Annotated in this window: 51 protein-coding genes and 1 pseudogene (2 of these 52 running past the window's edge); 30 read left to right on the top strand and 22 right to left on the bottom strand. The window is 69.5% G+C overall.

What is annotated here, in order from left to right; all coding sequences use genetic code 11:
• The 11 genes and pseudogenes from rpoB to ACT3UN_RS06405 form a co-directional block, all read left to right on the top strand.
• Window positions 1-1,633 carry the 3' end of a DNA-directed RNA polymerase subunit beta gene (gene rpoB / locus ACT3UN_RS06455; protein ID WP_444626355.1) on the top strand. 1,886 nt of this gene lie to the left of the window's left edge, so 1,633 of the gene's 3,519 nt are visible here — the last part of the coding sequence; the start codon falls outside the window, past its left edge; it ends in the stop codon at window positions 1,631-1,633.
• A gap of 86 nt (window positions 1,634-1,719) precedes the next feature.
• On the top strand, window positions 1,720-5,691 hold the full coding sequence (locus ACT3UN_RS06450) for a DNA-directed RNA polymerase subunit beta' (RefSeq protein WP_444614790.1): 3,972 nt from the start codon (window positions 1,720-1,722) through the stop codon (window positions 5,689-5,691).
• A gap of 532 nt (window positions 5,692-6,223) precedes the next feature.
• Window positions 6,224-6,595, top strand: a complete 372-nt coding sequence (gene rpsL, locus ACT3UN_RS06445; RefSeq protein ID WP_444614789.1) for a 30S ribosomal protein S12 — start codon at window positions 6,224-6,226, stop codon at window positions 6,593-6,595.
• Between the two features lies 1 nt (window position 6,596).
• Complete coding sequence (gene rpsG, locus ACT3UN_RS06440; RefSeq protein ID WP_339996943.1) at window positions 6,597-7,067, top strand: 30S ribosomal protein S7; 471 nt, start codon at window positions 6,597-6,599, stop codon at window positions 7,065-7,067.
• A gap of 113 nt (window positions 7,068-7,180) precedes the next feature.
• Entirely contained in the window at window positions 7,181-9,307 is a 2,127-nt protein-coding gene (fusA, locus tag ACT3UN_RS06435; RefSeq protein WP_444656782.1) for an elongation factor G, read from the top strand.
• Between the two features lie 411 nt (window positions 9,308-9,718).
• On the top strand, window positions 9,719-10,909 hold the full coding sequence (gene tuf, locus ACT3UN_RS06430; protein WP_444614786.1) for an elongation factor Tu: 1,191 nt from the start codon (window positions 9,719-9,721) through the stop codon (window positions 10,907-10,909).
• 496 nt (window positions 10,910-11,405) lie between these two features.
• Window positions 11,406-12,074: an isochorismatase family protein gene (locus tag ACT3UN_RS06425; protein WP_301444270.1), complete on the top strand. Its 669-nt coding sequence runs from the start codon at window positions 11,406-11,408 to the stop codon at window positions 12,072-12,074.
• Window positions 12,067-12,782: pseudogene (locus ACT3UN_RS06420) on the top strand (SDR family oxidoreductase). Before ACT3UN_RS06425 ends, ACT3UN_RS06420 begins: the two are co-directional and overlap by 8 nt.
• Window positions 12,760-13,962, top strand: a complete 1,203-nt coding sequence (locus ACT3UN_RS06415; RefSeq protein WP_441583034.1) for an isochorismate synthase — start codon at window positions 12,760-12,762, stop codon at window positions 13,960-13,962. The pseudogene ACT3UN_RS06420 and the gene ACT3UN_RS06415 overlap by 23 nt, the downstream one beginning before the upstream one ends.
• 49 nt (window positions 13,963-14,011) lie before the next feature.
• Entirely contained in the window at window positions 14,012-15,052 is a 1,041-nt protein-coding gene (locus ACT3UN_RS06410) for an ABC transporter substrate-binding protein (RefSeq protein WP_444656781.1), read from the top strand.
• 25 nt (window positions 15,053-15,077) lie between these two features.
• Window positions 15,078-15,542, top strand: coding sequence for a pyrimidine dimer DNA glycosylase/endonuclease V (locus ACT3UN_RS06405; protein ID WP_301443995.1), 465 nt, complete (start codon window positions 15,078-15,080; stop codon window positions 15,540-15,542).
• Here the strand turns inward: ACT3UN_RS06405 and ACT3UN_RS06400 are convergent.
• The 9 genes from ACT3UN_RS06400 to ACT3UN_RS06360 all read right to left on the bottom strand — a co-directional run bounded on the left by ACT3UN_RS06400 (window position 15,523) and on the right by ACT3UN_RS06360 (window position 22,345).
• Window positions 15,523-16,389 carry an ABC transporter ATP-binding protein gene (locus ACT3UN_RS06400; protein WP_441579568.1) on the bottom strand — a complete coding sequence of 289 codons (867 nt, stop codon included), beginning with the start codon at window positions 16,387-16,389 and terminating at the stop codon, window positions 15,523-15,525. The genes ACT3UN_RS06405 and ACT3UN_RS06400 overlap by 20 nt on opposite strands.
• Before the next feature lie 12 nt (window positions 16,390-16,401).
• Entirely contained in the window at window positions 16,402-17,493 is a 1,092-nt protein-coding gene (locus tag ACT3UN_RS06395; RefSeq protein ID WP_441583035.1) for a FecCD family ABC transporter permease, read from the bottom strand.
• A complete protein-coding gene (locus tag ACT3UN_RS06390; RefSeq protein ID WP_441583036.1) occupies window positions 17,490-18,581 on the bottom strand; it encodes a FecCD family ABC transporter permease in 1,092 nt (363 codons plus the stop codon). The genes ACT3UN_RS06395 and ACT3UN_RS06390 overlap by 4 nt, the downstream gene beginning before the upstream one ends.
• Window positions 18,582-18,776: 195 nt before the next feature.
• Window positions 18,777-19,340, bottom strand: a complete 564-nt coding sequence (locus ACT3UN_RS06385) for a hypothetical protein (protein ID WP_301444073.1) — start codon at window positions 19,338-19,340, stop codon at window positions 18,777-18,779.
• Complete coding sequence (locus ACT3UN_RS06380) at window positions 19,337-20,014, bottom strand: hypothetical protein (RefSeq protein WP_444656780.1); 678 nt, start codon at window positions 20,012-20,014, stop codon at window positions 19,337-19,339. The genes ACT3UN_RS06385 and ACT3UN_RS06380 overlap by 4 nt, the downstream gene beginning before the upstream one ends.
• Complete coding sequence (locus ACT3UN_RS06375; protein WP_441583038.1) at window positions 20,011-21,153, bottom strand: Asp23/Gls24 family envelope stress response protein; 1,143 nt, start codon at window positions 21,151-21,153, stop codon at window positions 20,011-20,013. Before ACT3UN_RS06375 ends, ACT3UN_RS06380 begins: the two co-directional genes overlap by 4 nt.
• A gap of 6 nt (window positions 21,154-21,159) precedes the next feature.
• The gene (locus ACT3UN_RS06370; RefSeq protein ID WP_301444146.1) at window positions 21,160-21,348 is read right to left on the bottom strand and encodes a hypothetical protein; all 189 of its coding nucleotides are present in this window, start codon (window positions 21,346-21,348) and stop codon (window positions 21,160-21,162) included.
• A 7-nt stretch (window positions 21,349-21,355) separates the two neighbouring features.
• Window positions 21,356-21,820 (bottom strand): hypothetical protein, encoded by a 465-nt coding sequence (locus ACT3UN_RS06365; protein ID WP_301444147.1) that lies wholly within the window; start codon window positions 21,818-21,820, stop codon window positions 21,356-21,358.
• A gap of 39 nt (window positions 21,821-21,859) precedes the next feature.
• On the bottom strand, window positions 21,860-22,345 hold the full coding sequence (locus ACT3UN_RS06360) for an Asp23/Gls24 family envelope stress response protein (protein ID WP_301444148.1): 486 nt from the start codon (window positions 22,343-22,345) through the stop codon (window positions 21,860-21,862).
• Between the two features lie 737 nt (window positions 22,346-23,082).
• On the opposite strand from ACT3UN_RS06360, the gene rpsJ reads away from it, so the two are divergent.
• The 11 genes from rpsJ to rpsQ are packed head-to-tail and all read left to right on the top strand — an operon-like array spanning window position 23,083 to window position 28,282.
• Complete coding sequence (gene rpsJ / locus ACT3UN_RS06355; RefSeq protein WP_010120790.1) at window positions 23,083-23,388, top strand: 30S ribosomal protein S10; 306 nt, start codon at window positions 23,083-23,085, stop codon at window positions 23,386-23,388.
• Window positions 23,389-23,441: 53 nt separating this feature from the next.
• Window positions 23,442-24,098, top strand: a complete 657-nt coding sequence (gene rplC / locus ACT3UN_RS06350) for a 50S ribosomal protein L3 (RefSeq protein ID WP_441583039.1) — start codon at window positions 23,442-23,444, stop codon at window positions 24,096-24,098.
• The gene (gene rplD, locus ACT3UN_RS06345) at window positions 24,095-24,760 is read left to right on the top strand and encodes a 50S ribosomal protein L4 (RefSeq protein ID WP_441583040.1); all 666 of its coding nucleotides are present in this window, start codon (window positions 24,095-24,097) and stop codon (window positions 24,758-24,760) included. The genes rplC and rplD overlap by 4 nt, the downstream gene beginning before the upstream one ends.
• Window positions 24,757-25,062, top strand: a complete 306-nt coding sequence (gene rplW, locus ACT3UN_RS06340) for a 50S ribosomal protein L23 (protein ID WP_444614782.1) — start codon at window positions 24,757-24,759, stop codon at window positions 25,060-25,062. Before rplD ends, rplW begins: the two co-directional genes overlap by 4 nt.
• A gap of 38 nt (window positions 25,063-25,100) precedes the next feature.
• Window positions 25,101-25,943, top strand: coding sequence for a 50S ribosomal protein L2 (gene rplB / locus ACT3UN_RS06335; protein ID WP_444656779.1), 843 nt, complete (start codon window positions 25,101-25,103; stop codon window positions 25,941-25,943).
• Window positions 25,944-25,958: 15 nt separating this feature from the next.
• Complete coding sequence (gene rpsS / locus ACT3UN_RS06330; RefSeq protein WP_014010890.1) at window positions 25,959-26,237, top strand: 30S ribosomal protein S19; 279 nt, start codon at window positions 25,959-25,961, stop codon at window positions 26,235-26,237.
• A 2-nt stretch (window positions 26,238-26,239) separates the two neighbouring features.
• Window positions 26,240-26,605 carry a 50S ribosomal protein L22 gene (rplV, locus tag ACT3UN_RS06325; protein WP_038546287.1) on the top strand — a complete coding sequence of 122 codons (366 nt, stop codon included), beginning with the start codon at window positions 26,240-26,242 and terminating at the stop codon, window positions 26,603-26,605.
• The gene (gene rpsC, locus ACT3UN_RS06320; RefSeq protein ID WP_038546290.1) at window positions 26,605-27,348 is read left to right on the top strand and encodes a 30S ribosomal protein S3; all 744 of its coding nucleotides are present in this window, start codon (window positions 26,605-26,607) and stop codon (window positions 27,346-27,348) included. Before rplV ends, rpsC begins: the two co-directional genes overlap by 1 nt.
• 3 nt (window positions 27,349-27,351) lie before the next feature.
• Window positions 27,352-27,768, top strand: a complete 417-nt coding sequence (gene rplP / locus ACT3UN_RS06315; RefSeq protein WP_444656778.1) for a 50S ribosomal protein L16 — start codon at window positions 27,352-27,354, stop codon at window positions 27,766-27,768.
• Complete coding sequence (gene rpmC / locus ACT3UN_RS06310) at window positions 27,768-28,001, top strand: 50S ribosomal protein L29 (protein WP_441582747.1); 234 nt, start codon at window positions 27,768-27,770, stop codon at window positions 27,999-28,001. The genes rplP and rpmC overlap by 1 nt, the downstream gene beginning before the upstream one ends.
• Window positions 28,001-28,282 carry a 30S ribosomal protein S17 gene (rpsQ, locus tag ACT3UN_RS06305; protein ID WP_441582746.1) on the top strand — a complete coding sequence of 94 codons (282 nt, stop codon included), beginning with the start codon at window positions 28,001-28,003 and terminating at the stop codon, window positions 28,280-28,282. The genes rpmC and rpsQ overlap by 1 nt, the downstream gene beginning before the upstream one ends.
• 191 nt (window positions 28,283-28,473) lie before the next feature.
• Here the strand turns inward: rpsQ and ACT3UN_RS06300 are convergent, their stop codons facing one another.
• Together ACT3UN_RS06300 and ACT3UN_RS06295 are read right to left on the bottom strand one after the other, a co-directional pair.
• The gene (locus ACT3UN_RS06300; RefSeq protein ID WP_441582745.1) at window positions 28,474-30,087 is read right to left on the bottom strand and encodes a (2,3-dihydroxybenzoyl)adenylate synthase; all 1,614 of its coding nucleotides are present in this window, start codon (window positions 30,085-30,087) and stop codon (window positions 28,474-28,476) included.
• On the bottom strand, window positions 30,084-36,896 hold the full coding sequence (locus ACT3UN_RS06295; RefSeq protein WP_444656777.1) for a condensation domain-containing protein: 6,813 nt from the start codon (window positions 36,894-36,896) through the stop codon (window positions 30,084-30,086). Before ACT3UN_RS06295 ends, ACT3UN_RS06300 begins: the two co-directional genes overlap by 4 nt.
• A 117-nt stretch (window positions 36,897-37,013) precedes the next feature.
• On the opposite strand from ACT3UN_RS06295, the gene ACT3UN_RS06290 reads away from it, so the two are divergent.
• Complete coding sequence (locus ACT3UN_RS06290; RefSeq protein WP_441582743.1) at window positions 37,014-37,265, top strand: phosphopantetheine-binding protein; 252 nt, start codon at window positions 37,014-37,016, stop codon at window positions 37,263-37,265.
• 9 nt (window positions 37,266-37,274) lie between these two features.
• On the opposite strand, the gene ACT3UN_RS06285 is transcribed toward ACT3UN_RS06290, so the two are convergent.
• Window positions 37,275-39,041, bottom strand: coding sequence for an amino acid adenylation domain-containing protein (locus ACT3UN_RS06285; RefSeq protein ID WP_441582742.1), 1,767 nt, complete (start codon window positions 39,039-39,041; stop codon window positions 37,275-37,277).
• Entirely contained in the window at window positions 39,038-40,378 is a 1,341-nt protein-coding gene (locus ACT3UN_RS06280; RefSeq protein ID WP_441582741.1) for a SidA/IucD/PvdA family monooxygenase, read from the bottom strand. Before ACT3UN_RS06280 ends, ACT3UN_RS06285 begins: the two co-directional genes overlap by 4 nt.
• Before the next feature lie 144 nt (window positions 40,379-40,522).
• Here ACT3UN_RS06280 and ACT3UN_RS06275 point away from each other — a divergent pair, with 144 nt between their 5' ends.
• Window positions 40,523-41,248, top strand: a complete 726-nt coding sequence (locus ACT3UN_RS06275) for a GNAT family N-acetyltransferase (RefSeq protein ID WP_441579838.1) — start codon at window positions 40,523-40,525, stop codon at window positions 41,246-41,248.
• 20 nt (window positions 41,249-41,268) lie between these two features.
• On the opposite strand, the gene ACT3UN_RS06270 is transcribed toward ACT3UN_RS06275, so the two are convergent.
• From ACT3UN_RS06270 to ACT3UN_RS06240, 7 genes are all read right to left on the bottom strand, one after another.
• Entirely contained in the window at window positions 41,269-42,588 is a 1,320-nt protein-coding gene (locus tag ACT3UN_RS06270) for a hypothetical protein (protein ID WP_441582740.1), read from the bottom strand.
• A 27-nt stretch (window positions 42,589-42,615) separates the two neighbouring features.
• Entirely contained in the window at window positions 42,616-43,740 is a 1,125-nt protein-coding gene (locus ACT3UN_RS06265) for an acyl-CoA dehydrogenase family protein (protein ID WP_444656776.1), read from the bottom strand.
• On the bottom strand, window positions 43,727-44,821 hold the full coding sequence (gene sfnG / locus ACT3UN_RS06260) for a dimethylsulfone monooxygenase SfnG (protein WP_444656775.1): 1,095 nt from the start codon (window positions 44,819-44,821) through the stop codon (window positions 43,727-43,729). Before sfnG ends, ACT3UN_RS06265 begins: the two co-directional genes overlap by 14 nt.
• 38 nt (window positions 44,822-44,859) lie before the next feature.
• Window positions 44,860-45,408, bottom strand: coding sequence for a flavin reductase family protein (locus ACT3UN_RS06255; protein WP_441582737.1), 549 nt, complete (start codon window positions 45,406-45,408; stop codon window positions 44,860-44,862).
• 117 nt (window positions 45,409-45,525) lie between these two features.
• Window positions 45,526-46,803: an acyl-CoA dehydrogenase gene (locus ACT3UN_RS06250; protein WP_441582736.1), complete on the bottom strand. Its 1,278-nt coding sequence runs from the start codon at window positions 46,801-46,803 to the stop codon at window positions 45,526-45,528.
• A complete protein-coding gene (locus ACT3UN_RS06245) occupies window positions 46,800-48,242 on the bottom strand; it encodes an LLM class flavin-dependent oxidoreductase (protein WP_441582735.1) in 1,443 nt (480 codons plus the stop codon). Before ACT3UN_RS06245 ends, ACT3UN_RS06250 begins: the two co-directional genes overlap by 4 nt.
• Entirely contained in the window at window positions 48,239-49,591 is a 1,353-nt protein-coding gene (locus tag ACT3UN_RS06240) for a styrene monooxygenase/indole monooxygenase family protein (RefSeq protein WP_441582734.1), read from the bottom strand. Before ACT3UN_RS06240 ends, ACT3UN_RS06245 begins: the two co-directional genes overlap by 4 nt.
• Before the next feature lie 295 nt (window positions 49,592-49,886).
• On the opposite strand from ACT3UN_RS06240, the gene ACT3UN_RS06235 reads away from it, so the two are divergent.
• From ACT3UN_RS06235 to ACT3UN_RS06210, 6 genes are all read left to right on the top strand, one after another.
• The gene (locus tag ACT3UN_RS06235) at window positions 49,887-51,188 is read left to right on the top strand and encodes an MFS transporter (RefSeq protein WP_444656791.1); all 1,302 of its coding nucleotides are present in this window, start codon (window positions 49,887-49,889) and stop codon (window positions 51,186-51,188) included.
• Window positions 51,189-51,275: 87 nt separating this feature from the next.
• Window positions 51,276-52,478, top strand: a complete 1,203-nt coding sequence (locus tag ACT3UN_RS06230; RefSeq protein WP_441582733.1) for an LLM class flavin-dependent oxidoreductase — start codon at window positions 51,276-51,278, stop codon at window positions 52,476-52,478.
• Complete coding sequence (locus tag ACT3UN_RS06225) at window positions 52,475-53,524, top strand: ABC transporter substrate-binding protein (protein ID WP_444656774.1); 1,050 nt, start codon at window positions 52,475-52,477, stop codon at window positions 53,522-53,524. The genes ACT3UN_RS06230 and ACT3UN_RS06225 overlap by 4 nt, the downstream gene beginning before the upstream one ends.
• A complete protein-coding gene (locus ACT3UN_RS06220) occupies window positions 53,521-54,405 on the top strand; it encodes an ABC transporter permease (protein ID WP_444656773.1) in 885 nt (294 codons plus the stop codon). The genes ACT3UN_RS06225 and ACT3UN_RS06220 overlap by 4 nt, the downstream gene beginning before the upstream one ends.
• Complete coding sequence (locus tag ACT3UN_RS06215) at window positions 54,384-55,103, top strand: ABC transporter ATP-binding protein (protein ID WP_444656772.1); 720 nt, start codon at window positions 54,384-54,386, stop codon at window positions 55,101-55,103. The genes ACT3UN_RS06220 and ACT3UN_RS06215 overlap by 22 nt, the downstream gene beginning before the upstream one ends.
• 1 nt (window position 55,104) lies before the next feature.
• Window positions 55,105-56,244, top strand: coding sequence for a serine hydrolase domain-containing protein (locus ACT3UN_RS06210; protein WP_444656771.1), 1,140 nt, complete (start codon window positions 55,105-55,107; stop codon window positions 56,242-56,244).
• A gap of 10 nt (window positions 56,245-56,254) precedes the next feature.
• On the opposite strand, the gene ACT3UN_RS06205 is transcribed toward ACT3UN_RS06210, so the two are convergent.
• Together ACT3UN_RS06205 and ACT3UN_RS06200 are read right to left on the bottom strand one after the other, a co-directional pair.
• On the bottom strand, window positions 56,255-57,151 hold the full coding sequence (locus ACT3UN_RS06205; RefSeq protein WP_444656770.1) for a siderophore-interacting protein: 897 nt from the start codon (window positions 57,149-57,151) through the stop codon (window positions 56,255-56,257).
• Between the two features lie 33 nt (window positions 57,152-57,184).
• A protein-coding gene (locus tag ACT3UN_RS06200) for an ABC transporter ATP-binding protein (RefSeq protein WP_444656769.1) crosses the window boundary here: on the bottom strand, window positions 57,185-57,449 show its 3' portion. It continues 572 nt past the right edge of the window; only the last 265 of its 837 coding nucleotides appear in the window; the start codon falls outside the window, past its right edge — the gene reads right to left on this strand; its stop codon occupies window positions 57,185-57,187.

Here is a 57,449-nt window from a genome sequence, read left to right as displayed (position 1 = left end):
CGACGTCATCGTCTCCCCGAAGGCCGGCGCCGTGGAGTTCGTCTCCGCCGACTACGTCACCATCATGGACGACGACGGCGTGCGCGACACCTACATGCTGCGCAAGTTCGAGCGCACCAACCAGGGCACCTGCTACAACCAGAAGCCGCTGGTCAGCCAGGGCGACCGCGTCGAGGCCGGCCAGGCCATCGCCGACGGCCCCGGCACCGACAACGGTGAGATGGCGCTGGGCCGCAACCTGCTGGTCGCCATCATGCCGTGGGAGGGTCACAACTACGAGGACGCCATCATCCTCAACCAGCGCATGGTTGAGCAGGACATCCTCACCTCGATCCACATCGAGGAGCACGAGATCGACGCCCGCGACACCAAGCTCGGGCCGGAGGAGATCACCCGCGACATCCCCAACGTGGGTGAGGACGTGCTCGCCGACCTGGACGAGCGCGGCATCGTGCGCATCGGTGCGGACGTCCGCGACGGCGACATCCTCGTCGGTAAGGTCACGCCCAAGGGCGAGACCGAGCTGACCCCGGAGGAGCGCCTGCTGCGCGCCATCTTCGGTGAGAAGGCCCGCGAGGTCCGCGACACCTCCATGAAGGTGCCCCACGGCGAGACCGGCAAGGTCATCGGCGTGCGCGTCTTCTCCCGCGAGGACGACGACGACCTGTCGCCCGGTGTCAACGAGATGGTCCGCGTGTACGTGGCGCAGAAGCGCAAGATCCAGGACGGCGACAAGCTCGCCGGCCGCCACGGCAACAAGGGTGTCGTCGGCAAGATCCTGCCCGCCGAGGACATGCCGTTCCTGCCGGACGGCACCCCGGTCGACATCATGCTGAACACCCACGGTGTCCCCCGTCGTATGAACATCGGTCAGGTCCTGGAGACCCACCTCGGCTGGCTGGCCAAGAACGGCTGGGCGGTCGACATCGACTCCGAGGACGAGACCGTCAAGGCCATGCTGGAGACCCTCCCGGAGGATCTCTACGACGTGCCGGCCGACTCGCTGACCGCCACCCCGGTGTTCGACGGAGCCTCCAACGAGGAGCTCTCCGGCCTGATGAAGTCGGTGCGTCCGAACCGTGACGGCATCCGCCTCACGGACGGCGACGGCAAGGCCGAGCTCATCGACGGTCGCTCCGGCGAGCCGTTCCCGTACCCGGTCTCCGTGGGCTACATGTACATGCTCAAGCTGCACCACCTCGTGGACGAGAAGATCCACGCGCGTTCCACCGGTCCGTACTCCATGATCACCCAGCAGCCGCTCGGTGGTAAGGCGCAGTTCGGTGGCCAGCGCTTCGGTGAGATGGAGGTGTGGGCCATGCAGGCGTACGGCGCGGCCTACACCCTGCAGGAGCTGCTCACCATCAAGTCGGACGACGTCGTGGGCCGTGTGAAGGTGTACGAGGCCATCGTCAAGGGCGAGAACATCCCGGACCCGGGTATCCCGGAGTCCTTCAAGGTTCTGCTCAAGGAGCTGCAGTCGCTGTGCCTCAACGTCGAGGTGCTCGCGGCCGACGGTTCCCCGATGGAGCTCAGCTCCACGGACGACGACGAGCTCGACCACGCCAACGCCGCCCTGGGCATCAACCTGTCCCGCGACGAGCGTCCGGACGCCGACAGCGACGTGGGCTAGCCCCCACCACCAGACAACGACCTTTTTTCACTGCACCACCCGTACTACCGCCCTCCGTATGAAGACGGAGGGGAAAGGGAGTCCACGTGCTGGACGTCAACTTCTTTGACGAACTGCGTATCGGTCTCGCGACCGCCGACGACATTCGTCGTTGGTCCCACGGCGAGGTCAAGAAGCCGGAGACCATCAACTACCGCACCCTGAAGCCCGAGAAGGACGGTCTGTTCTGCGAGCGGATCTTCGGGCCCACCCGTGACTGGGAGTGTGCCTGCGGCAAGTACAAGCGAGTCCGTTACAAGGGCATCATCTGTGAGCGCTGTGGTGTCGAGGTGACGAAGTCCAAGGTGCGCCGTGAGCGCATGGGCCACGTCGAGCTCGCCGCCCCGGTCACGCACATCTGGTACTTCAAGGGTGTGCCCTCCCGTCTGGGCTACCTGCTGGACCTGGCTCCGAAGGATCTCGAGAAGATCATCTACTTCGCGGCCAACATCATCACCTCCGTGGATGAGGAAGGTCGCCACAACGACCAGACCACCCTCGAGGCCGAGATGCTGGTGGAGAAGAAGGAGGTCGAGAACGAGCGCGACGCCGATCTGGCCGAGCGTTCCGAGAAGCTCGAGGCCGACCTGGCCGAGCTCGAGGCCGCCGGTGCCAAGGCCGACGCCAAGCGCAAGGTCCAGACCTCCGCCGAGCGCGAGATGCGCCACATCCGTGAGCGTGCCGAGCGCGAGGTCGAGCGTCTCGACGAGATCTGGAACACCTTCGTCAAGCTCGCCCCGAAGCAGATGATCGTGGACGAGGGCATCTACACCGAGCTCGTCGACCGCTACGAGGACTACTTCACCGGCGGCATGGGCGCGGAGTCCATCCAGACCCTCATCCGCTCCTTCGACCTCGAGGCCGAGGCCGAGAAGCTGCGCGAGATCATCCGCGACGGCAAGGGCCAGAAGAAGCTGCGCGCCCTCAAGCGCCTGAAGGTCGTCGCCGCGTTCCTGCGTTCCGGCAACGACCCGGCCGGCATGGTCCTGGACGCTGTCCCGGTGATCCCGCCGGAGCTGCGCCCGATGGTGCAGCTCGACGGTGGCCGCTTCGCGACCTCCGACCTCAACGACCTCTACCGTCGTGTGATCAACCGCAACAACCGCCTCAAGCGCATGCTGGACCTCGGTGCACCCGAGATCATCGTGAACAACGAGAAGCGCATGCTGCAGGAGTCCGTCGACGCGCTCTTCGACAACGGCCGCCGCGGCCGCCCGGTCACGGGCCCCGGCAACCGTCCGCTGAAGTCGCTGTCCGACCTGCTCAAGGGCAAGCAGGGCCGCTTCCGTCAGAACCTGCTCGGTAAGCGTGTCGACTACTCCGGTCGTTCGGTGATCATCGTCGGTCCGCAGCTGAAGCTGCACCAGTGTGGTCTGCCCAAGCAGATGGCCCTGGAGCTCTTCAAGCCGTTCGTGATGAAGCGCCTGGTCGAGAAGTCCTACGCGCAGAACATCAAGTCCGCCAAGCGGATGGTCGAGCGTCAGCGTCCCGAGGTGTGGGACGTGCTCGAGGACGCCATCGCCGAGCACCCGGTGATGCTGAACCGTGCGCCCACCCTGCACCGCCTGGGTATCCAGGCCTTCGAGCCGGTGCTCGTCGAGGGTAAGGCCATCCAGCTGCACCCGCTGGCCTGTGAGGCCTTCAACGCCGACTTCGACGGCGACCAGATGGCTGTGCACCTGCCGCTGTCCGACGAGGCCCAGGCCGAGGCCCGCATCCTGATGCTCGCCTCGAACAACATCCTGTCCCCGGCGTCCGGTAAGCCTCTGGCCATGCCGCGTCTGGACATGGTCACCGGCCTGTACTTCCTGACGCTGCAGAAGTCCGTGGACGAGATCGGTGGCCAGGGTGCCTACACCCCGGCCGACGAGAACGGTCCCGAGCGGGGCGTGTACTCCACCCTCGCCGAGGCCATCATGGCCCGCGACCGTGGCGTCCTGGGTCTGCAGGCCCCGATCAAGGTCCGCATCGACCACCTGCGTCCGCCGGCGGACGTCGAGGCCGAGCGTTTCCCCGACGGTTGGCAGAAGGGGGAGGTGTGGCTCGCCCACACCACCCTCGGCCGCGTGCTCTTCAACGACCTGCTGCCGTGGAACTACCCCTTCGTCGACGACGTCATGGCCAAGAAGCCGCAGGCCGCGGTCATCAACGACCTCGCCGCGAAGTACCCGATGATCACGGTCGCCCAGACCGTGGACAAGCTCAAGGACGCCGGTTTCTACTGGGCGACCCGTTCCGGCGTGACCATCACCATGCACGACGTGCTGGTCCTGCCGAACAAGAAGGAGATCCTCGACCGTTACGAGGAGCGTGCCCGCGTCATCGAGAAGAAGATGGCTCGCGGCAAGATCAACGCGACGGAGCGGTACAACTCCCTGGTCGACCTGTGGAAGGAAGCCACCGACTTCGTCGGTGAGTCCGTCGAGCAGCTCTACCCGGACGACAACCCGATCCCGATGATCGTGAAGTCCGGCGCGGCCGGCAACATGCGTCAGATCTGGACGCTGGCCGGTATGAAGGGCATGGTCACGAACTCGCGTGGTGACTACATCACGCGTCCGATCAAGACCTCCTTCCGTGAGGGACTGTCGGTGCTGGAGTACTTCAACAACTCCCACGGTTCGCGTAAGGGCCTGGCCGATACCGCGCTGCGTACCGCCGACTCGGGTTACCTGACCCGTCGTCTGGTGGATGTCGCGCAGGACGTCATCGTCCGCGAGGACGACTGCACCACGTCCAAGGGCGTCACCATCCCGCTGGCGGAGGCTGTGCCGGACGCCGAGGGCAACCCGACCGGGAAGTTCCGTCGTGCGGAGTTCGTCGAGACCGCGGCCACCGGCCGTTTCCTCGCCGCCGACGCCGTGGACCCCGAGGGCAACGTCGTCATCCCGGCCGGCCAGGACCTGGGCGACCCGGAGATCCAGCAGCTCGTCGACGCCGGTGTCGCTACCCTGAAGGTCCGCTCCGTGATGACCTGTGACACCGCCACCGGTGTCTGCGCGACCTGCTACGGACGTTCCATGGCAACCGGTAAGAAGGTTGACATCGGTGAGGCCGTGGGTATCGTCGCCGCGCAGTCCATCGGTGAGCCGGGTACCCAGCTGACCATGCGTACGTTCCACCAGGGTGGTGTCGGTGGAGACATCACCGGCGGTCTGCCCCGTGTCCAGGAGCTGTTCGAGGCCCGCGTCCCGAAGGCCAAGGCGCCCATCGCCTCGGTCGACGGCAAGGTGCGGATCGAGGACGACGACAACTTCTACACCCTGACCATCATCCCGGCCGACGGCTCGGACGAGGTCGTGTACGAGAAGCTGTCCAAGCGTCAGGGTCTGGCCGTCATCAAGGTCGGCGACTTCGAGCGTCAGATCAAGCAGGGCGACTCGGTCTCCCGCGGTCAGCAGTTGCTCAAGGGTTCCGCTGACCCGCACGAGGTGCTCCGCGTGATGGGTCGCCGTGGCGTCCAGCAGCACCTGATCAACGAGGTCCAGAAGGTCTACCGTGACCAGGGTGTGGCCATCCACGACAAGCACATCGAGATCATCGTGCGCCAGATGCTGCGTCGCGTGACGGTCATCGACTCCGGCTCGACCGAGTACCTGCCCGGTTCTCTCGTCGACCACGCCGACGCCGTGTCTGCCTCCAAGGCTGCGGTGCAGACCGGTGGACGTCCGGTGGAGGTGCGTGCCGAGATCATGGGTATCACCAAGGCCTCGCTGGCCACCGACTCCTGGCTGTCGGCCGCCTCCTTCCAGGAGACGACCCGTGTGCTGACGGACGCTGCGATCAACAAGCGTTCCGACAAGCTCATCGGCCTCAAGGAGAACGTGATCATCGGTAAGCTGATCCCCGCCGGTACCGGTATCTCCAAGTACCGCAACATCGCGGTGGAGCCGACCGAGGAGGCCCGCGCGGCCGCCTACCAGCTGCCGTCCACCTTCGGTGACGGTTTCTACGGTGACGACTCCTACGGTGAGTTCACCGGCGCTGCCGTCCCGCTGGACGACATCGACCTGAACTAGCAGGTGCCCGGTGGCCTAGCGCCGCCGGCCCACCCGCGAAGCAGAGCAAAGCCCGGTCCCCTTTCAAAGGGGGCCGGGTCTTCGTCGTTCGTGGGGGAGGGGCGGTCGCGGGGTCCATACCTGATACGTACGTACCAGTGCGCGTCCAGGGGCGATGAATTGAAACGGCGGGGAGGCGTTCGCGGGCCTGTGGCCGGGAACGATGTCTGGTACGGCTGTATAGTACGGATCTCGGCGGTGGCCCGGGTGCGGCGGGGGCGGGGATTTGGTGGTATGCGGCGTGTCGGGTAGTGTCAGGCCACAGTCCCAGTTATCAGGACGCGTCTGCCGGTTCTTCCGGTCGGATATGAACTTCTACCCCGTAGGCCAGCGAGAGCGGCTGAGGGGTTTCGGCACGTTCAAAACAAAGACGCGACTGACACAGCAGGGAAATGATCTCGAAGAAGGTCTCGTCCGACCACGAGCGTCCACCGGCATCAGCACCGGGAGAGCCCGGGGCACGGCAGGACACGAACAAGCAGAAAGTCGGTTTATGCCTACTATCCAGCAGCTGGTCCGAAAGGGCCGCCACGACAAGTCTGTCAAGACTGCCACGGCTGCGCTGAAGGGCTCGCCCCAGCGTCGTGGCGTGTGCACCCGCGTGTACACCACCACCCCGAAGAAGCCGAACTCGGCTCTTCGTAAGGTCGCCCGTGTGCGACTGACCTCCGGCATCGAGGTCTCCGCCTACATTCCCGGTGAGGGCCACAACCTCCAGGAGCACTCCATGGTGCTCGTCCGTGGTGGTCGTGTGAAGGACCTCCCGGGTGTCCGCTACAAGATCGTCCGCGGCTCCCTCGATACCCAGGGTGTCAAGGACCGCAAGCAGGCCCGTTCCCGCTACGGCGCCAAGAAGGAGAAGTAGAATGCCGCGTAAAGGTCCCGCACCCGCACGTCCCGTCGTCAAGGATCCGGTCTACGACGACGTCATCGTCTCCCAGCTCGTGAACAAGGTTCTGCTGGACGGCAAGAAGTCCACCGCCGAGCGCATCGTCTACGGTGCCCTCGAGGCCTGCCGCGACAAGACCGGTACCGACCCGGTCCTCACGCTGAAGAAGGCCCTCGACAACGTGAAGCCGGCCCTCGAGGTCCGCTCCCGTCGCGTCGGTGGCGCCACCTACCAGGTCCCGGTCGAGGTCCGTCCCGGTCGCTCCACCACCCTGGCCCTGCGCTGGCTCGTCACCTTCACCCGTCAGCGCCGCGAGAACACGATGACCGAGCGTCTCGCCAACGAGATCCTGGATGCGTCCAACGGTCTCGGCGCCTCGGTCAAGCGTCGCGAGGACACCCACAAGATGGCCGAGGCCAACCGCGCCTTCGCCCACTACCGCTGGTGATCTGAGAGGAGTCACCCCCGGGTGACTCCTCCCGGCCGGCGTGGAACCTGCGTGGTCGCCCGGTCGATGGCACAATCATCTACGACATTCCAACAACACCGAGGGAATAGACTGTGGCACAAGAAGTGCAGAAGGACCTGAAAAAGGTCCGCAACATCGGCATCATGGCGCACATCGATGCTGGTAAGACCACGACGACCGAGCGCATCCTCTACTACACCGGCATCAACCGCAAGGTTGGCGAGACGCACGACGGTGCCTCCACCACTGACTGGATGGAGCAGGAGAAGGAGCGTGGCATCACGATCACCTCCGCCGCCGTCACCTGTTTCTGGGATGAGAACCAGGTCAACATCATCGACACGCCCGGCCACGTCGACTTCACCGTCGAGGTCGAGCGCTCCCTGCGCGTCCTCGACGGCGCCGTCGCCGTCTTCGACGGCAAGGAGGGCGTCGAGCCCCAGTCGGAGCAGGTCTGGCGTCAGGCCGACAAGTACGACGTCCCCCGCATCTGCTTCGTCAACAAGATGGACAAGCTGGGCGCGGACTTCTACTTCACCGTTCAGACCATCATCGACCGCCTCGGTGCGAAGCCGTTGGTCATGCAGCTCCCGATCGGCGCCGAGGACGACTTCGACGGCGTCGTCGACCTGCTGACCATGAAGGCCATCACCTGGCGCGGCCGCGTCGAGGTCGGCGCTGAGTCGACCTACGAGGAGATCCCCGCCGATCTCGCCGACAAGGCCGCCGAGTACCGCGAGAAGCTCCTCGAGTCCGTCGCCGAGTCCGACGAGGCACTCATGGAGAAGTACTTCGCGGGCGAGGAGCTCTCCCTCGAGGAGATCAAGGCTGCCATCCGCAAGCTGACGATCAACTCCGAGATCTACCCCGTGCTCTGTGGTACCGCGTACCACAACAAGGGCATCCAGCCGGTGCTGGACGCGGTCATCGACTACCTCCCGTCCCCGCTGGACGTCGAGAACATCCAGGGCCACAAGCCGGGCCACGACGACGTCGAGATGTCCCGCAAGCCCAACGACGACGAGCCCTTCTCCGCTCTCGCCTTCAAGATCGCCGCTCACCCGTTCTTCGGCAAGCTCACCTTCGTGCGCGTCTACTCGGGCAACGTCGAGCCGGGCCAGCAGGTCCTCAACGCCGTCACCGGTAAGAAGGAGCGCGTTGGCAAGCTCTTCCAGATGCACGCCAACAAGGAGAACCCGGTCGACAAGGCCCACGCCGGTAACATCTACGCGATGATCGGTCTCAAGGAGACCACCACCGGTGACACGCTCTGCGACATCAACGACCCGATCCTCCTGGAGTCCATGGACTTCCCGGACCCGGTCATCAAGGTCTCCATCGAGCCGAAGACCAAGTCGGACCAGGAGAAGCTGGGTGTCGCCATCCAGCGCCTGACCGAAGAGGACCCGACCTTCACCGTCAACCTCGACGACGAGACCGGCCAGACCATCATCGGTGGTATGGGCGAGCTGCACCTCGACGTCTTCGTCGACCGCATGAAGCGCGAGTTCAAGGTCGAGGCCAACGTGGGTGCCCCGCAGGTCGCGTACCGCGAGACCATCCGCAAGCCCGTCGAGAAGATCGAGTTCACCCACAAGAAGCAGACCGGTGGTTCCGGTCAGTTCGCTAAGGTGATCATCGCCCTCGAGCCGTACAACCCGGATCCCGAGGAGCTGGAGGAGGGCGAGGACGCGAACTACAAGTTCGTCAACGCCGTCACCGGTGGCCGCATCCCCCGTGAGTACATCCCCTCGGTGGACGCCGGCATCCAGGACGCCATGCAGTACGGCTACCTGGCGGGCTTCCCGCTGGTCGACATCAAGGCCACCCTGATCGACGGTCAGTACCACGACGTCGACTCCTCGGAGATGGCGTTCAAGATCGCCGGTTCCCAGGCCCTGAAGGAAGGCGTCGCCAAGGCGAAGCCGGTCTTGCTCGAGCCCCTGATGGCTGTCGAGGTCACCACCCCTGAGGAGTTCATGGGTGAGGTCATCGGCGACATCAACTCCCGTCGTGGCCAGGTCTCGGCCATGGAGGACCGCTCCGGCGCCAAGGTCGTCAAGGGCAAGGTCCCGCTGTCCGAGATGTTCGGCTACGTCGGCGACCTGCGGTCCAAGACCCAGGGTCGTGCGAACTACACCATGATCTTCGACTCCTACGGTGAGGTTCCCTCCTCCGTGGCGACCGAGATCATCGCGGAGCGCACGGGCAACGCCTAGTTCTCCGCCGCCTCCCTCGGCCCCGGCCGAAGGACGCGACCTCGTCCTCCCCGCGGACGCCGGCCCAGCCTCCGGCTGGTGACACCGGCCGTCCACGGGGGAGGGTAGGGGTCAGCACCCGGTATCCTCGTAACCTGCCGTCACCACGCGGTTTTCGCTGCGGCGCAGGTTGCAGTAGGATGCAGAGTGCTGGCCGTTACCCAGCACCTGCGTGTAGGCAGGAAGCCCTTTCAATCCCGCCGTTCCGGTGCGGGGATGTCACGGCCGCCAACGCGCTGTACGATGCTGTAATCGGCACAATGAAAGACCCGGTGTTCCGGCTGCTGCACCAGCAGTGGACCCGGTACCGGAGTACATAATCCCCGTGGCTGCGAGAGTCGTAGTCACCGAAGAGTCCAGGAGGACACCACAGTGGCGAAGGCTAAGTTCGAGCGTACTAAGCCGCACGTTAACATCGGCACCATCGGTCACGTCGACCACGGCAAGACCACGACGACTGCCGCTATCACGAAGGTTCTGGCTGACACCTACCCGGAGCTCAACCAGGCCTTCGCATTCGACGCCATCGACAAGGCGCCGGAGGAGCGTGAGCGTGGCATCACGATCAACATCTCCCACGTGGAGTACCAGACCGAGAAGCGCCACTACGCACACGTGGATGCGCCGGGTCACGCCGACTACATCAAGAACATGATCACCGGTGCTGCTCAGATGGACGGTGCGATCCTCGTCGTCGCCGCCACTGACGGCCCGATGCCGCAGACCCGTGAGCACGTTCTGCTGGCTCGCCAGGTTGGCGTTCCCTACATCCTCGTTGCGCTGAACAAGTGCGACATGGTTGACGATGAGGACCTCATCGAGCTCGTCGAGATGGAGGTCCGTGAGCTCCTGGGCGAGCAGGACTACGACGAAGAGGCCCCGATCGTCCAGATCTCCGCTCTGAAGGCGCTCGAGGGCGACCCGAAGTGGACCCAGGCGATCGTCGACCTCATGCAGGCCTGCGACGACTCCATCCCGGATCCGGAGCGCGAGACCGACAAGCCGTTCCTGATGCCCGTCGAGGACATCTTCACGATCACCGGCCGCGGCACCGTGGTTACCGGTCGTGTCGAGCGTGGCGAGCTGAACCTGAACGACGAGATCGAGATCATCGGCATCCGCGAGAAGTCCACCAAGACCACGGTGACTTCCATCGAGATGTTCAACAAGCTGCTGGATTCGGCTGAGGCCGGCGACAACGCCGCCCTGCTGCTCCGCGGTCTGAAGCGCGAGGACGTCGAGCGCGGTCAGGTCATCGCCAAGCCCGGTGCCTACACCCCGCACACCGAGTTCGAGGGCTCCGTCTACATCCTGTCCAAGGATGAGGGCGGCCGCCACACCCCGTTCTTCGACAACTACCGCCCGCAGTTCTACTTCCGCACCACCGACGTCACCGGCGTCGTGAAGCTGCCGGAGGGCACCGAGATGGTCATGCCCGGCGACAACGTCGACATGAGCGTCACCCTGATCCAGCCGGTCGCCATGGACGAGGGCCTGCGGTTCGCCATCCGTGAGGGTGGCCGCACCGTCGGCGCCGGCCGTGTCACCAAGATCAACAAGTAGTTTGATCTGACCTGACAGGGTCCGTCCCCGCGCTCCGGCGCGATGGACGACACTGAGGACTGCCCCCACCCGTGTTCGCACGGGAGGGGGCAGTCCTTTTTGCATGCCCGCTCCTCCTTCGCGTCCCCCCCCCTCAGGCGTAGGGGAGTGGCCATGCAGTGCGATCACCCTTCCAGGCAGGGAAACGGGCCGAACGGCTGCCTGGAAGGGTGGTTATTCCGAACGGCCCCACCGCGCCCCGCAGGACCTCCCCGGCCCACGCCCCGCTGCCAATATCCTGGCAACCCGCCAACCCTCAAGCCAGTGGTGAACGCCATTGTCCGCTGATACGCTGCGCAGATGTCGTCCCGGTGTCCGTGGCGGGACAGTTGTGTCAATACTGCGCGCATGTGACAAATGACATAGATAGGTCTGGTATACGTGAAGCCAGGGTAGGGTACGCTGTTGCCGCCGTCGCTTATGGCGGTATACCCTCACACCCTTTTAGGAGGACGTCGTGCTACCCGCGATTGCACCTTACCCGTTGCCCGCCGCCGATTCCCTGCCGCGGAATCGCGCGGACTGGCAGCTTGATGCCCCTCACGCAGCTCTGCTGATCCATGACATGCAGGAGTATTTCATCGACGCGTTTGGCGAGGACTCGCCGATGGTCGCCACCGTCATCGACAACATCCGTCGGCTGCGCGAGGCCGCGGACGCCGCCGGTGTCCCGGTGTTCTACACCGCTCAGCCGCCGAACCAGGACCCCTCCGACCGCGGGCTCCTCGGTGACTTCTGGGGCCCCGGCCTCACCGACGACGGCCGCCAGGCGATCGTGGGCGACCTCGCCCCGCGTGAGGCCGATACGGTGCTCACGAAGTGGCGCTACGACGCCTTCTCCCGCTCGGACTTCGAGGACATGCTCGCCGGCGACGGCCGCGACCAGCTCATCATCGTCGGCGTGTACGCCCACATCGGTTGCCTGACAACGGCGACCTCCGCGTTCATGCGCGACGTCAAGCCTTTCCTGGTCGCCGACGCGATGGCGGACTTCACCCCGGAGGACCACCGGCACACCCTGGACTTCGCCGCGTCGCGGTGCGGCCTCGTCACGGACACGGCGTCGGTCGTCGACGGGCTCACCCAGTTCGCACGTCCGGCGGCTGCGGTCGGGGCGCGTGGTTGAGTTGTCCCATGTCTTTGTCACGGGCGCGGCGGGCGGTATCGGTAACGCCGTCGTGACCCGACTTCTGGAGGCCGGTCACACGGTTTCCGCGGCCGACGTGTCCCACGACGCGGGTGTCATCCGTGTGCGGACGCAACTGCCGGGCGTCCTCCACCAGGTGGGGTTGGACGTCTCGGACTCCGACCAGGTCGCGACGATCGTCGAGGACGTGTGGTCCTCGGTCGGCCCGGTGGACCGGGTGAGGAGACCAGCGACGAGGACTGGGACCGCCAGTTCGCCGTCAACGCCTTCGGCGTCTTCGCCTTGTGCCGCACGCTGGGCCCGCGGATGGCGGAGCGCGGCGGTGGCTCGATCGTCACCATCGGGTCCAATGCCGGCTCGGTGCCGCGCTCCAGGATGGTCGCCTATGCGGCGTCCAAGGCGGCGGCCAGCAGCGTGACGAGGTCCTTCGGCCTTGAGCTGGGGCCCCGTGGCGTGCGGTGTAACGTTGTCTGCCCGGGCACCACCCGCACGTCGATGATCGACGGTCTCGGCTCGGAGGAGTCGTTGGTCGCCGGTCAGCCCGAGTTGTTCAAGTCGGGCATTCCGCTGGGGCGAATCGCCGATCCGTCGGACATCGCCTCGGTCGTCGTCTTTCTCACCGGTGACGGTTCCCGTCACATGACCCTCCAGGAGGTGGTCGTCGATGGTGGTGCCAGCCAGCGTTGACCCGCGTACCGATGACATGTTGTTCGAGTTCTCCACGCCGGAGTACCGGCTGTCGGCCCGGGGCGTGAAGCAGGTCGTGGACCCGTCGGTGTGGGACGGCGACAGTGTCGCCGACGCCGTCGAGTCCCTGCTCGTGCACCTGGGCAACGAGGGGCCGGTCGTCGGGTGCATCCCCTTCGACACTGGACGTCCCGCGGTCCTCTACGTGCCCGAGGAGGTCACCTGGCGGGAGGGTTCCGTCGGTGACACGGCCCAGGAGACGGCCCAGGACGCGGCGCAGGACGCGGCGCAGGACGCTGCGACGGCGGCGAACGCCGCCGCAGAACCCCTGTCGCTGCCGGATTCGCCCGGCTACCGCCGCGCGGTGGCCAGCGCCGTGGAGCGGATCGAGGCCGAGGAGCTCAAGAAGGTCGTCCTCGCCCGGACGGCGTCGCTGGAGGCGGAGCAGGACTTCGACCTCGACCGGCTCGTCGCCGACCTCGGTGCGGCGAACCCGCACGCCTACATCTACCGCGCCGCCCTCGGTGAGTCGCAGGGTTCGCTGGTGGGGGCGAGCCCGGAGCTCGTCCTGCGCAGCCGGCGCGGTGCGGTCACGAGTTTCCCGCTGGCGGGTTCGGTGCCGCGGGACCGTCAGCACCCGGAGCGTGACCGGGACCTGACCCGCAACCTCCTGACCTCGCCGAAGGACCGCGCCGAGCACGGCCACGTGGTCAACCAGGTGGGGGAGGTGTTCCACCGTCACGCGAACAACGTGGTGGTGCCGGAGGCGCCGAGTGTGGTGTCCACCCCGGTGATCCTGCACCTGGGCAGTCGGATCACCGGCCGGTTGCCGGGGGTCGGTTCGCCGGCGTCGGTGATGAAGATGCTCTACGACCTGCACCCCACACCCGCCGTCTGCGGCTGGCCCACGGCGACCGCCCGTGAGCTCATCGGGGAGCTGGAGGACTTCGACCGCGGTATGTACTCCGGTCTGGTCGGCTGGGTGGACGCCAACGGCAACGCCGAGTGGGCGTTGTCGTTGCGCGGCGGCGTCGTCGACGGCCCCCGGGCGCAGCTCTTCGCCGGGGCCGGCATCGTCGCCGGTTCCGTGCCGGAAGAGGAACACCAGGAGACGGCGACGAAGTTCGCCACCTTCGCGCGCGTCCTGCAGAACCAGCAGCGTCGCGCCGTCAGTGTCTAGATAATAGGAAAGCCTGGCCTAAGGGTTCGGAATGTGTCATGATCCCCTCATGACGTCCTTCCCGCACCCCTCAGCCACCGTTCCCAACCGCCACGCCCGCCGACGCGCGGCGTCCGGCGTCCTCGCCGCGGCCCTGCTCCTCGCGGTGCCCGCATGCAGCACTGACGGGGAGGACGGCTCCAACTCCGACTCGGTCACCGACGTGGCCGACGGGGACGTGCGCAGGGTGACGGATTCCGAGGGCAACGAGGTGGAGGTCCCGGCGGACCCGCAGACCATCGTCACCCTGCACTTTGCCGCTGTACAGGCACTCCTGGACCTGGGGACCGAACCCGCCGGCCAGAACGGCACGGCCACCAGGTCCCTGCTCACCGAGGAGCAGTTCGAGCGGATGAAGGACGTTCCGGACATCGGCCGGGACGGCCAGGCGGACCTCGAGGCCGTCGCGGCGCTGGAGCCCGACCTGATCCTCGTGCCGAACATGGTGGACGAGGAGATCGTGGAGAAGCTGCGGGAACTCGCTCCGTCCTACATCTACACGCACGCCGGGCACGAGCGTGCGGACTGGTCCGGCCGGGTGGCGCAGATCGCCGACGCGGTCAACCGCACCGACCGCTACGAGGAGCTCGAGGAGGATCTGCGCGCCCGTCAGGAGGACGTCGCCGATGCCTACGGTGATGAGCTGGCCGACCGGCGGGTGGCCTTCTTCGCCTCCTACGACGACCAGGAGATCACCGCGATGGGCTCCGGCAGCATGGCCGGCGAGATCATCACGCCGGCGGGTGCCCGGTTCGCCGACGGCATCGACGACGCCACCCGCGACGCCGATGGTTGGGAGCAGGAGATGTCGGCGGAGAACCTCAGCTCGGTGCTCGGCGACGCGGACCTCGTCTTCTACGCGACGGGGTTCGACGGCGCGACGACCGACTCCCTCGACACACTGATGGAGTCGACCGCCTTCCGTGACCTCGAGGCCTCCCAGCAGGGGGAGGTCCGTCCGCTGGGCAAGGGGACCATCGCCGGATTCACCGACGCCTTCGACGTCCTCGACAACCTCGAGGACGCCGTCGAGGACTCCTCCGCCAACTGACCCGGGAGGGGTATGCTGGCCGGCCATGCGACTGTGGAGCCTTGACCCCTCGATCCTCGACCGTGCCGCACTCGTGGCCTGCTGGCGCGAGGCGTTGCTGGCGCAGAAGGTGCTGGAAGGCGGGACGCGGGGTTACACCGCCCACCCGCAGCTCAGGAGGTTCCGCGCGCAGGACGCCCCGACCGAGGCGATCGCCGCCTACCTGTGGGCCCTGCGCGAGGAGGCCACGGCACGGGGCTACCGCTTCGACGGTACCCGGATCCACGGCACGGCGACGCCGGACGACCTCACACCGGTCCCCGTCACCGGCGGGCAGCTCGCCTACGAGCTCGAGCACCTGCGTCGTAAGGTGACCGAGCGTGCGCCGGAGTGGCTGGACAACCTGCCGGACGCGAGCCTCCCGGACGACGAGATCCCCGCCCACCCGCTGTTGCGGGTCGTGGCGGGGGAGGTCGAGGACTGGGAGGTGGTCAGCGACCCCCGGCGGTAGCGTTCTCGTGTTCCGGGTTCACCGCGGAGACCACGTTCTTCTCCGCCCGCGGGTCCAGGGGCACGATGTTCGGCGTCCCGGTGACCGGGTCGGGGACCACCAGGGCGCGCAGTCCGAAGACCTCCTCGACGAGCTCGGGGGTCATCACGTCCTGCGGGGCGCCGGTCGTCACGATCCGCCCGTCACGCATCACGATGAGGTGCCCGGCGTAACGGCAGGCCTGGTTGAGGTCGTGCAGCACGGTGACCACGGTCTTGCCGTCGTCGTGGAAGGTGCGCAGCAGCTCCATCAGCTCGTACTGGTGGGCGATGTCCAGGAATGTCGTCGGCTCGTCGAGCAGCATGATCGGGGTCTGCTGGGCCAGCAGCATCGCCACCCACACGCGCTGGCGCTGACCGCCGGAGAGTTCGGAGACGAGACGGCCCGACAGCACGTCGGTGCGGGTGGCCTCCAGGGCCTCCTTCACCGCCTGCTCGTCCTCACGCGACCACTGGTGGAACAGCGACTGGTAGGGGGCGCGCCCGCGGGCGACGAGGTCGGCGACGCGGATGCCCTCGGGTGCCAGGGAGGTCTGCGGGAGCAGCCCGAGCTGGCGGGCGACGTCCTTCGCCCCGTAGGACGAGATCTTCTTGTCGTCCAGCAGGACCTCGCCCTTCGCCGGGGTCAGGACGCGGGCGAGTGCGCGCAGCAGGGTGGACTTGCCGCAGCCGTTGGGACCGATGATGGCGGTGAACGACTCGTGCGGGATATCCACCGAGAGGTCGGTGGAGATGATCCGCTGGTCGTAACCGATGGTGGCGTCGACGGCCTTCAGGCGGGTCGAGGGGCCGTGCGTTGAGTCAGTCATTCCATGTTCCCGTTAGTTGGTCTGTTTCGGTGCGCCGTACTGCTTGCGGGCCTCGCGGACGAGCAGCCAGATCATGTACACGCCGCCCACGCTCACGGTCAGCAGACCGACGGGGATCGAACGGTAGAACTGGGAGATCACCAGCGAGAGGAAGTGGGCGAAGGTGAGCAGGGCGGCACCCACCGCGGCGGCACCGAGCACGGTGACCCCCGGGGTGCCGGCGATGCGCCGGGCGAGCTGCGGGGCGACCAGGGCGATGAAGCCGATGGGCCCGGCGGCGGCGGTGACCAGCGCGGTCGTGGCCACACCGGTGATCATCAGGGCCAGGCGGGTACGTTCCACGTTCACGCCCTGGGTGGTGGCGGCGTCGTCGCCGAGTTCCATCTGCTTGAGCGCCGGGGCCAGCAGGGCGATCAGGACGATGACCAGGATGCCGATGGCCAGGACGGGCAGCAGCGACTGCCAGGTGACCCGGTTGATCGACCCGGCGGACCAGAAGCCGACCATCATGGCGTCCTCCACGTCGGCGCGGGTGATCAGGTAGGCGTTGAGCGAGCCGAGGGTGGCGGAGACGCCGATGCCCACGATGATCAGGCGGAAGCTCTGCACCGACTTGTTCTTGCGGGCCAGCAGGAAGACCACGAAGGCGGTCAGCACGCCGCCGATGATCGCGGCGAAGGCGATGTTCCAGTAGGCGGTGGAACCGATGACCAGCATGGTCAGGGTCACGGCGGTGAAGGAGCCGGCGTCGAAGCCGATGATGTCCGGGGAGCCCAGCGGGTTGCGGGTCATGGACTGGAACACCGCGCCACCGATGCCGAGCAGGGCGCCGAAGAACACCGCGGAGATCGCCACGGGCATGCGCCACTCCACGACCACGATCCGGTGGAAGCGTTCGCCGTTGCCGATGATGGCGTTGAACACCTCCAGCGGGTTGAGCGGGTACTGGCCGATGCCGATGGCCACCAGGGCGAGCAGTGCGGCCGAGCCGATGAAGAGGCAGGCGACCACGCCCGAGCGGATGTGGAATCGGTGGTCGGTGAACGGGGTCCGGACGGTGCGGGTGGTGTAGCCGAAGTCGATCGTGCTGTCAGGAGTCTTCACAGGCCGCTCGCATTCTTCCGTCGGACCAGGGCGATGAGCACCGGGGCACCGATGACGGCGGTGAGGATGCCCACCTGGATCTCACCGGGACGGGCGATGACACGGCCCAGGGTGTCGGCCAGCATGACCATGATCGGTCCGCCGAGCAGGCAGTAGAAGAAGATCCAACGCTGGTCCGGACCGACGATCCAGCGCACCACGTGGGGCACCATCAGCCCCACGAAGCCGATGCCGCCGGTCAGCGCGGTCGCCCCGCCGGCGAGCACGGTGACGGCCAGGATCGTCACGATCCTGGCGCGCACGACCTTGGTGCCCAGGGATGCGGCGAGGTCGTCGCCCAGGGCGATGGAGTTCAGGTCGGTGGACACCAGGACCGCCAGCACGAATCCGAGCAGGAGGAAGGGGATCACGGCCTGCGCGTCGGCGATGGAGGTCCGGGCCACGGAACCGAGGTTCCAGTTGCGGATGGCCTCGAAGGTGTCGGGGTCGATGAGCTGCAGGAAGCTGGTCACACCTCCGAACACGGCGGCCAGTGCGACACCGGCGAGGACGAGCGTCGCCGGGTTCGCCCCGCGGGAGCCGCCGGCCACGCCGATGACGTAGACCAGCACGGTGGTGGCGGCGGCACCGAGGAAGGCGAACCAGATGTACTGGGTGATGCCGGCGATGCCGAAGATGCCCACGCCCACGGTGACGGCCAGTCCCGCGCCGGCGTTGACGCCGAGGATGCCGGCGTCCGCCAGGGGGTTACGGGTGAGTGCCTGGATCAGTGCGCCGGACAGGGCGAAGGCGGCACCGGTGAGGATGCCGATCACCGTCCGTGGGAAGCGCTGGTCCCACACGATGTAGGACGCCTCGTTCTCCCCGCGGTTCCAGATCGCGTCCCAGACCTCCGCGTAGGGGATGGGGTTGGCGCCGTGGGCGAGGCTGGCGATGAAGGCCAGGAAGAGGACGACGAGCAGTACGACCAGGCCGATGGCCCGTTTCGCGTACAGTCCGGTGGTCGTGGAGGCCGCTACGGTGTCCTTGTCGCCGTCGTCGCCGTCATCGGAGGGTGGGGCCTGCGAGGTGTCCAGGGTGTGTGTCATTGGTGCGTGAGCGGTCCCGGGACAGCCGGGAACCCCGTTCTTCCTTCTCGTAGTCGGCGTGGAGCGGACCACGTATAAGGGTTCGCTTGCCCGGGGGACACTATCAGTAGGCTAACCTCACTGTCAAGGGATTGATATTCCCCTGACCTGCGGTCCAGCGTGTCCGGCACGCCGCCTGTGCCGACTCGCGAACTCCTACCGGGGCCGGGCGGGCTGCTCGACCTGCAGCAGGAATCGGGGGAGGATCTCCTGGCCCGGGAGTGCGGTGGTGATGTCCCGGGCCGCGCGGGCGCAGTCGGCACCGAGCTCGGCCACGTCGGCCTCTGCCGGGATCCGCAACCGGATCTCGATGATGTCGGTACCGCGGTCGGTGGTCGCACGGTAGGACGTCGAACGTACGTCGTCGCGCTTCTCGAAGGACTGGGCGACGGCGGACGCGAGGTCCCCGGGGGACGTGCGGATCGTGCCGGTCGCCGCGGACGTCGGTGAAGCGCCCCGGCCGAGGCGGCGCCGTTCGATGTTGATGCCGATGAGGAACAGTCCCACCAGCCCGGTGACCACGGCGGCGACGATGAGGATGGCGGTGTAGTTGTCCTGCCCGGTCAGCCCGGACCAGAAGTCGCGGTCCACGACCTCGCCGATGCGCTCGGCGGGGCCGAACTCGAAGTGCACTCCGACTGCCCAGAAGGCGAGCCCTCCGAACAGGAGGAACAGCAGGAAGGTCACGAGCCGGTCGAAGGTTGCTCTGCCACGGTTCACTTGCCTTCACCTCCTGCGGAGACGCTCACGTCGACCGTCGGGGTCGTCGTCAGGTGCCCGGCGAGTTCGTTGACCTGGGCGGCCACGCTGTCCCGGATGGCTCCGGCGGAGTCCGGGGTGACCGCGGTTTCCACGGTCACGGAGATCTTCTTGCGCGTCGCCACGCTCCGGGCGGTGAGCACCCCGGGCACCCGACGTGCGGCGGCGGTGGACAACCGGGCCACGTCGACGGGGCGGGCGAACAGTGCGGTGTCGTCGTCGAACGCGAGGTGCGTCCGGCTGCGGGGGCGCAGCGTGACGATGAGGAAGATGAGCGCGACGACGGCGCAGCCGATGCCGGCCCACAGCATCCACGTCTCCTGCTGGACGGTGGCGAACCAGTCGAACACGGGCGGCAGGAGCTGCGTCCCGCCGACGGTGTCGGTGACGATGAGGATGTCACGGACGATGACGGCGGTGACGCCGAGCAGGACGAGCCCGAGCAGGACGGTCCAGCCGCGCGCATGCGGCGCGGCCTTGGGCTCAGGCGGCGCAGGACGCGACGCGTCCTTGCCGTCCTTCTTCCCGCCGTCCCGCGGCTCGTCCTCCAGCGTGGTGAGGTCGACGGCGAACCGGCCGGAGGGTTCCGGACGGTAGTGCTCGGGGTGCTGGGGTGCGTTGTGTGTCGTCGTCACCGCGGGCTCCTCCTGTCGGGTGTTGAGGTGTCTTCCGCGCCGGCCGGCCGCCAGCGGCGGGAGGTGTCGACCGTGACGGGGACCGTGCGACGGTGCCGCACGGTGGGAAAGACGGTCACCTCCAGTCCCTGGGGCGTCGGCACCGCCCGGGTGGCCAGCCCGCGTGGGGTCGGGATGTCGCGCAGCCGCGGCCCGGCCGGTGTGGGGACGTCCCGCAGCAGAGGAAGTCCCTGCGCCCGCGGGGGCACGACGACGTCGGCGTGGTCCACGAGTACCGGTTCCAGGGGACGCGGACGGGTGGCGTCGAACGGTGAGCGCGGGTGGCGCACCGGTTCGACGGGCGGGGTGACCGGATGGGCGACCTCCGGCGGCGGCGGGAGATGGACGGGGGTGAGCTGTACCGGGGCGGGAGTGGTCGGACGACGCACCGGGGTCCGAGGCGGGGCGGAGACGTGCCGCGGTGCCGGCGGCAGGTTCAGGATGACCTGGGTGATGCTCACTGACTCCGGTGCCGTCGGATGCTCGACCGTCACCTCCTCCAGTGCGGTGGGGGACAGGACGTCGGTCACCGCGCGCTCGACGGTGGGGGAGGTGACGTCCAGTCGGTCCGTGGTCACGCGGGTGAGTTCGGGCGTGCGCGGCGCGCGCACCAACTCGTCGAGGGTGACCCCGGAGGTCCTGGAGCTGTCGCCGGAGCTGTCACCGGACTCCTCATCGCCGGAACCCGGCACGACCGCCGTGACGTCCACGTTGACCGCCAGCACGGGCACACCGGTGGTGTGTTCGACCCATTCACCGACGGTCTCGCGGGTCACCTGTGCCACGGCCACGGTGGGCGCGGGCCAGGCGGTGGCGATCTGGACGTCGACGACCGCCGCGCGTCCGCCGGGGTCCATCTGGACGGAGACCCGGGGCAGTCGCCGGCCGGTGAACTGGCCAATCCCGGAGGAGTGGCGCAGCACGCCGGGCACGGACAGTGCCGCCCGTGTCGCGATCTTCTCCAGCACCTTCAGCTCGATGGACGTGTGGGTGCGCTGTTCGCGGTAGGCGGCACTGCGCGGAAGGTCGACCGCGGTCGCCGCGTCCGGCACCTCACCCTCGGGGGCCGTGGGCCCCGACTGTGTTGTCTGGGTGGACACAGGGGATCAGCCCCGTCCCCGGCCACTGGTGTTAAAGGCGCGGCGGAGGTCGATCAGGCCCTCCAGGTGGGCGCCGACGAGGCCGCCGACCCCGCACAGGACGAGCACCACCAGGAACCCGACCACGCCGTGCCACAGGGCACCGACGGCCAGCAGGAATCCCAGCAGTACCCCGATGATTGTCGCGTACTTCATGATGACCTCATTCTCTGTCGGACTTGTCGTCTGGGCCGGTCTCGGTGAACCTCCGGGAACCGGGGAAACTGGTGGGAAGCCGGGACCGCACGGTCCGGTCGGCGTCCCTGACGAACTTCCCGGCGGCACGCATCATGCGTCGGGTCTTCGGCGAGTGGGCGATGACGGAGCTGCGGGCGCGAAGATCCTCCGCGCGCCGCAGCACCTCGTCGGACGTCCGCTCGGCGAAGTCGGTCGCCTGGCGCGCGACGTCGTCGGGAATGAAACCGGGGAGCTTGACGCTCTCGACGCTCCGGCGCAGCGAGCTGCGGCGTTCCCACTGGGCGTCGAGGTCGCGGAGCGCGGCGATGAGCTGGTCGTCGGTACCACCGCGGTCGGGGTGGTGCTCGCGGATGACCTGGCGACGCAGACGCACGTACTCCGGATCCTTCCGGAAGTCCGGGGAAGGTCCGGATGCTCCGGGACTACTCATGGTTGCTCCAAGATCTCCGGTGTCGGTGGACGGTGGGGACTACTGGACCCGCGGGGCCTGCTCGGGCTCGACGTCCTCGTCCTCGTTGTCCTCGGGCAGGTGGACGTCGTGCACGACGACGTTGACCTCGGTGACCTGCAGGCCGGTCATCTCCTCGACGGAGAGGATGATGTTGCGGCGGATCGCCTCGGCCAGTTCGTGGATCGCGACGCCGTACTCGGCGACGATGGCGATGTCGACGGCGGCCTGGCGGTCGCCGACCTCCACCGAGATGCCCTGCTGGACGTTGACGCGGCCACCCGGGATGCGCTCGCGGATGGCACCGATGGTGCGCGAGGCGCCACCGCCGAGGCCGTGGACGCCGGAGACCTCACGGGCCGCCATGCCCGCGATCTTCGATACGACGACGTCGGCCACGGAGGTGCGGCCGTGCTCGGTGAACAGGTCCGAGTCGGTGTTCTCGCCGTCCTGCACCGCCGGGACCGAGCTGCTTCCGGAGTTCTTCTGGGAGTCGTTCTCACTCATGGGTGGCCTCACTGTTCTTGATGAGTCTGGATGGTGTCTCTCACGGGGCGTGCCGACGTCGGTGTCGGTACTGGCGCCCAGAATACTCATTTTTCCGGGGTGTGACGGCGGGGCGGAGGAAGATGTTGTAGCGACCCCTCCCGAACGCACCCGGCGGGCACCGGGGCCTGCGGGAAGGCGGGATTTGAAGGAAGCGCCGCGCCGTGGTTAAATAGCGGACGTTGCTTTGACATTGCGTCTGAGCGTCTTCGCTTTACACCTCGTCATCAGGCCGGATCGGAACCGGTGGTGGGGGAGCCCGAGACGTGAGACGGCGCAGATGGTGAAGTGAGCATGAACCATCATCGACGGATCACCTTCGCCTGGGCATTGCCCGGACGGGGTCGGACTGTCGTGCGGTAACCCAGGTGGACCGGGCCGACACGCCCGACCGCGGGGGCCGGAGGTGGGGCATGGCAAATAAACAGCGGCAGTAAGTGAAGATCCCGGCCACCACGTTGGAGGGGCTCTTCCTCACATAGATTTCGGCGGCCACCGGGGTGCACACCCCCGTGGCGGGCCGGACGGTCACCGTGTTTGCCATCGTCTTTCCACGACGGCACCCAGGGAAACCGTGAGACCAACCGAAATCATGACTGGCGTCTGTGCCAGGCCCACGGCCGGACAGCGTTGACATTGAAAAGAAGTTCCTTCGGACCCGGGCTCCGGGCGAGGGGGACACGAGGAAGAGGACTAGCGTGGCGGGACAGAAGATCCGCATCAGGCTCAAGGCCTACGATCACGAGGCAATCGACGCTTCTGCAAAGAAGATTGTCGAGACGGTCACCCGTACCGGTGCTCGTGTGGTCGGCCCTGTGCCTCTGCCCACTGAGAAGAACGTGTACTGCGTCATCCGCTCGCCGCACAAGTACAAGGACTCGCGCGAGCACTTCGAGATGCGCACCCACAAGCGCCTGATCGACATTCTCGACCCGACGCCGAAGACCGTTGACGCCCTGATGCGCATCGATCTGCCGGCGAGCGTCGACGTCAACATCCAGTGATCTCGTCAGAGAACCTGGACTTGAGTCTGAACTGAGGCAGCGGAGACTGAATTATGAGTGAAAACGAGATCAAGGGCATCCTGGGCAAGAAGCTCGGCATGACCCAGATCTTCGACGAGGACAACCGGGTCGTTCCGGTCACCGTCGTCGAGGCTGGGCCGTGCGTCGTCACCCAGGTGCGCACCAAGGACATCGACGGCTACGACGCCGTCCAGATCGCCTACGGCGACATTGACCCGCGTAAGGTCAACAAGCCGCAGGCCGGTCACTTCAAGAAGGCCGGTGTGACCCCGCGCCGCCACTCCACGGAGATCCGCGTCGACGACGCGTCCTCCTACGAGGTCGGCCAGGACATCACCGCAGAACTGTTCGGCGACGTCACGTTCGTTGACGTCACCGGCACCTCCAAGGGCAAGGGCTACGCCGGCGCCATGAAGCGTCACGGCTTCGCCGGTCAGGGCGCCTCCCACGGTAACCAGGCCGCTCACCGCCGCGTCGGTGGCATCGGCGCCTGCGCCACCCCGGGCCGTGTCTTCAAGGGCACCCGGATGGCAGGCCGCATGGGCAACGAGCGCGTCACCCTGCAGAACCTGAAGGTTGCAAAGCTGGACGTCGAGTCCAACCTGCTCCTCATCAAGGGTGCCATCCCCGGAGTTAACGGCGGCATCGTGACCGTCAAGACCGCAGTGAAGGGCGGTGCACACGCATGAGCAACCTGACTCTCAACGTCCAGACCGCCGACGGTGCCACCAACGGCTCGGTCGAGCTGCCCGCGTCCATCTTCGACGTGGAGCCGTCCGTTCCGCTGATGCACCAGGTCGTCGTGGCCCAGCTGGCCGCGAAGCGCCAGGGCACCCACGCCACCAAGACCCGCGGCGAGGTCCGCGGCGGTGGTCGTAAGCCCTTCCGCCAGAAGGGAACCGGTCGCGCCCGTCAGGGTTCGATCCGCGCCCCGCACTACACCGGTGGTGGCACGGTCCACGGCCCGCAGCCGCGTGACTACGACCAGCGGACCCCCAAGAAGATGAAGGCCGCCGCCCTGCGCGGTGCCCTCACCGACCGTGTCCGCAACGAGCGCATCCACCTGGTGGACGAGCTCGTCGCTGGCCAGACCCCGTCGACCAAGGCCGCGCGGACGTTCATCGAGCGTCTCACCGACCGGAAGTCCGTCCTGGTCGTCCTCGGCCGCGAGGACGTCACGGCGTGGAAGTCGGCCAACAACCTGCCGAACGTCCACACCCTGGCCTTCGATCAGCTCAACACCTACGACGTGCTGAACGCAGACGACATCGTGTTCTCCGTCGAGGCGCTCAACGGCTTCATCGCCGTGGCTGACACCGCCAAGGCCGCCGCCAAGGAGGAGGCAAAGTGAGCACCATCGCCGACCCCCGGGACATCATCGTCGCACCCGTCGTCTCCGAGAAGTCCTACGGACTCATGGAGCAGAACGTCTACACGTTCCTGGTGAACCCGGACTCCAACAAGACCCAGATCAAGATTGCCGTCGAGCAGATCTTCGGTGTGAAGGTCGCCAGCGTCAACACCCTGAACCGCGCGGGCAAGCGGAAGCGCTCCCGCACCGGTTACGGTCAGCGCAAGGCCACCAAGCGCGCCATGGTGACCCTGGTCGCCGGCAGCGATCCCATCGACATCTTCGGTGGTGCGACCGCGTAGCGGCCGTGCACACCGACAGGTAAAGAGAGAGCAGAAGTATGGCTATTCGCAAGTACAAGCCGACTACGCCGGGTCGCCGCCAGAGCTCCGTTTCCGAATTCGACGAGATCACTCGTTCGACCCCGGAGAAGTCTCTGCTGCGCCCGCTGTCGAAGACCGGCGGCCGCAACGTCCACGGCCACATCACCACCCGTCACAAGGGTGGCGGCCACAAGCGTCGCTACCGCGTCATCGACTTCCGTCGCAATGACAAGGACGGCATCACCGCCAAGGTCGCGCACATCGAGTACGACCCGAACCGCACCGCGAACATCGCGCTGCTGAACTACGCCGACGGCGAGAAGCGGTACATCATCGCTCCCCGCGGTCTGACGCAGGGCACCGTGATCGAGTCCGGTTCGACGGCCGACATCAAGGCCGGCAACAACCTGCCCCTGCGCAACATCCCCACCGGTACGACCATCCACGCTGTGGAGCTCAAGCCCGGTGGCGGTGCCAAGATGGCCCGCTCCGCCGGTGCCTCGGTGCAGCTGCTGGGTAAGGAGGGCAAGTACGCCATCCTGCGTATGCCGTCCACCGAGATCCGTCGCGTCGACATCCGTTGCCGCGCCACCGTCGGTCAGGTCGGCAACGTCGACCAGATCAACATCCGGTGGGGCAAGGCCGGCCGTATGCGCTGGAAGGGCGTCCGCCCGACCGTCCGTGGTGTCGTCATGAACCCGGTCGACCACCCGCACGGTGGTGGTGAGGGTAAGACCTCCGGTGGTCGCCACCCGGTCTCCCCGTGGGGCCAGCCTGAGGGCCGTACCCGCAAGCCCAATCGTCCGAGCGACAAGCTGATCGTCCGCCGTCGCCGCAGCAACAAGAACAAGAAGCGCTAAAGGAGGTAGTTGAGAATGCCACGCAGCCTCAAGAAGGGCCCGTTCGTCGACGAACACCTCCTCGCGAAGGTGGACGTTCAGAACGACGCCGGCACCAAGAAGGTCATCAAGACCTGGTCCCGCCGGTCAACCATCCTTCCCGATTTCATCGGTCACACTTTCGCCGTCCACGACGGCCGGAAGCACGTCCCGGTGTTCATCGATGATTCGATGGTCGGTCACAAGCTGGGCGAGTTCGCCCCGACCAAGACCTTCAAGGGTCACATCAAGGATGACAAGAAGGGTCGGCGATAGACATGTCTGACACCGCTGTCAACAACGCACGCGCAACCGCCAAGTTCGTCCGGGTCACCCCGATGAAGGCACGCCGCGTCATCGACACCATCCGCGGCAAGTCCGTGGAGGACGCCCTGGCACTGCTGCGCTTCGCGCCGCAGTCGGCTTCCGAGCCGATCGCCAAGGTCGTCGCCTCCGCCGCGGCCAACGCCGAGAACAACTTCGGCCTGGATCCCCGTACGCTCGTCGTCTCCGAGGCTTTCGCCGACGAGGGTCCGACGCTCAAGCGGTTCCAGCCGCGCGCTCAGGGTCGGGCTTTCCAGATCCGCAAGCGCACCAGCCACATCACCGTGGTTGTCGAGAGCCAGAAGGGAAGTGCTCAGTAGTGGGCCAGAAGATCCAACCCCACGGCCTCCGGCTGGGTATCACTTCCGAGTGGCGCTCCCGCTGGTACGCCGACAAGCAGTACGCTGACTACCTCGCCGAGGACATCAAGATCCGCGAGTTCCTGTCGAAGGGCCTCGACCGCGCCGGCATCGCCGACGTCGTCATCGAGCGCACCCGCGACCGGGTCCGTGTGGACATCCACACCGCTCGTCCGGGCATCGTCATCGGCCGCCGCGGCTCCGAGGCCGACCGCATCCGCGGTCAGCTGGAGAAGCTCACCGGCAAGCAGGTGCAGCTCAACATCCTCGAGGTCAAGAACATCGACGCGAACGCTCAGCTGGTGGCACAGTCCATCGCCGAGCAGCTGAGCAACCGCGTGGCATTCCGCCGCGCGATGCGCAAGGCCATCCAGTCCGCGATGCGTCAGCCCGAGGTCAAGGGAATCAAGGTCGTGTGCTCGGGTCGTCTCGGCGGCGCCGAGATGGGCCGCACCGAGCGTTACCACGAAGGTCGCGTTCCGCTGCACACCCTGCGCGCCGAGATCGACTACGGCACCTACGAGGCCCACACCACCTTCGGACGCATCGGCGTCAAGGTGTGGATCTACAAGGGTGACGTCGTCGGCGGTCGCCGGGAGTCCCTGCAGAACGCACGCGACGAGCGTCCGCGCCGCAACAACCGCGAGCGTCCGCGCCGCGGTGGTGCCCGGCGCCAGCGCGCAGAGCAGAAGCAGGAGGGTTAACCCGTGCTTATCCCCAAGCGCACGAAGTACCGTCGCCAGCACCGTCCGCACCGTTCCGGTGTGTCCAAGGGCGGTAACCGGGTGACGTTCGGCGAATACGGCCTGCAGGCCCTGGAGCCGACCTACATCACCAACCGTCAGATCGAAGCTGCCCGTATCGCCATCAACCGCCACGTCAAGCGTGGTGGCAAGGTGTGGATCAACATCTTCCCGGACCGTCCCCTGACCCAGAAGCCGCTCGGCGTGCGTATGGGTTCCGGTAAGGGCCCCGTGGAGAAGTGGGTGGCAAACGTCAAGCCCGGCCGCATTCTCTTCGAGATGGACTACCCCAGCGAGGAGATCGCTCTCGAGGCGCTCCGTCGTGCCGGCAACAAGCTGCCCTGCAAGGTGCGCATCGTGAAGAAGGAGGATCAGTTCTGATGGCTACCGGAACCCCGGCTCACGAATTCCGCGAGCTCAACAACGAAGAACTGACCACCCGTCTCACGGAGGCGAAGGAAGAGCTGTTCAACCTGCGCTTCCAGTCCGCCACCGGTCAGCTGTCCAACAACCGTCGACTGGGCACCGTGAAGCGCGACATCGCCCGGATCTACACCGTCCTGCGCGAGCGCGAGCTCGGACTGTCCACCGTCCCCGGTGGTGAGGACGCATAATGAGCGAGGCTACTGTGAGCAACGAGAACACCAAGGGCGCACGCAAGGTCCGCTCCGGATACGTCGTGTCCGACAAGATGAGCAAGACCATCGTGGTCGAGCTCGAGGACCGCAAGAAGCACGCCCTCTACGGCAAGATCATGCGCGCGAACTCCAAGGTGAAGGCGCATGACGAGAACGAGACCGCCGGCGTCGGCGACCTCGTCCGCATCGAGGAGACCCGGCCGCTGTCCAAGGACAAGCACTTCCGTCTCCTGGAGATCATCGAGAAGGCCAAGTAGTCCCTCCCCAGGGATCACGAACCTCTTGACGCGATAGACCCCCGCACCCCGGTTCATTCCGGGTGGCGGGGGTTTCGTGCGTTCCGGGGGAAGGTCCGGTGGGCCAGGGCGACAGGCCGACCCCGCGCGGCGTGCCGGATCCGGTCCCCGCGTGCCGAGCGAGGACCGGATCCGGTACGTGACGCGGGGTTCTACCCGGCCTGCTGGGCCTTCTTGCTCACCTTGCCCACGCCGGTGACGGGGAACTCGTCGACCACGTCGATGACGTCCGGCACCGCGAAGCTCGCCAGCCCCTGTTCGCGCACGTACCTCTTGAGTGCCCCGGCCTTCAGCGGCTCCGTGGCCTCGGAGCGGGGGATCACCAGGGCCCGGATCTTCTCGCCGAGCACCTCGTCCGGCACACCGACGACGGAGACGTCGTGCACGCCGGGGTGGGTGAGCAGCACGTTCTCGACGGCCTCCGGGGCGATCTTCTCACCACCGCGGTTGATCTGGTCCTTGGCGCGTCCGACCACGGTCAGCGTTCCGTCGACGAAGACCACGATGTCGCCGGTGCGGTAGTAGCCGTCCTCGGTGAAGGAGCGGGCGTTGACCTCGGGGGCACGGTGGTACTGGCGGATGGTGTACGGCCCGCGGGTCAGCAGGTTTCCGGGCGTGCCGGTGGTTACCTCCCGGTCCTCGTCGTCGACGACCAGTATCTCGTCGTACGGGCTCATCGGACGTCCCTGGGTCGCCACGATCTCCTCGATTCCGGCGTCCAGCGGGGTGTAGTTGACCAGGCCCTCGGCCATGCCGAAGACCTGCTGGAGGTTCCAGCCGAGTTCGGGGCGCACCCGCCGGGCGGCTGCCTCGGAGAGTTTCGCCCCGCCGACCCACACGGTGCGCACGCTGGAGATGTCATGGTCGTCGCGGTCGGGGTAGTTGAGCAGGCTGATCAGCGCCGGGGGTACGAGCGCCAGGTGGGTCACGCGGTGGCGTTCGATCAGGGGCAGGACCTCGGTGGGCAGGGGACCGTCGGCGAAGACGATGGTCGCGCCGACCTGCACGGCCCCGAGGATGCCGGGGGAACTCATGGTGAAGTTGTGGGACGCCGGCAGGGCGACGAGCAGGACGTCGTCGGCGCGCAGGTCGCAGACGTCGATGGAGGCGCGGACGGAGTAGAGGTAGTCGTCGTGGGTGCGCGGGATCTGCTTCGGCACGCCGGTGGTCCCGCCGGAGAGCTGTAGGAACGCCAGGGACTCCGGTGACGCCGGCGTCATTGGCGCATCCCGCGGCGCATCCCCCGTAACAGCCTCGACAACATCCCAGGGCTCCGTGGCGCGCTCGTCGACGAGCACGGTGGCGACGGTGCGTCCGTCGTCGAGCGGGCGGGCCAGGTCGTCCTGCACGCGGGAGAGGTGCTTGTTGGGGCGTGACGTGCCCACGTAGTGGGCGGCGGGGGCGTGGCCGGCGAAGTGGCGGACCTCGGAGGAGCCGTGGGCCGGCAGGGCGAATACGGGGACGGCGCCCAGGCGCCACAGCGCGAAGATGGTCTCCAGGTAGGCCACGCTGTTCGGCAGCTGGACGACGACCCCGTCGCCGGGGCCCACGCCGGCGTCGGCGAGGACGCTGGCGGCGCGGGCCACGCCGTCGTCCAGTTCGGACCAGGTCAGTGACCGTGTGGCGTCGACGGCGGCGGTGGCGTCCGGCCGGGCGTCCACGGTGCGGCGGAAGAGGTCCCAGTGGGTGTCACCGGTCCAGACGCCGAGCTCGCGGTAGTGGGCTGCGGCGTCGGCGGTGAATCCGTTTGCGAGTGTCTCGTTCATGCCAGTGTCTCCTTCTCGGCGGTACGGGCGGTGAGGGCGGTAGCGACGGCGGGGGCTATGGCGTCCCACCCGTCGTCGGTGACGAGTCCGGCGTGGGTCGTGTCCAGGGACAGGACGTCCGGCTCGTGGGGTAGTGCGTCGCGCCAGGCGGGCGCGGGGTCCCAGACGATGCCGGGTCGTTCGTGCTCCGCAAGTCGCTCGTCGGCGCTGGTGGCGACGACGACCTGGAGCCGTCCGGTGAAGCCGCCGAGGTCCACCGGCGTGGCCGAGCGCATCAGCCGGTCGCAGTAGGCGAGGTTGGCCAGCAGCGTGTCCGTGCCGGCTGTCGCGTCGGTGTCGGTCCCGGTGAGTGCCCGCAGCTGGTCGTCGCTGTAGTCGGACGCTGCGGGAGCGTCGGTCATGGCAGGTCCCGTGCCGGCCGGGTAGGCGTCGAGGACGCCGAGGTAGCTGACCTCCTCGCCGCGGCGCAGCAGTTCGGCGACCATCGCCTGGGCGACGAGCCCGCCGAAGGAGTAGCCCAGCAGCCGGTAGGGCCCGTGGGCCTGGACCGACTGCACCGTGTCGACGTAGCCGGCGGCGAGCGCCTGCACGTCCTCGACGTCGGGGTGCGGGTCGGGCAGCTGCAGCCCCGTCACCGGAATGCCTGTGCCGTCTGTACCGTCTGTACCGCTGTCGCCGGTGAGTCGCGTGGCCAGCCCCCGGAAGGGAAGTGCCAGACCGCCGGCGGGGTGGACGCAGAACAGCGGCGTCCCGTCGCCGGAGCTCAGGGGGAGGACGCTGCGGCTGGCGTCGGTCCCGGTGTCGGTCTCGACCGCGGTGTCGGCGTCGGACGTCCCGGCGAGGCGCGCGGCGAGGGCGGCCGGCGAACCGGTCTCCACGATGTCCTGGATGGTCACCGTGGCGAGCCCGCCGGTGCCGTCGCGGCGCAGGCGCCCGAGCAACCGCATGGCCAGCAGGGAGTGCCCGCCGATGTCGAAGAAGTTGTCGTGGACGTCCACGGCGTCCACCCCGAGCAGGTCGGCCATCAACGCGGCCGCGGTAGAAGCAACGGCAGAGTCTGCAGAGTTGGCAGAGCCGCTTCCGTCGCCATCATCCTCGCTGGTCGCGACGGTGGACGCCTCGACCGCAGCCTCCGGTGCCTCGCCCGTGGTATGGGCGACCCAGGCGGCGGGCAGGGGGTCGAGGACGTCACCGACGGTGTGCTCCGCGCCGTCGGTCAGCACCTCGAGCGCCGACCGCAGCGTCCCCGCCGCCTGCTCGACGAAGGCCTCGTCGATCAGGTCGGGGCGGTGCGCCAGCACCACGCGTGGGACGTCGCCGGGTGGCACCACCAGCGACAACGGGAAGTCCGTCATCCCGTCGGCGTGCACCGCGGCGACCGTCACCCGGTCCTGTGCGCCCGATGCGTCCTGCAGCGACGGGAAGTTGTCGTAGACCACCAGCGTGTCGAAGAGCGGGCCCACCCCGGCGAGCTGCTCGACGTGCACCAACGGGGTCGAGGCGTGGTCGGTCATCCCCGCCTGGCAGTGGCCGACGGCGGTGAGCAGCTCGGCCAGCCGGTCCGTCCGGCGCAGCGCGACGCGCGCCGGCAGGGTGTTGATGAACAACCCGACCGTGTGCTCCACGCCCTCGAGCTCGGTCGGACGGCCCGACACGGTGGTGCCGAAGACCACGTCCTCGCGTCCGGACAGCCCCGCGAGGGTGAGCGCCCACGCGGCCTGCAGCAGCGTATTGGGGGTCACGCCGGCCCGTCGGGCCGCGGCGGTGAGGTCCTCGGTGAGTGCGTCGGACGCCCCGGCGATCTCCCGCACCTGCTCGCGGGGAGCCTCGGCGGTGGTCCCTGGCGCCAGCTCGCGCACCAGGGTGCCGCGGTCGAGGCCGTCGAGGTGGGCGCGCCAGGCGTCGTCGGCGTCGCGCGGATCCTGTTCGGCGAGCCAGTCGAGGTAGGTGGCGTAGGACGCGGCGCGCGGCAGCGGCTCGTCGTGGTAGATCGCCAGCAGGTCGCGCAGCATCACCGGGGTCGACCACCCGTCGGTGAGCAGGTGGTGGTTTCCCAGCACCAGGCGCGCGGAGGGGGCATCTCCGTCTGTGCCGTCTTCACCGTCCGGCAGCAGGACCAGCGTCGCGGTGACCAGCGGTCCGCGGGCGGTGTCCACGCGGCGGTGCGCGGTGGAGCGCAGCAGCTCGTCGGCGGCGCGCAGCGCGTCCTCGCGGGAGAATCCGCGCAGGTCCACGGTGCGCCACGGCAGCTCGGCCGCACGCGGGACGACCTGCACCGGGCTGTGGTGCGTGGTGGTGTCGAACCGGGCGCGCAGCTGGTCGTGACGCTCCAGCACGCCGGTGAACGCGCGGTGCAGACGGTCCGGGTCGACGGTGCCGCGCAGGTCCACACCGGCGGCGAGCACGTAGCCGTCGCCGCCGCTCACGGCGTGGTAGAGCAGCCCCTCCTGCAGCGCGGAGAGCGGCCTGACGTCGGCCAACGGGCCGTGGTCCTGCTCCCAGGTGTCGATCGTGTCCTGGCTGACCCCGCCGTGCCGGGCGAGGGTGACGTCGCCCCGGGACGCACCGCCGTCGCTCGTGCGGGCGTGGACGGCCAGGTCGGTGAAGGCGCGGGACGCCCGGTGCGCCAGTGCGTCGTCGCCGGCGAGCACCGTGTCGGTGTCGCCGACGACCAGCAGCGGTGCGTGCGCACTGTGCCCGGCCGGGACCATGCGGGTGTCCCCGCAGGTCACGGTGATGGCGGCCGGTTGCGTTGATGCCGTGTGACCACGGTGTTCCTTGGCGTGCAGCAGTGCCGCCCGCTCGTGACCGGGCAGGGCAGGAAGGGCGGGGACGCGGCGCACGGTGCTCAGCGCCCCGATCACCCGGGAGGAGTCGGAGGAGTCGGAGGCGTCGGCGGCGTCGGCGGCGCGGCTCAGCACGTCGACGGGCCCGCCGGTGGCCAGCAGCGCCGCGGCGACCGCCACGTCCTCCCGCCGGGTCCGGTACAGCCCGGCGAGCCGGTCGAAGACCCCCGGGGCGTCCGCCAGGGTGGTGCGGTGCGTGGTCACCGGGGTGACTGCACTCTCCGGGTCCGGAGTGACCGCCGCGGCCCGCCAGGAACCCGTCGTCGCGGGGAGCGCGCGCCCGGACGGTGCGGCGGCGAGGTCGTCCAGCAGGACGCCGACGGACGCTGGGTCGGACACCGCGGCGTCGACGGCGACGCGCAGCGTGGTCGAGTCGGCGGCGGGCGGGGCGATCCGCCAGACAACCCCGGAGGTCGGTGAGACCGACCCGGCGAGTTGCTCACTGCCGAGCTCCGCCGGGGCGATGATCGCCTCGGCGGCCACCAGCGGCACGCGCGGAACCACGAAGCGAGGCGCACCGGCGGTCGAGGTGTCGAGCACGGCACGCAGCGCACCGTGGGTGTTCATCATCGTGGTCACCGCGTCCACGAGTCGGTCGTGCAGCTGCACGGCCGGCAGGTGAGCGACATCGAGGTGGCCGAGCAGTACCGGACGTGTGCCGGTGACCACGGCGGTGGGCACGGCCCCGGTGTCGTAGCGCACCGCGGTGTCCGCCACCGTGTCGTCGTTCGACGACTCCTGCCGGACGACACGGGCCGATTCCTCCCGGGCGGCGCCGGCGGCCCCGGCGACCCGTCCGACCCCGGCGACCCGTCCGGCCCCGGCGGCGACGTCGGCCAGCTCGACTCCGGTGAGAAGGTCCTTCGCCTGGACCACCAGGCCGCGTTGGCGCAGCCGTCCGGCGACGGTGAGCGCGCCGATGCTGTCCCCGCCGAGGCTGATGAAGTCCCGGTCGAGGTCGACGGTGGTGTCTGCACCGGTGTCGGGGGTGCCGAGGGTCTCGGCGACGACCTCGGCGAGGAGGCGCTCGGCGTCGGTGCGGGCAGGACGTGCCGACGCCGGTCCGTCCTCCCCGGTGTTCCCGGCCTGTTCGGCGCCGGTGGCGTCCTGAAGGGCACGGCGGTCGACCTTGCCGCCGACGGTCAGCGGCAGCCGGTCGTGCACCAGCACCCGGGTGGGCACCAGGTGGCCGGGGACGGTGGCCGCCATGTCCGCGCGGACCTGGGAGGGGGATGTCGTGCCCTCGGTGGTGACGTGCGCGATGAGCTTGAGCGCACCGGGCTGCCCGAACGTGCCCACGGCGGCGCCGGTGACCTGCGGCAGCGCCAGGAGGGCGGCCTCGACCTCGCCGGGTTCCACACGGTGGCCGCGGATCTCCAGCTGGTTGTCGACGCGGCCGAGGAAGTGGTGCGCACCGCCGGCGGCCGGCACCCACCGCACCAGGTCGCCGGTGCGGTAGCGGCGCTCACCGTCCACCGTGTCGAAGGCGGCGGCGCTCTGCTCCGGCAGGCCCCGGTAGCCCAGGGCCACCTGCGGGCCGGCGAGGAAGAGTTCGCCGGTCTCGTGGTCGGGGACGATCTCCCCGTCGGTGTCGAGGATCTGCGCGGTCATGCCGGGAACGGGGCGTCCGATGGTCACCGGGCCGTCGGTGATGCGGGCGGCCAGGGCGTCCACGGTGGTCTCGGTGGGGCCGTAGACGTTCCACGCCTGGAAGTCGCGGGTGCGCGCCAGGGTGGCGAGCCGGTCCCACAGCGACTGCGGGACGGCCTCGCCGCCGAGGATGACGGTGGAGACCTCGGCGTCGTCCAATGCGCCGGAGTCGATGAGGGCGCCGGCGAGTGAGGGGGTGGCGTCGAGTACGTCGATGCCGTCGTCGGCCAGGGCGGTGCGCATCGAGGCCGGGTCACCGACGACGTCGGTGGGGTAGAGGTGCACGGTCGCGCCGGTGAAGATCCAGGACAGCTGGTCGATCGCGGCGTCGAAGGAGAACGACGCGGTGTGGGCGATGTGCAGTTCCCGTGCGGGCTGCGCCGAGCGCGCACGCGACCAGGCGTCCGGGTAGAGACCGGTGCGGTGCCCGGCCAGCAGGGCCTCCACGGCGGTGCGGGTGACCTGCACGCCCTTCGGCGTCCCGGTCGTTCCCGAGGTGTAGAGCAGGTACGCCAGGTCGGGTGTGACGTCGCCGGACGCACAGCCAGTGGTGCGGACGCCGGATTCGTCGATGACGGCGACGGCACCGGAGTCGGCGAGGATCGCCTCGCGCCGGGCCTGCGGGTGCTCCCGGTCGAGCACGACCACGGCCCGGTGGGCCCGCCACACCGCGAGCAGGGCGACGGCCAGGTCCACGCCCTTGGGCAGGTCCACGGCGACCACCCCGAACTCCCCGTCATCCCCGGTGAGCTGGCTGATCTCGGCGGCGAGCTCGGTGATACGGGTGTGGAGGGACGCGGCGTCGAGGGCGCTGTGCGCGTCGACGAGGCGTCCTGCGCCGGACGCCAGGGCGTCGACGAGTTCGTCGAGGGGCAGGACGTCCCGGGCGTCCGGCAGCGGGTCGCCGGCGCGCCGCCGTGCGGCGGCGTCGGTGAACTCCCGGGTGCGCAGCCGGACGTCCTGCAGGGGGCCCTCGGCGGTGAGCAACGCCCGGACGTCCTGCAGTCGCCGGCGGGCGGTGTCGGCGTCCACGCTCGCCGGGTCGGTCTCGAAGGCGAGGTCGACGCCGCCGTCGGCGGCCGGGGTGACCACGAGCACGAGGTCCTCCGGCGGGCCGCCGGCGACGTTGCGCAGCACACCGGTGGTGCCGTGGAAGTCGAGGGTGAAGTCGAAGGTCTTCAGGTTCAGCCCCACCCCGTGCAGCACCGCCGGGCTGCCGAGGTCGCGGGAGAGCTCGCTGCCGGGGTAGCGCTGGTGGGTGCGCAGGGCGTCCAGGGTGTCGCGCACGGTGGCGGCCAGGTCGGTGACACTTGCGGTCGGGTCGACCGGCAGGCGCAGCGGGAGCATGTTGACCAGCATCGCCGGGGTCCGACGCAGCGGCCCGGAGGTGCGCGCCATCAGCGGCATCGCGATGAGCGCCTCGCCGGAGCCGTCGGGGCCGGTGGGAGCAGGGGAGGTGTGGCCGAGTTTGCGCAGCCAGGCGGCGTAGGCGGCGGTGACCAGGTCGGACCAGGCCAACCCGAGGTCCTCGGCGCGGGCCTTCAACGCCTCGACCTCGGCGGCGGGCAGACGCAGGGTGGTGGTGATGCTGGCGGTGCCGGCGCCGTGGACGAGGTCCTCGCGTCCGGTGGTGGCCGGGGTGGGCGTCATGGTGTCGGCCCAGAAGTCGCGGTCGGCGCGGTAGTCCTCGCCGGCCCGGTAGTCGGTGTCGGCGGCGACTACCTCGGCGACCGGGGCGAACTTGGTGCGGCGGGCGGCACGTCCACCACTCAGCGCGGTGTAGTGGGCGGCGGTGCGCCTGGTCAGCAGGGCCGCACTGTAACCGTCGACGATGATGTGGTGGTACAGCTGTATGCACCACACCTCGTTGACGCCTGTGCCGTTCTCCCCGAGGTCGAGGATGAGGTAGCGGAACAGCGGACCGTCGGTCATGGTGCGCCAGCGCTCCCCGCAGGCGGCCTTCTCCGCGTCGATCACCGCGGTGGCGGTGAGCCGGGGATCCGGCGCGTCGGAGAGGTCCAGGATCTCGGGCAGCACCGCGGCGGCGTCGTCGACGTACTGGCGGGGACCGTCGTCGGTGTCGGTGAAACGCAGCCGCAGGGTCTCCGCCTCGTCGACGGTGAGCCGGACGGCCTCGGCGAGCAGGCCGGTGTCGATGCGTCCGGCATCAGCTTCCGGTCTCAGCTCCAGCACCTCGCCGACCACGTAGTAGGGGGAGGTGGGGTCGAGCTGCTGGGCGTTCCAGATCCCGTGCTGCGCGGCCGTGAGCGGGAGGAGGCCGGCGGTGGAGCCGGGGGACGACGGGTGGGGCACCGGTGGTCCTTTCAGGGTCAGAAGTTGGAGAGGCTTACTTCACTTCGTGGGGTGGTGGTACAGTCTGCGCGTCACCGGACAGGTGACACCGAACTACAAGGAATCAAGAGGTGCAGGATGGCTGACGGTGCTGACGACAGGGTCGAGGCGACGATGGGCCGGCTGCTCGCCCGCGTGGCGGAGCTGCTGAACATCGAGGTGTCCCAGATCGACACCGACGAGGAGCTCATGGACCAGGGGCTGGACTCGGTGCGTCTGGTGGAGATCGTGACCTTCCTGCGCAGGGAGGGCTTCGAGGCCGACTTCGCCGACCTCGCCGAGGACAGCTCGGTGGACGCCTGGCGCGAGCTGCTCACCGAACAGGTCTAGAAAGCAGCTCTAGCGCCGGTCGGCGAGCCCGCGCAGTGCCGTGCGGTCCAGCTTGCCGTTGGGGCTGACCGGCAGGGCGTCGAGCACGGTGATCCGGGTGGGCACCATGTACTCCGGCACGTGCTGCGCCAGCTGAGCCGACAGGTCGGCGCCCGCCTCGGCACCGGCATCGGCGCCCGAACCGTCGAGCACGACGAAGGCCAGCAGGGTGTCCGCCCCGCCCCGGTTCACGGCCACGGCACCGGCCTGACGCACCCCGTCGAGCTCACGCAGACGCGACTCGACCTCGCCGAGCTCCACGCGGTTGCCGCGGATCTTCACCTGGTCGCCGATGCGCCCCAGGAACTGCAGCATGCGGGTGCCGTCGACCTCGGTCCAGGAGACCACGTCGCCGGTGCGGTACATCCGCCCGCCGTCGACCTGCGGCTCCAGCGACTCCACGAAGACCTGCGAGCTCAGCTCGGCGCGTCCGAAGTAGCCGCCACCGACCTGCGGCCCGGAGATGCACAGCTCGCCGGGACGCGACCAGCTGTCTTCTCCGTTCCCGTCGGCCCCACCGTTACCGGAGGGGTCGACCTCGACACCGTCCTCGTCGATGACGTACACGCCCACGTTGTCCTCGGGCAGGCCCAGCAGGCTGGCACGGTCGTCGAAGTCGGCGGCGGCCACGAGCTCGTCGGTGTACTCCACCCACGTCACGTCCATCGCCGCCTCGGTGGGGCCGTAGAGCCCGTGCACGCGGCAGCCGATACCGTCGCGGGTGCGCCGCACCACGTCCGCCGGTACCGCCTCGCCGCCGAGCAGCAGGTGGCGGATGTTCGACAGTGACGACAGGGGCGTGCCGAAGTCGTCGAGGACGTCGAGCAGCACCCGCATCAGCGACGGCACCATCGACAGCACGGTGACCTCGTGCACGGAGATCATCTGCACCATCGTGTCCACGTCACCGGGCCACCACTCGGGCCCGGGCACGACCACGGTGCCGCCGGTGGCCAGCGGTCCGAGCAGCTCGGCCACGCCGACGTCGAAACCGACGGGCGCCTTCTGCAGCATCCGGATCGGGGTCCCGGCGCCGGCACCTGCACCGTCCCCCATGACCCGCCCCATCCACTGGAAGTGCGCGGCCACGCCGATGTGCGTGTTCAACGCACCCTTGGGTGTGCCGGTCGTCCCGGAGGTGTAGATCAGGTAGCAGTGGTCGGTGGGGGTCACCGGACGAGACTGCTCGGAGGCGTCGAAGGACGCGCCGGACGCCGCTGCGTCAGCGGCGTCGGCGGCGTCGCTGAGGAAGCGGCGTCCCAACGCGGAGTCGTCCGTGACGGTCCCGCCCGGCAGTGCAACGTCCTGCGCGCCGTCCTGCCGCGGCAGCGACGCCCCGCCGAGGGCGAAGGCGGCGGCCGGGGCGCAGTCCTCGAGGATGAAGGCGACGCGTTCGCGCGGGTAGGACGCGTCGACGGGGACGTAGACCGCGCCGGCGCGGATCACGCCGGCGGCGACGACGGGCAGCCACCCGCAGCGGTGGGCGAGCACCACGACCCGGTCGCCGGTGCCGATGCCGTTGGCGCGCAGGTGGCGGGCCACGGCGCTGGACCTGCGGTCCAGCTCGGCGTAGCTCAGCGTCCCGCCGTCGCCGATCACCGCAGGGGCGTCGCCGCCGGTGGTGAGCGTGTCGTGCAGCAGCGCGTCCAGGGTGGACGGCTCGATGGGGGCGGCGGGGCCGAAGCGCAGGTCGCCGTCACGGCCGGTGTACGGGCGCACGGTGTCGGGTGCGGTCACAGGATGGTCCTTTCGGGACGGGAGGGGGCGTGTCGCAGGGACTCCGGGTCCGGGGCGCAGCCGGCGCCGAGGCCGGCCAGGACACGGTCGGAGAGTTCGCCGAGGCAGCTCAGGTTGGCCAGGCCGGGGCCCTGGTGCCAGCCGGAGACCGTGGGCAGGAACAGGGTGGGGTCCATGCCGGTCAGGGACAGGTCGGCGCCGATGCGGTCCATCACGCCGGACGGGGTGACCGCCCCGCCGCAGGCGCCGATGAGCCGGGCGACGACCTGGTCGTTCATCATGCGGGTGAACCACAACGGCGAGTTGCCGCGGGCGTCGACGACGAGGTCGACGAGCTCGGTACGGTCACCGATCTGCACCTCGGCCATGCCGGCTCCACCGTCCCGGCCGTGCACGCCGGTGACGCGCCCGCGGACGTGGTTGACCCGGTCCTCGGCCATGAGCTTCTCCTGCACCTGTGCGGAGAACACGCCGCGGTCGCACCGGTTGATCACGTCGGCGCGGTCGGACTCGTCCAGGCTCGACCACAGGCGCGGGTCGGTGTAGAGCTCGTTCTCGAAGGAGCCCTCGGCGCGGGTGAAGATCGTGGGAGTGGGGGAGACGACGGCGATGTCGACCACGTCGTGGCCGATGAGTTCCTCCACCACGCTGGCAGCGGTCTCCCCGCCGCCGATCACCGCCACCCGGGAGGCCGGGGGCAGCTGGGCCGAGGACACCGCCTGCCAGAACCCCGCCACGGAGAACACCGTGGGCAGTGGGGCGATGCGACGGTCGGAGCGTCCGGGGCCGGTGAGCATCAGGGCGTCGGCCTCCAGGCGTGAGGTCGTGCCGTCGATCCGGTCGACGGACAGCGACCAGCCTGAGCCGCCTGGGCCGCCGGAGCCGCCGGACGCGCCGTCGCGCAGGCCCAGGCGGGTGACCTGCCCGTTGACCAGCGTCATGTGGGATTGCGCGGCGACCCAGCGCAGGTAGTCGGCCCACAGGTAGTGCCGGGGGTTGGGGTGGCCGTGGTCGACCCACCAGGCGTAACGGTCGGTGGCGACGAGGAAACTCGTCCAGCTGACGTCGAGCAGTGCGCGGTCGACCGCGCGGTTCGCGTCCTCACCGGCGATGCGGGTGCGGTAGGGGAATCCGACGTCCTTGGTGGGGGACGTGCCGAGCTGGTGGCGTCCGTCCGTCCATCCGCCGCCGGCGCGCCAGTTGCCACCCACCCCCTGGTGGTCGACGACGGTGATCGTCGGTGCCGGCAGGCCGAGGCTGCGCAGTGCGTGCGCCTTGGCCTGGACGGCGACCGCCTTGGGCCCGGCGCCGAGGATGATGAGTGAAGGGTTCGACACTGTGAGGAGTGCTCCTGTCGTTGGGCGACGATTGATGTCAGACTGTTCTGGTGGCACGCTACTCTGTCACGGCAGCCCTTATCAAAGGGTAGGAATCCCTAAGTATCATATCTGCGGCATGACCAGCAGGAGAAGGCAGGAACTGTGACCGAGAAGAACCTCACCGATGATCGAGACACAGGAACGGACCTCAGCGTGCTGCACCGGCTGCGCACCGACCTCCCCGACAGCGAGTACCTGGACTCCGCACCGCAGATCCCGGTCGAGTACCGCACCGGAGGCGCCGGAGCGGGCACCGACGGCATCACCCTGCGCGTGGCGGACCCGGACACGGACGCGCAGACGGTCTCTGAGTGGATGAATCTCCCCCATCTCGTGGAGACCTGGGACCAGGCCTGGCCGGCGCAGCAGTGGGCGGCGGACTGGAGGGCGAAACTCTCCACCACCTACGCCGTGCCCCTGATCCTGTCCTACGACGGGCCGGACGGTCCGACTGACGTCGGCTACATGGAGATCTACCGTCCGCGCCGCGACGAGATCGGCATGGCCTACGCCTCCGAACCCCACGACCTGGGCTTCCACGTGGCCGTCGGCGAGGCGACGTTGACGGGCAAGGGCATCTTCGGTCCCTTCGTCGGGGCGTTCGCCGACCGGCTGCTGCAGTCCGACCCGGAGTGCCGGCTGGTGATGGCCGAGCCGGACGTCTCCAACCACCGGGTGCACCGGGTGATGAGCCGCGGCGGCGGGGTGGACGCCGGGCAGTGGCAGCAGCGTGCGGACCGTCGGGTGCGCCTGTTCTTCTGGCCGGGTGCCGGCGTGGACCCGCGCTCGCGCCTGCTCGGCGACCCGCAGGACGGCGACCTGGCGTAGGTGGGCCCGGCGCCGGCTGCTCAGCCGGTGATCAGTCGGCCGGTCACGCCGCTGCCGACCCGCCCGGAGCGTCCGCCGGTGGCCTTCGGGTCGGTGACCCCGGGCAGGCGCACCAGTGTGGTGCCGCCGGGGTGGGTGGCCTGCAGTCGTTTGACGATCTCGAAACCGTTGACCTCGGGAAGCTGGGACAGGTCCACGGTCCGGTCGGCGGTGAGCGACCCACGTCCGAAGAGGTTGATCGAGGTCGCCGGCACAGGTGCTGCAGGCACGACGGCTTCCGTGACCCCGGCGTCGATGAGCCGTGCCAGGGCGGACAGGCTGATCAGCGCCTGCTCCAGGTGCGGCCAGATGAGTTCGCCACCGGCACCGCCGCGTTCGTCGACCACCGTCACCCGCGCCAGGCGCTGGGTCCCCAGGATCACGTGCGGCACCCCGTCCACCGGACGCACCGGCCCGGATACCGACACTTTCGCCGCGCTGACCTCCACCGTCGCCGCCGGTACCGCGCCGGACGCTGCATCGGTCGCTGCATCGGTCGCTGTGCCGCCGCGCAGCGCGTCGCGCGCGTGCGTCAGCGTGGCCAGCACGGCCGGGCCACCGGTGAGCAGTGGTGCACCGTCCAGCCCGGACGCCGCGGCGACCACGTACTGGCGGTCGAGGCGTCCGACGGTACGCCCCACGCCGGGCGTCAACGGCGAGGTTCGCCCGCGGGCACGCAACGCCACCGGGGCGTCCGGCAGTCCGGCGCACGCGCGGGCCAGCAGGACCGCGGCGAGCATGATCTCGTCGTGGCTCACCCCGAGCTGCGCGGGGAGCAGTTCGAGCAGGGCGTCGGCGTCGCTGACGTCGAAGGTCTTGTACGTCGACGGCCCGCCCCCGTCGAACGGTGCCGGCGGGTCCATCTGCGCCTGCGGGCCCCAGTCGCCGGCCGGGGCGACCGCGTGACCGGACAGCAGGGACCGGGCGTCGGCGACGAGGGTGGCCCACGACTCCGCGTCGACGACCCCGCGGTACACGCACAGCAGCAGCCGCGTCGGAGAGAGCAGGCTGACCCGCCACACCTGCCCGGACGCCGGGTCGAGGGACGCGGCGAGGGCGCCGGGGCCCGTGCGCTCCTCGGCGATCACGTCGTCCGGGGCGAAGGACGCCTGCCCGGGCACGGTGCACGTCCCGTCCGGCGCCACGACCGCGCGCAGCGCCCCGTGGGTGTCCATCAGCCCGGCGACGAGGAAGCGCAGGTCGGCGTCCTCGATGCCCTCGGGGTCCCCACCGTCCCCGTCGGTGTCGAGTGTCGTCCAGTAAACGGCGGAGGGCGGTACCGGCGGGACGCTGAAAGTCATGCCCCGCAGGTTACCGGTCGCCCCCGCTCACAGCCGGGGCCCGGGTGTGGGGTCCTCGCCGGTGAGCGCGGCGCGGCCGAGGACGACGAGTTTGTCGCGGCGTCGTTCGTGCAGGGTGTGGGTGCGTAGGTCGCGCCAGTGCCGCGCCAGGTCCCCGCCGTCGCTCCCGCCGGGACCGGTCACCCCGCGGGTGCCGGTGAGTTCGAAGAGGCGGGACGCCAGGTCGACGGTGAGCCGTCCGGTCGTCGTCTTCGCCGCGGCGACCGCCAGCGACGCGGCGGCGGACGTTGCGGCGGCACCGTCCTGAGTCCCGTCCTGTGCCCAGGCGTCGTCGACGGCGCGTCCGGCCTTCTCCAGGACGGCCTCGGCGGCGAACTGGGCGGCGACGAGGTCGCCGGCCAGGTGCGCGGTCACCGGGTCGGGGTCGGACGCGTCGGCGGCGCCGTCGCGGCTGAGCGCGAGGGCGGCGTCCAACGCGGCGCCGGAGATGCCGACGTCGATGGCGGTGTGCAGCAGCTGGGCGAAGGCGCCGTAGGCCGGCGGGCCCGATGCCGTGTCGAGGGCGCGCACGGCGTCCGGCGGGACGGTGACGTTGTCGAGGACCACGGTGCCGGAGGCGGTGAACTCCTGGCCGAGCGGTGAGCGCTCGCCCCAGTCGTCGAGGATGCCGATACCGGCGGTGTCGGCGGGCAGGAAGACGACCAGGGACTGGTGGTCCTCGCCGGGGCGTCGGGCGGTGACGGCGAGGACGTCGGCGTAGGCGGAGCCGGTGCAGAAGATCTTCTCGCCGGTGAGGCGTCCGCCCTGCAGGACGGTGGGTTCGCGTTCGGCCTGGGCGTTGGCGACCAGCGTGCCGTCGCGCAGGAGGTCGGCCCAGCGGCGTTCGGCGTGCGGGTGGGTGCCGGTGAACAGCCAGCGGGTGAAGACGAAGTGGCTCTGCGGGATCTGTCCCAACGAACCGTCCCCGGAGGCGAGGATGCGCAGGACCTCGGCGATCACCGAGGCCGGCAGCTCGGGCCCGCCCAGGCGGGCGGGCACCGTGGCGGCGAGCAGGCCGGACGTCCGCAGCCGCTCGACCGCGTCGGCGACGAGCGCCTGACGCGTCTGCTGCGGCTGACGCGGCTGACGCGGCCCGCTGCTACGCGGGGACATCTGCGGGGTGGGCGGCGCGCAACGGCTGGATGATCTCGGTGCCGAAGCGCTCGACCTCCTCCTGGAAGTGCAGGTAACCGGTGAGCACGAGGTCCACGCCGATGCGGCGCAGCTCGTCGATGCGTTCCTCGATCTGCTCGCGGGTGCCGATCAGACCCGTGCGGAAACCGTCGTTGTACTGCACCAGGTCCTCCACGGTGGAGTTGGCCCACATGCCCTGGCCGTCGGCGGTGGACTGGCCGGCCTGCTTCACCGACTGGCGGAAGCCCTCCACGGCGGGACGGCTGGCGTTGTCGACGATGTGGCGCAGCTTGTCGTGCGCCTGCTTCTCGGTGTCCTCCAGGATGACGAAGGCGTTGACGCCGATCTTCGTCTCGCGCCCGGCGGCCTCTGCGTGGTGGCGGACCTTGTCGATCTGGGCGGCGAGTTCGTCGACGCGGGCGCCGTTGATGAAGTACCAGTCGGCGTGGCGTCCGCCGTTGGCCTGCGCGGCGGTGGAGTTGCCGCCCTGGAACAGTTCGGGGGCGACCTGCGGCCGCGGGCTGATGGCGTAGTCGTGCAGGCGGTAGAAGTCGCCCTGGAAGTCCGCCGGGGACTCGGTGAAGATCTTACGCAGGACCTGCAGGAACTCCGCGGAGCGACGGTAGCGTTCATCGTGCTCCAGCCAGGGTTCGCCGAACTTCTGGAACTCGTCCTTCAACCAGCCTGAGACGACGTTGAGCGCGAAGCGTCCGCCGTGGATCTCGCTGGCGGTGGTTGCGAGGTTGGCCAGTACCGCGGGCTGCCAGAAGCCGGGGTGGACCGCGGCGATGACCTTGAGCCGTTCGGTGGCCTCGAGCAGCGCCAGGGAGAAACTGACGGACTCGTGCTGGGACTCCGCGCCGTAGGAGCCGAGGTAGCGGACCTGGGTGAGGGCGTAGTCGAAGCCGACCTGCTCGGCGGTGCGCGCGAGGGTGCGGTTGTAGTCGATGCCCCAGTCGGTGCGTTGCTCGACCTCGGAGACCACCAGGCCGCCGGAGACGTTCGGTGTCCAGTAGGCGAACTGGAGGTCCTGGGGTGCAGGTGTGGTGGCGGTGGACATGGGTGCGCCTCCTTGTCTTCTTTTCCTGGTCTAGTTGGTCAGAGTTCGCCGACGACGGTGACCTGGGAGCCGTGGAACACCAGCGGCACCTCGGAGGGGGCCTCCTCGCTGACGCGGTCGATCTGCAGCACGGCGGTGACGTGGTCGCCGGTGTCGTACTCGTTGACGATGTGGCCGGTGAGGTGGACGACGGCGTCGTCGACGAGCACGGCGTCGCGGTCGGTGCTCCAGCCGACGCTGTCGAAACGCTTCTCGACGGGGCCGGCGAGCTGGCGGACGTGGGCCTGGTGGGCGCGGGTGAGCACGGAGATGCCGAGGTGCCCGGCGTTGCGCAGCAGCGGCCAGGTCCGGGAGCTCTTCTGCACGCTGACCGCGACGAGTGCGGGGTCCAGCGAGAGCCCCACATAGGAGCCGACGATCAGGCCGACGGGGTGGCCGTCGACGACGGCGGCGACGGTGGTGATGGGCGTGGGGATCGACGCCCACGCACTGCGCAGCGCGGTGGGGTCGGCCGCTGCGGAGTGGGTGGCGGTGTGGGTGGCGGTGTGGGTGGCGCTGGCGGTGTGGGTGCTGAGTGAGGACGTCACGGTGGTTCTCCTGACGGGGGATGGTGTGTGGGGGATGGTCTCAACGTGCGACGACCCCGAGTAGACCATGTGGTCTGTTCTCGGGGCCATGATTCGCCAAAGGGGTGAATGGAAGGTCTACGGCGTGACGACCCCGCGCACCCCGGCGCTCCAGGCGTAGGGCAGCGTGGTGCCGTCGCCGGTCAGGGCGTAGCGTCCGAGGGCCTGCTGCTTGTACACCGCCGGGTTGTGCACGGCCAGGGTGCGCGCGTTGCGCCAGTGCCGGTCGAGGTTCAACGTGTCGGACGCCAGGGACGCCCCGCCGGTCTCGAAGATCTCGGTCACCGCGTCCAGCACCAGCGGGATCAACGACACCTGCGCCCGGGCGGCGGCGCGTTCGGCGGCGTCGATCTGCGCGTCGGTGCCGTTGAAGGCAACGGCCACCGCCTCGGCGACGGCCAGGGTGGTGGCGCGGGCGGTGAACGCCGCGGCGTCCACCCGGCCCAGCACCGCCTGCACCAGCGGATCCTCACGCGGGACGTCGGCCGGTGCGTGGGTGTAGGTGCGGTCGCGGGCCAGGACGCGGTCGCGGGCGTCGTCGGCGGCGCGCCGGGCGATGCCCGCCAGCGCGGCGAGGTGGAACAGCTGCAGGTAGGACGTGTCGGGCGTCCTGCCGCCGGTGCCGTAGCCGCGCGGCGCGACGTCGTCGGGGCCCACGGTGACGTTGTCGAAGATGGTGGTGCCCGAGCCGGTCAGGCGTTGGCCGAAGCCGTCCCAGTCGTCGATCTGGTGCACGCCGGCGGCGGTGACGGGCACCGTGGCGGTGACCCGCTCACCGTCCAGGTCCGCGGCGACCACGATCCGGTCGGCGAACAGGCTGCCGGTGCTGTAGTACTTCGTGCCGTTGAGCAGGTAGTCTCCGGTGCCGTCCTGCCTGGTCAGCCTGGTCTGGTAGCGCTCGGCGGCACCGACGCCGCGCTCGGAGATCGCGTTGCCGAACAGCACGCCGTCCACCACGTCGCTGAGGCTCTTCTCGGCGGCGGAGGCGGCGGAGGCATCAGAGCCGTCAGGACTTTCCAGCGCGGCGAGGAAGCCCTCCACGGAAAAGAAGTGCACCCGCAGCGCCTGGGTGAGGTTCGGGTCGGCGGCGGCGAGGTCGGTGAGCAGGGAGAACGTCTGGGGCAGCGAGGCGCCGAAGCCGCCGCGGTCGACGGGCACGCGCAGCGTCCCGAAGCCGGAGTCGCGCAGCAGGCGGATGCCCTCGGTGGGCAGTTCGCGCCGGGCGTCGCGGTCGGCGGCGCCCTCGGCGATGCGCTCGAAGGCCGGACGGAAGACCTCGGCGAGCTGCTCGTCGCTGGGTGCCGAACTGTTCGGGGTGCTGGTCGGGGCGGTGGGGGAGACAGGGGAGATGGTCATGATCGGACTCCTTCGGTGCGGGGGAGGTGGCTGGTTCGCGCGGCGTGGGCGGGATGGTTGTCGGGGACCCGGTCGCCGCGGCGGAAGAGGGTGTCGCGCAGGGTGGTGGGTGTGGTGGGGTGCTCGCGTGGGTAGCGTCCGCGGTCCTGCAGGACGGGCACCACGTGCTCGATGACGTCGCGGAAGGTGCCCGGGGTGACGGCGTAGGCGAGGTTGAAGCCGTCGACCCCGGTGGTGGTGACCCAGTCCTCCAGCTCGTCGGCGACGCTCTCGCCGGAGCCCACGACGACCGGGCCGAGCCCGCCGATGCCGCCGAACTCCGCGAGGTCGCGCACCGTCCAGCCGCCGGTACCGTTTCCGGTACTGCTACCGCTGGCCTGCTGGAACGCCGCGACCGCGGACTGGATCGCGTTCGAGGAGGCCGCCGGGCCCAGGTCGGTCAGCGGTGCGTCCAACCCCACCTCGGCGAAGTCCACGCCCATCCACCCGGACATCAGCACCAGGGACCCCTCCGGGTCCACGTAGTTGCGGTACTCGGTGGCCTTGGCCTGCGCCAGCTCGTCGGTCTCGTCGGTGATCACGGTGAGCAGCGCGTAGATGACCACGTCCTGCCGGGAGCGTCCGGCGTCCTGCAGTTTGGCGGTGAGGTTGTCGACCACCGCGGTCAGCGTCTCCTTCGTCGGTGCGGCGACGAACACGGCCTCGGCGTGGGTGGCGGCGAAGGTGCTGCCGCGGGAGGACGCCCCGGCCTGGAAGACCACCGGCGTGCGCTGCGGCGACGGCGCGGAGACGTGCACGCCCGGCACGGTGTAGTGCTTGCCGTGGTGGTTGATGGGATGGACCTTGGCCGGGTCGGTGTAGATGCCGGTCAGCGGGTCGGCGCGCACCGCGTCGTCCTCCCAGGAGCCCTCCCAGAGCTTGTAGAGCACCTCCAGGTACTCGTCGGCGTGGTCGTAGCGGGCGTCGTGCTCGAAGGTGTCGAGCTGGCCGTGTGACTGGGTGTTCTGCGCCGCCGAGGGCAGGTAGCCGGTCACCACGTTCCAGCCCAGGCGCCCGCCGGTGAGGTGGTCGAGGGTGCTGGCGCGACGGGCGAAGGGCACGGGGTGCTCGAAGGCGGTGCCGGTGGTCAGCCCGAAGCCGAGGTGTTCGGTCACCGTCGCCATCGCGGCGACGAGCGGCAGCGGGTCGGTGACGGGCACCTGCGCGCCGGCGCGCAGCGCCGCGTCCGGCGACGCCCCGTAGAGGTCGTACACGCCGAGCACGTCGGCGAGGAAGACGCCGTCGAACAGGCCGTCCTCCAGCGTGCGGGCCAGGTCGGTCCAGCAGGTCAGGTCGGTGTAGCGGTGCGACTCGTCGTCCGGGTGGCGCCACAGCCCCGGCGACTGGTGTACCACGCAGCTCATGTCGAAGGCGTTGAACCGGATGCGCCCGCCACTCATGCCGCCACCTCGCGGAAGGACGCCACGAGCTCGCGCACGTCACCGGCGGTGCGCAGGCGCAGCGCCGGCGACGGGTCGGAGAACAGGCTGAACAGGGTGCTCGCCGCCGCCGGGTCGCCGGGGGAGGAGGTGAAGAACTCCTGGGCGACCTCGGCGTACTCCGGGTCGCCGAGGAACAGTGAGGTCACCGCGACACCGGCCGCGGCGTGGTTGTCCCAGTGCGCCTCGAAGAGGTCTGCGAGCAGGTTTTCGTCCCAGGCCTCGTCCTTCTCCAGCGCCTCGCGCAGCCCGTCGCGCAGGGCGGCGACCTGGTAGGTGCCCAGTTGCGCACCCTGCCCGGCGATGGGGTCCACGGCCACGGAGGTGTCGCCGAGGGTCGCCACGAGGTGGCCGCCGGACGTGCGGGCGGTGGGGCGGCGCACCCGCGGGGTCACCGCACCCTTCAGCCAGGAGTGCGGGTCGGAGTCCAGCGGGCGCAGGGAGTCGAGGTCCCCGGCGACGTCCGGGAACACCCGGTGGTGCAGGTCCTGCAGGACGTCCAGGGCCGTGTCCGCGTCCACCGCGGAGCGGAACGCCTCCTCGGTGGCGGTGCCCGGGCGCGCCCAGGCGAGGATCACCCAGGTGTCCCGTTCCCCGTCCTTGTGCAGGTGCGGGCCCACGAACACCTCGCCCTCCTCGTGCAGCGACAGCAGTCCGCCGGGCACCGTGCTGCCGCGCCCGGCGAAGACGTGGTCGGCCGGCAGGCCCTGGGCGGTGACGGTGAGCAGGTACCGCTGGGCGGAGTCGTAGGGGGTGCGGTCGGTGTCGGTGTCGAAGATGTCGGCGAGACCGGCCTTGCCCGTGGCCACGAACGTGAGGTCGTGGCCGGCGGCCACGGCGTCCAACGACTCGGCGGTGACGTCCTCGACGATGAAGCGGCTCGCGGCAGTGCCGTCGGCGCCGTCCTGCGTCTCGGCGAGGAATTCGCCGAGCCGGTCGTCGGCGCGCAGGCGGGGGTCCACCGACTGCGCCTCGTAGGTGAACCCGGCGGTGAAGGACGCCTCGGGCGGTGCCCCGGCGATGCCGACGGAACTCGCGGTGAAGTGGGCGGCGGCCTCGGTGGCGGGGTCTCCGGCGGTACCGGCGTAACGGTCGGTCGTGATGGTGCGGTCGGGGGTGCGCGAGGCGCCGAAGAGGATCGCGGTACCGGTGGCCGGCACCTCGTCGCGCAGCTCGGAGCGGGTGCGGTTGCTGTAGAGGTCCACCGCCCAGCCCTCGCGGTGGAAGGCCAGGGCGGCGTTGACGCCGGCGAGGCCCGCGCCGATGATCGCGATGGATGGGGTGCTGTTGGTGTCGTGTGTGCTTGTCATGCCCCGGAACCGTAGGGTGCCGCCCGCGGGGTCCGACACCCTTCGCCACGATGCGTGGCGAACCCTTGACCGGGGACGACGCGGCACGGTAGAAGGCAGGGCAGGTGCGTCTACACGTGCCCGGTGTCCTGCGCACGGCGGGTGGGGAGTAGGTTTGCAGGGGTTCTGACGGGCGCTTATGGTTCGTCGGGTATCAGCGCGCATTTCTTGAGCAGGAGGTTTTTCGACGGTGGCGGACGACAGGCAGGGTGGCGACCGGACGCAGAGGCGCGGCAGGTTGCCCGGCGGACCGGTGATCCCGGTGGTGCTGGCGTTCGTCGCCGTGGCCGTCGCCGCGGTGAACCTGCGCGCCGGCATCGCCTCGCTCGGCCCGGTGCTCTCCGACGTGCTCGACGCCTACGGCACCTCCAGCTCGTATGCCGGGCTGATCACCGCCCTGCCCGGGGTGCTCTTCGGCGTGATGGGCCTGTGCGCCGTGCCGTTGGCCCGACGCATGGGCCTGAGCCGCACCATCCTCATCGGCATGGTCGTCTCCCTGGTCGGCCTGGTGGCACGCCCGTGGGTCGGCTCCATGGCGGTGTTCATCACCCTGACCGGCCTGGTCGTGGCGGGAATCGCGCTGGGCAACGTGCTGATCCCGGCGTGGGCGAAGAACTACGGCGGACGCCGCACGGTGGCGTTGATGACCGTCTACAGTGCCCTGCTCGGGGTGTCCGGCGCGGTGGGGCCGCTGTCGGCGCTGTGGTTCGACGGGGACGACGCCTGGCGCTGGGCGCTGTTCGTGTGGGCCTTCCTGTGCATGGCGCAGGTGCTGGTGTGGGTGGTCGTCGCCCTGCGCACCGGCTCGGACTTCCCCGGCGCGACGAAGAAGCAGGACGCTGCGGCGGCCGCGCCGTCCGCGCCGTCCGCGCCGTCCGCGCCGTCCGACACGATCCCCTCGGCGCTGCCGCAGCCGACGGAGGAGGAGGTCGAGCGTCTGACGCGCACCTCGCTGTGGCGGTCGCCGACGGCGGTGTTCCTCACCCTGTTCTTCGGCGTGCAGGCGATGAACGCCTACCTGCAGATGGGTTGGCTGCCGCAGATCTACGTGGACTCCGGGGTGTCGCGTGACGTGGGCAGTGTGGCGCTGGCGATGATCGGCGCCTTCAACATCCTCGGCGGCATCGTGATGCCCACCGTCATCGACCGGGCCCGTAGTCTCGCACCGTTCCCGCTGGTGTTCGCCCTGCTCACCGCCGGCGGGTACCTGGGTGTGCTGCTCGCGCCGACGGCCGCGCCGCTGCTGTGGGCCGGGCTGCTGGGCCTGGGCGGGTTCTGCTTCCCGACGGCGATCGCGCTGATCACCGCGCGCAGCCGGTCCTCGCTGGTCACCGCCAGGCTGTCCGGGTTCGTGCAGCCGATGGGTTACTTCATCGCCGGCATCGGACCGTTCGTGATCGGCCTGGTGCACGGGCACACCGGCGACTGGACGGGGATCCTCGTGGCCCTGGTGGTCATCGCCCTGCTGATGGGTGTGCTGGGTGTGCGCGCCGGCAAGAACACCCTCATCGACGACGAGCTGCTCGCCACCCACTGGCGCGAGTACACCGGGCACTAGGGCTGGCGGCAGTACGGGCGCCCCTCATTCGGTTCAGGGGGAGCGGAAGCCTGGGGTGCGGAGTAGACCGAGTGGTTCACTCGGGCCATGCCAACACATGATGAACCCGACCGTGAACCCGAACTGACCTTCCACTGGTACCTGCCGCCCTTCGTCGACTCCCGTTACGTGGTCGGCGGCGGGCCCGGTGGTCGCGTCGCCGCCAACGGCCGCGACGGTCTGCCGGACCGCCCGGTCGATCCCCGCTACCTCACCCAGCTGGCGCTGGCCGCCGAGCAGAACGGCCTCGACAGCGTGCTGATCCCGGTGGGCCTGTGGTGCGAGGACCCGTGGCTGATCGCCACCAGCCTGCTGGGCGTGACCGAGCGGCTGAAGTTCCTGGTCGCGGTGCGTCCGGGGCTGGCGTCGGCGTTGAAGGAGGCGCAGTCGGTGGCCACCTTCCAGCGGTTGTCCGGCGACCGGTTGAACCTCAACGTCGTCACCGGTGGTGAGCCGGTGCAGCTGGCCGCCAGCGGCGACCGCCTGGACAAGGTGCAGCGCTACGAGCGCACCGCCGAGTACCTCGAGGTGTGGAAGCGGCTGTGGACCAGCGGGGAAGGCGACGACCCCGTCGACTACGTAGGACGCCACGTCGACGTGCGCGGCGCACGTCTGCCGGTGCGTCCGGCGACGGTGCCGCCGGTGTACTTCTCCGGCTCGTCCCCGGAGGCGCTCCAGGTCGCCGCCGAGCACGCCGACACGTACCTGACCTGGGGGGAGCGTCCTGCCGAGGTGGGCGAGAAGCTGCGCGCCGTGCCGGAGGCCCGGGGCGGGCTGCGCGTCCACGTGATCGCCCGGGAGACCTCGGAGCAGGCGTGGGACGCCGCGGCGCAGCTGCTCACCCACGTCTCGGAGGAGGACGTGCGTGCCGCGCAGGAGGCCATCGCGTCTTCGGAGTCGGAGAGCCAGCGGCGCATCGCCGAACTGCACGGGCGCGGGGCGTCCTTCCACCGCGGTGACGACGTGCGCGCGCTGCAGATCCACCCGGGCCTGTGGACCGGTGTGGGTCTGGTGCGCGGCGGGGCGGGCACGGCACTGGTGGGTTCCTACGAGGAGGTCGCCGACCTGGTCGTGGAGTACCAGCGTGAGGGGGTCACCGAGTTCGTGTTGTCGGGCTACCCGCACCTGGAGGAGACCTACCACGTGGGTGAGGGTGTGATCCCGGCGGTGCGTCGGCGTGGTTTCGCCGTGACGAACCACGGCCCGTCGCTCGCGGAGAAGGCACAGGACGCAGAGGTGAGGAGCGCATGAGACGGAGCACCAACCGCACCACGCTGACCACCCTCACCGCCGTGGTCGCGTCGAGCGCCCTGGCGGTCAGCGGCTGCAACGCGGTGTCGGACAGCACCGGGGACGCCGACTACGACGAGACCGCCGCGATCTCCGACGAGGTCGACGAGGACACCGTCCTGCGCATCGGCGACCCGCGCACGCAGACGGCGCTGGAGGCGTCCGGCCTGATCGACGAGCTGGACTTCACCCCGGAGTGGGCGAACATCGACGGCGGGCCGAAGACGTTGGAGGCCTTCCGCGCCGACGCGCTGGACGTGGGCGCGGTCGCCGACATCCCGCCGCTGTTCGCCACCTGGACCAATGAGCCGGTGCGCATCGTCTCGGCGCGCCGCACCGTGGACCCGTTGGAGCGCCCCACCTACGAGCTGGGTGTGGCACCCGGCGCGGACGTCGCCGACATCAAGGACCTGAAGGGTAAACGCATCGCCTACAGCCCGGGCCAGGCGCAGGGTGCGCTGGTGCTGCGCGTGCTGCAGGAGGCCGGGCTGAGCAAGGACGACGTGGACCTCGTGGAGCTGCAGAGCACCGACGACACCTTCGTCAACGTCATCGCCAAGGGCGAGGTGGACGTCGCCCCGCTGGGCATCGAGCAGGCGCGGTCCTACCTGGCGAAGTACGCGCAGGACGGTGCGTCCACCGTCGCCCCGGGCGTACCGGATGACCCCTGGCACCTGTACGTGCCGACGTCGACGCTGCAGGACGAGAAGAAGACCGCGGCGCTGAAGCAGTACGCGCAGGTGTGGGACAAGCTCAACCTGTGGATCAACGACCACCGCGAGGAGTACGCGCAGGCCTACCTCGTCGACCACGAGGGCCTGTCGGAGCAGGACGCCGACTACGTGGTGCAGCGTCAGGGCGAGTTCGCCGTGCCGGACACCTGGGACGACCTCATCGCCGAACACCAGGAGACCGCCGACCTGCTGTCCGAGGAACAGGACCACCCCGAGATCGACGTCGAGGACCTCTACGACCGTCGCTTCGAACCCGAGGAGTTGTCGTCATGACCACCACACTGGAACCCACCACCTCCCCGCCGGCGGGGACACCACCGACGCAGGACGCACCGCACGCTGCGTCCGGCAGCACCGGCACCGACGTGCGCCCGGTGCGGCGCAGCTACGGCCCCGGGCGGGCCACGCGCCGGGCGCGCGGCTCCGTCGGCGTCCTCGTCCTGCTGGCGGCGTGGGTCGTCGGCTCGGCGACGGGCCTGATCGACCCGCGCATCCTCGCCGCACCCTGGCAGGTCGCGAGTGCGTTCGGCGAGCTGGTGGCCTCCGGGCGCCTGCAGGAGTCGCTCGTGGCCTCGCTGACGCGCGCCGGCATCGGCATCGCCGCGGGCGTGGCCGCCGGTGTGGCGCTGGCCCTGCTGGCGGGCCTGTCGCGGTGGGGTGAGTCGCTGATCGACGGTCCGGTGCAGGTCAAACGCTCGATCCCCACACTGGCGCTCATGCCGCTGCTGATCCTGTGGTTCGGCATCGGCGAGGAGATGAAGATCACCACCATCGCCCTGGCCACGCTGATCCCGGTGTACATGAACACCTTCGACGGGCTGCGCTCGATCGACCGGCGGTTCGTGGAGCTGGCCAGCACCCTGGAGCTGGGCCGGGTGGAGTTCCTGCGCCGGGTGATCCTGCCGGGCGCGCTGCCCGGGGTGATCCTGGGGCTGCGCTACGGGGTGACCGCGGGGCTGCTGGCCCTGGTCGTGGTGGAGCAGGTGAACACCACCTCCGGGCTGGGGTACATGATCACGTTGGCGTCGAACTACGGGCAGACCGAGATCATCGTGGTCGGCCTGGTGGTCTACGCCGTGCTCGGCGTGGCCGCCGACGCGCTCATCCGCACTGTCGGAGGGAGGGCGCTGACATGGCGACGAACCATCAGCTGAGTGTCCGTGACCTGCACCGCAGCTTCGACGGCACCCGCGACGTGCTCGCCGGGGTGGACCTGGACATCGCGCCGGGCGAGTTCGTGGCCCTGCTGGGACGCAGCGGGTCCGGCAAGTCCACGTTGCTGCGTGCTCTGGCCGGGCTGGACGCCGACGTCGCCGGGCACGGGGTCGTCGCCGTACCGGAGCGGGTGTCGGTGGTCTTCCAGGACTCGCGCCTGGTGCCGTGGCTGCGCATCGCCGACAACGTCTCCCTCGGGTTGCCGTCCACCGGTGCCGCCGGGCGGGCGACGGAGAAGGCCGTGGCCGACGCCCTGGAGGAGGTCGGCCTGGCCGGGCGGGAACGGGCCTGGCCGGTGGAGCTCTCCGGCGGTGAGCAGCAGCGCGCCGCACTGGCCCGTGCCCTGGTCCGCCAGCCGGAGCTGTTGCTGGCCGACGAACCCTTCGGCGCGTTGGACGCGTTGACGAAGATCCGGATGCACGGTCTGCTGCGCGACCTGGTCGCCCGGCACCGCCCGTCGGTGCTGATGATCACCCACGACGTGGACGAGGCGATCGCCCTGGCAGACCGGGTGGTGGTGCTCACCGACGGGTGGCTGAGTCTTGACCTGCGCACGGACAGTACGGACGGTGCAGGCGCAGACGGGGATCTGCGCGAGCGCCTGCTGGGGGAGTTGGGGGTTGTGGCACACTCCTGACATGAGCACTTCTGCAGAGTCGGTGGCCGCGCTGATGCGCGCGAGGGTGGCGGACGGCCGGTTGCCCGGCGGTGTCGTCGCCGGCGGGGTAGGCGGGGAGGCCGGGGACACCGTGCTGGCCGTGGGCGTGCAGGACCTGGCGTCCGGCACGCAGGTCACGCCGGACACCCTGTTCTTCTGGGACTCCCTGGGCAAACCCGTCATCGCGGCGGTGGCGTTGACCTTCGTCGCCGAGGGCCTGCTTGACCTGGACACCCCGGTGACCCGTTGGCTGCCGGAGCTCGGTGAGCCGTGCGTGCTCGTCGAGGCCACCGGCGCCCTGGACGAGACGGTGGCCTGTGACCGTGAAGCCACGGTGGAGGACCTGCTCACCCTGCGCGGTGGGCTGGGCTACATCCCGGATTTCGAGGCGCTCTACAGCGTCCGGCTGTTCGCTGACCTGCAGGAGGGCCACCACGGGGAGGTGTCGCGCGAGCAGTACCTCGCCGCCGCCGCGGCGATGCCCCTGGCGCACCAGCCGGGGCAGGGGTGGACGTACAACACCGGTGCCACGCTGCTGGGCCTGCTCGTCGAGCGCGTCGGCGGGGCCTCACTCGAGGAACTGACGGCCACCCGCGTGCTGACGCCGCTGGGCATGGACGACACGACGTGGTGGGTGGACGCCGCGCGGCGTCCGCGCTTCGCCTCCCGCTACGTGGACTCGGCGGACGGTGTGCGTCTGGTGGACGCCGCGGACGGCGTGCACGCCGCACCGCCGTCCTTCCCGGACGGGGCGGGCGCGTTGATCGGCCCGGTAGGTGACTGGGTGCGTTTCGCCCGGATGCTCGCCGGCGGTGGGGAACTCGACGGGGTGCGGGTACTTCCGCAGAACCTGGTCCGCGCGATGATGACCGATCATCTCGACGACGCCCAGCGGGCGATGGGTGGCTTCTTCCTCACCGACGTGGACGGTCAGGGCTGGGGCTACGGCGGCAGCGTACGCCCGGACGGATCCTACGGGTGGGCCGGCTCGGCCGGCACGTGGGGGCGGGTGGACCCGGCCACCGGCGAGGTGCTGGTGGTGTTCACCCAGCTGGCCCTGCACGGCCCGCAGGGTTCGGCCCTGTTCGACGAGGTCGAGCAGGTGTGGGGCGCACGCTGAACCCGGGCGGTCACGGCCGGGGCTTGCCCTCGATCCAGTAGGCGACCCAGTCGACGAAGGCGGTGTCCACGCCCCAGTCGTCCACGGCCACACCGCGCACGGCCTTGGTCATGCCGACCTCCCCGCTGGCCCACACGTACTGGGCGGCGGTGCACGGGTGCGAGATCGAGGCGGCCTCGTGCAGGTGCCGGGTCACGGCCTCGGCCTCCATGCCGGGGGAGGTGTAGATGATCTGCAGTGAGGCGACCTTCTCCGACCAGTCCTCGGCGATCCCGCCCTCCAGGTCCTCGGGGGAGTGGGCGACGATAACCAGGTGGTAGCGGTGCAGGTCGTCCGGGTGGTGGTCGGCGGTGAACTCCAGGATCGTCAGCAACGCCGGCACGGCCGACGGGTCGGCGACGAAGAGCGGGCGCTCGGCGTGCCGGATCCAGATCGCGTTGCACAGCCACACCCCGGCGGTCGCGCCCGGGGAGACCTCGCTGACCCAGGTGGCGCCGGGGCCGGGGTGGTCGTCGTGCATGACCACGTCCACGTCGATCTCGCCGACGTCCTGGCGCAGGTGACGCACCGTGTACCAGCGCAGACCGGGCCGGACGTCCTCCTCGATGTCGGCGACGGCGGCGCGGATGTTGCGTCCGGCGGTGTCGAAGGGCTCGAAGTCGCGTCCGTCCTGCGGCATGAGGAGGCCGAAGAACTCGTCCGGGCCGGTGAGTTCGAGTTCGCGGAAGTCCGGGGAGGCCAGGGTGAGCCGGCGCAGGTTCGAGGCGATGAGTTCGTTGGCGGTCACGGTGACCTGGATGAGCCGGCCGCCGAAGTCGTCGGCGGGCTCGGTGTCCTCGGTGGCGTCGCGGCGCGGGTGCTCGCGCAGCTGGATGTCACGGACGGCGGTGGCGGGTGTGGTGGCCATGGTGTGGTGTTCCTTGTTCTCTTACGGTGTCTTTTACGGTGAGGTGAGGTGGTCGCCGGTCTCCGGCGGGGCGGAGGGCACGATCAGCGGACCCCCGACGACGGGGTCCTCGATGACCACGGCGTCCAGGTTGAAGACGTCGGCCAGCAACTCGGAGGTGATGATCTCACCGGGGCTGCCGGCCGCCTCCACGGCACCGTTGCGCATCACCACGAGGTGGTCGGAGTAGCGCACGGCGAGGTTGAGGTCGTGCAGGACCATGACCACCGTACGGTCCAGGCGCCGCCTGAGTTCGCGG

The sequence above is a fragment of the Corynebacterium sp. AOP12-C2-36 genome (assembly GCF_052379185.1).
Lineage (GTDB): Bacteria > Actinomycetota > Actinomycetes > Mycobacteriales > Mycobacteriaceae > Corynebacterium.
Note: the sequence above shows the minus strand (reverse complement) of the source record. Positions and strands in the feature narration are given on the sequence as shown.

Coding starts and splice junctions, on each gene's coding strand:
- ACT3UN_RS06300 (WP_441582745.1), bottom strand. CDS start 30,087: ATGAACGAGACACTCGCAAACGGATTCACCGCCGACGCCGCAGCCCAC.
- rpsS (WP_014010890.1), top strand. CDS start 25,959: ATGCCACGCAGCCTCAAGAAGGGCCCGTTCGTCGACGAACACCTCCTC.
- ACT3UN_RS06230 (WP_441582733.1), top strand. CDS start 51,276: ATGCCAACACATGATGAACCCGACCGTGAACCCGAACTGACCTTCCAC.
- ACT3UN_RS06365 (WP_301444147.1), bottom strand. CDS start 21,820: ATGAGTAGTCCCGGAGCATCCGGACCTTCCCCGGACTTCCGGAAGGAT.
- ACT3UN_RS06245 (WP_441582735.1), bottom strand. CDS start 48,242: ATGAGTGGCGGGCGCATCCGGTTCAACGCCTTCGACATGAGCTGCGTG.
- rplD (WP_441583040.1), top strand. CDS start 24,095: ATGAGCAACCTGACTCTCAACGTCCAGACCGCCGACGGTGCCACCAAC.
- rpsG (WP_339996943.1), top strand. CDS start 6,597: ATGCCGCGTAAAGGTCCCGCACCCGCACGTCCCGTCGTCAAGGATCCG.
- ACT3UN_RS06250 (WP_441582736.1), bottom strand. CDS start 46,803: ATGACCATCTCCCCTGTCTCCCCCACCGCCCCGACCAGCACCCCGAAC.
- ACT3UN_RS06410 (WP_444656781.1), top strand. CDS start 14,012: ATGACGTCCTTCCCGCACCCCTCAGCCACCGTTCCCAACCGCCACGCC.
- ACT3UN_RS06225 (WP_444656774.1), top strand. CDS start 52,475: ATGAGACGGAGCACCAACCGCACCACGCTGACCACCCTCACCGCCGTG.
- ACT3UN_RS06270 (WP_441582740.1), bottom strand. CDS start 42,588: ATGACTTTCAGCGTCCCGCCGGTACCGCCCTCCGCCGTTTACTGGACG.
- ACT3UN_RS06405 (WP_301443995.1), top strand. CDS start 15,078: ATGCGACTGTGGAGCCTTGACCCCTCGATCCTCGACCGTGCCGCACTC.
- ACT3UN_RS06415 (WP_441583034.1), top strand. CDS start 12,760: ATGGTGGTGCCAGCCAGCGTTGACCCGCGTACCGATGACATGTTGTTC.
- ACT3UN_RS06205 (WP_444656770.1), bottom strand. CDS start 57,151: ATGGCCACCACACCCGCCACCGCCGTCCGTGACATCCAGCTGCGCGAG.
- ACT3UN_RS06220 (WP_444656773.1), top strand. CDS start 53,521: ATGACCACCACACTGGAACCCACCACCTCCCCGCCGGCGGGGACACCA.
- ACT3UN_RS06390 (WP_441583036.1), bottom strand. CDS start 18,581: ATGACACACACCCTGGACACCTCGCAGGCCCCACCCTCCGATGACGGC.
- rpmC (WP_441582747.1), top strand. CDS start 27,768: ATGGCTACCGGAACCCCGGCTCACGAATTCCGCGAGCTCAACAACGAA.
- ACT3UN_RS06370 (WP_301444146.1), bottom strand. CDS start 21,348: ATGAAGTACGCGACAATCATCGGGGTACTGCTGGGATTCCTGCTGGCC.
- rpsQ (WP_441582746.1), top strand. CDS start 28,001: ATGAGCGAGGCTACTGTGAGCAACGAGAACACCAAGGGCGCACGCAAG.
- rpsL (WP_444614789.1), top strand. CDS start 6,224: ATGCCTACTATCCAGCAGCTGGTCCGAAAGGGCCGCCACGACAAGTCT.
- ACT3UN_RS06360 (WP_301444148.1), bottom strand. CDS start 22,345: ATGAGTGAGAACGACTCCCAGAAGAACTCCGGAAGCAGCTCGGTCCCG.
- rplC (WP_441583039.1), top strand. CDS start 23,442: ATGAGTGAAAACGAGATCAAGGGCATCCTGGGCAAGAAGCTCGGCATG.
- ACT3UN_RS06240 (WP_441582734.1), bottom strand. CDS start 49,591: ATGACAAGCACACACGACACCAACAGCACCCCATCCATCGCGATCATC.
- sfnG (WP_444656775.1), bottom strand. CDS start 44,821: ATGTCCACCGCCACCACACCTGCACCCCAGGACCTCCAGTTCGCCTAC.
- ACT3UN_RS06400 (WP_441579568.1), bottom strand. CDS start 16,389: ATGACTGACTCAACGCACGGCCCCTCGACCCGCCTGAAGGCCGTCGAC.
- ACT3UN_RS06290 (WP_441582743.1), top strand. CDS start 37,014: ATGGCTGACGGTGCTGACGACAGGGTCGAGGCGACGATGGGCCGGCTG.
- rplB (WP_444656779.1), top strand. CDS start 25,101: ATGGCTATTCGCAAGTACAAGCCGACTACGCCGGGTCGCCGCCAGAGC.
- ACT3UN_RS06215 (WP_444656772.1), top strand. CDS start 54,384: ATGGCGACGAACCATCAGCTGAGTGTCCGTGACCTGCACCGCAGCTTC.
- rplV (WP_038546287.1), top strand. CDS start 26,240: ATGTCTGACACCGCTGTCAACAACGCACGCGCAACCGCCAAGTTCGTC.
- ACT3UN_RS06210 (WP_444656771.1), top strand. CDS start 55,105: ATGAGCACTTCTGCAGAGTCGGTGGCCGCGCTGATGCGCGCGAGGGTG.
- ACT3UN_RS06265 (WP_444656776.1), bottom strand. CDS start 43,740: ATGTCCCCGCGTAGCAGCGGGCCGCGTCAGCCGCGTCAGCCGCAGCAG.